At 35.5% G+C, this 43,276-nt stretch carries 43 protein-coding genes and 2 tRNA genes; 19 read left to right on the top strand and 26 right to left on the bottom strand.

Translation table 11 applies throughout. From position 1 onward, the window contains the following. The 4 genes from C6H17_RS12040 to C6H17_RS01095 all read left to right on the top strand — a co-directional run. Positions 1 to 369, top strand: a 369-nt coding sequence (locus C6H17_RS12040; RefSeq protein WP_158654998.1) for a DUF3519 domain-containing protein, incomplete at its 5' end; no start/stop codon positions are given. Between the two features lie 21 nt (positions 370 to 390). Continuing rightward, complete coding sequence (locus tag C6H17_RS01105) at positions 391 to 1,125, top strand: hypothetical protein (protein WP_051355078.1); 735 nt, start codon at positions 391 to 393, stop codon at positions 1,123 to 1,125. Between the two features lie 229 nt (positions 1,126 to 1,354). Further along, positions 1,355 to 1,525: a hypothetical protein gene (locus C6H17_RS12710; RefSeq protein ID WP_223808312.1), complete on the top strand. Its 171-nt coding sequence runs from the start codon at positions 1,355 to 1,357 to the stop codon at positions 1,523 to 1,525. 214 nt (positions 1,526 to 1,739) lie between these two features. Continuing rightward, positions 1,740 to 2,006, top strand: coding sequence for a hypothetical protein (locus tag C6H17_RS01095; protein WP_005216639.1), 267 nt, complete (start codon positions 1,740 to 1,742; stop codon positions 2,004 to 2,006). Between the two features lie 1,799 nt (positions 2,007 to 3,805). Here the strand turns inward: C6H17_RS01095 and C6H17_RS01080 are convergent. Then, a complete protein-coding gene (locus C6H17_RS01080; RefSeq protein ID WP_020995432.1) occupies positions 3,806 to 5,461 on the bottom strand; it encodes a methyl-accepting chemotaxis protein in 1,656 nt (551 codons plus the stop codon). Between the two features lie 721 nt (positions 5,462 to 6,182). On the opposite strand from C6H17_RS01080, the gene dxr reads away from it, so the two are divergent. The 4 genes from dxr to C6H17_RS01060 are packed head-to-tail and all read left to right on the top strand — an operon-like array spanning position 6,183 to position 9,259. Further along, on the top strand, positions 6,183 to 7,397 hold the full coding sequence (gene dxr, locus C6H17_RS01075; RefSeq protein ID WP_005216645.1) for a 1-deoxy-D-xylulose-5-phosphate reductoisomerase: 1,215 nt from the start codon (positions 6,183 to 6,185) through the stop codon (positions 7,395 to 7,397). Between the two features lie 55 nt (positions 7,398 to 7,452). After that, a complete protein-coding gene (locus C6H17_RS01070; RefSeq protein WP_005216647.1) occupies positions 7,453 to 7,887 on the top strand; it encodes a Dps family protein in 435 nt (144 codons plus the stop codon). Between the two features lie 10 nt (positions 7,888 to 7,897). After that, the gene (locus C6H17_RS01065; protein ID WP_005216649.1) at positions 7,898 to 8,260 is read left to right on the top strand and encodes a hypothetical protein; all 363 of its coding nucleotides are present in this window, start codon (positions 7,898 to 7,900) and stop codon (positions 8,258 to 8,260) included. Positions 8,261 to 8,287: 27 nt separating this feature from the next. Then, positions 8,288 to 9,259, top strand: a complete 972-nt coding sequence (locus C6H17_RS01060; RefSeq protein ID WP_005216651.1) for an NAD(P)H-dependent glycerol-3-phosphate dehydrogenase — start codon at positions 8,288 to 8,290, stop codon at positions 9,257 to 9,259. A gap of 43 nt (positions 9,260 to 9,302) precedes the next feature. Here C6H17_RS01060 and C6H17_RS01055 read toward each other — a convergent pair whose 3' ends face one another. The 4 genes from C6H17_RS01055 to C6H17_RS01040 form a co-directional block, all read right to left on the bottom strand. Continuing rightward, positions 9,303 to 10,145: a 4-hydroxy-3-methylbut-2-enyl diphosphate reductase gene (locus C6H17_RS01055; RefSeq protein WP_005216652.1), complete on the bottom strand. Its 843-nt coding sequence runs from the start codon at positions 10,143 to 10,145 to the stop codon at positions 9,303 to 9,305. Positions 10,146 to 10,250: 105 nt separating this feature from the next. Then, positions 10,251 to 12,011, bottom strand: coding sequence for a CCA tRNA nucleotidyltransferase (locus C6H17_RS01050; protein WP_223808313.1), 1,761 nt, complete (start codon positions 12,009 to 12,011; stop codon positions 10,251 to 10,253). Then, a complete protein-coding gene (locus C6H17_RS01045; protein ID WP_020995433.1) occupies positions 11,965 to 12,783 on the bottom strand; it encodes a glutamine amidotransferase-related protein in 819 nt (272 codons plus the stop codon). Before C6H17_RS01045 ends, C6H17_RS01050 begins: the two co-directional genes overlap by 47 nt. A 2-nt stretch (positions 12,784 to 12,785) precedes the next feature. Next, positions 12,786 to 13,520, bottom strand: a complete 735-nt coding sequence (locus C6H17_RS01040) for a hypothetical protein (RefSeq protein ID WP_005216666.1) — start codon at positions 13,518 to 13,520, stop codon at positions 12,786 to 12,788. 192 nt (positions 13,521 to 13,712) lie between these two features. Here C6H17_RS01040 and C6H17_RS01035 point away from each other — a divergent pair, with 192 nt between their 5' ends. The 3 genes from C6H17_RS01035 to C6H17_RS01025 all read left to right on the top strand — a co-directional run bounded on the left by C6H17_RS01035 (position 13,713) and on the right by C6H17_RS01025 (position 15,363). After that, positions 13,713 to 14,624: a PDC sensor domain-containing protein gene (locus C6H17_RS01035; RefSeq protein WP_005216667.1), complete on the top strand. Its 912-nt coding sequence runs from the start codon at positions 13,713 to 13,715 to the stop codon at positions 14,622 to 14,624. A gap of 22 nt (positions 14,625 to 14,646) precedes the next feature. After that, positions 14,647 to 14,889, top strand: coding sequence for a NifU family protein (locus C6H17_RS01030; RefSeq protein WP_004086334.1), 243 nt, complete (start codon positions 14,647 to 14,649; stop codon positions 14,887 to 14,889). Positions 14,890 to 15,153: 264 nt separating this feature from the next. After that, positions 15,154 to 15,363 (top strand): autotransporter outer membrane beta-barrel domain-containing protein, encoded by a 210-nt coding sequence (locus C6H17_RS01025; RefSeq protein ID WP_005220139.1) that lies wholly within the window; start codon positions 15,154 to 15,156, stop codon positions 15,361 to 15,363. 1,229 nt (positions 15,364 to 16,592) lie between these two features. On the opposite strand, the gene C6H17_RS12705 is transcribed toward C6H17_RS01025, so the two are convergent. After that, positions 16,593 to 17,168, bottom strand: coding sequence for a hypothetical protein (locus tag C6H17_RS12705; RefSeq protein ID WP_233714079.1), 576 nt, complete (start codon positions 17,166 to 17,168; stop codon positions 16,593 to 16,595). Positions 17,169 to 17,340: 172 nt separating this feature from the next. Here C6H17_RS12705 and C6H17_RS12700 point away from each other — a divergent pair, with 172 nt between their 5' ends. Further along, a complete protein-coding gene (locus C6H17_RS12700) occupies positions 17,341 to 17,508 on the top strand; it encodes a hypothetical protein (RefSeq protein WP_233714078.1) in 168 nt (55 codons plus the stop codon). Position 17,509: 1 nt separating this feature from the next. Here the strand turns inward: C6H17_RS12700 and C6H17_RS12695 are convergent, their stop codons facing one another. From C6H17_RS12695 to C6H17_RS00965, 15 genes are all read right to left on the bottom strand, one after another. Next, positions 17,510 to 17,794, bottom strand: coding sequence for a hypothetical protein (locus tag C6H17_RS12695; RefSeq protein ID WP_233714077.1), 285 nt, complete (start codon positions 17,792 to 17,794; stop codon positions 17,510 to 17,512). A 118-nt stretch (positions 17,795 to 17,912) separates the two neighbouring features. After that, positions 17,913 to 18,080 carry a hypothetical protein gene (locus tag C6H17_RS12035; protein WP_005216671.1) on the bottom strand — a complete coding sequence of 56 codons (168 nt, stop codon included), beginning with the start codon at positions 18,078 to 18,080 and terminating at the stop codon, positions 17,913 to 17,915. 3 nt (positions 18,081 to 18,083) lie between these two features. Further along, positions 18,084 to 18,965: a homoserine O-succinyltransferase gene (locus tag C6H17_RS01015; RefSeq protein ID WP_005216673.1), complete on the bottom strand. Its 882-nt coding sequence runs from the start codon at positions 18,963 to 18,965 to the stop codon at positions 18,084 to 18,086. An 18-nt stretch (positions 18,966 to 18,983) separates the two neighbouring features. Next, positions 18,984 to 20,273, bottom strand: coding sequence for an O-acetylhomoserine aminocarboxypropyltransferase/cysteine synthase family protein (locus C6H17_RS01010; RefSeq protein ID WP_005216675.1), 1,290 nt, complete (start codon positions 20,271 to 20,273; stop codon positions 18,984 to 18,986). An 11-nt stretch (positions 20,274 to 20,284) separates the two neighbouring features. Next, positions 20,285 to 20,449 carry a hypothetical protein gene (locus C6H17_RS12030; RefSeq protein WP_155243496.1) on the bottom strand — a complete coding sequence of 55 codons (165 nt, stop codon included), beginning with the start codon at positions 20,447 to 20,449 and terminating at the stop codon, positions 20,285 to 20,287. Positions 20,450 to 20,948: 499 nt separating this feature from the next. Continuing rightward, complete coding sequence (gene accA, locus C6H17_RS01005; RefSeq protein WP_020995435.1) at positions 20,949 to 21,875, bottom strand: acetyl-CoA carboxylase carboxyl transferase subunit alpha; 927 nt, start codon at positions 21,873 to 21,875, stop codon at positions 20,949 to 20,951. After that, positions 21,875 to 23,128, bottom strand: a complete 1,254-nt coding sequence (locus C6H17_RS01000; protein ID WP_005216677.1) for a beta-ketoacyl-ACP synthase II — start codon at positions 23,126 to 23,128, stop codon at positions 21,875 to 21,877. Before C6H17_RS01000 ends, accA begins: the two co-directional genes overlap by 1 nt. 46 nt (positions 23,129 to 23,174) lie before the next feature. Then, complete coding sequence (acpP, locus tag C6H17_RS00995; RefSeq protein ID WP_004086276.1) at positions 23,175 to 23,414, bottom strand: acyl carrier protein; 240 nt, start codon at positions 23,412 to 23,414, stop codon at positions 23,175 to 23,177. Between the two features lie 191 nt (positions 23,415 to 23,605). Then, the gene (locus tag C6H17_RS00990) at positions 23,606 to 25,159 is read right to left on the bottom strand and encodes a glycosyltransferase N-terminal domain-containing protein (RefSeq protein ID WP_005216678.1); all 1,554 of its coding nucleotides are present in this window, start codon (positions 25,157 to 25,159) and stop codon (positions 23,606 to 23,608) included. A 24-nt stretch (positions 25,160 to 25,183) separates the two neighbouring features. Beyond that, positions 25,184 to 25,906, bottom strand: coding sequence for a zinc ribbon domain-containing protein (locus C6H17_RS00985; RefSeq protein WP_040462605.1), 723 nt, complete (start codon positions 25,904 to 25,906; stop codon positions 25,184 to 25,186). A gap of 9 nt (positions 25,907 to 25,915) precedes the next feature. Continuing rightward, a complete protein-coding gene (locus tag C6H17_RS00980) occupies positions 25,916 to 26,659 on the bottom strand; it encodes a Nif3-like dinuclear metal center hexameric protein (protein WP_005216679.1) in 744 nt (247 codons plus the stop codon). A gap of 94 nt (positions 26,660 to 26,753) precedes the next feature. Beyond that, positions 26,754 to 26,837, bottom strand: coding sequence for an acyloxyacyl hydrolase (locus tag C6H17_RS12690; RefSeq protein WP_233714080.1), 84 nt, complete (start codon positions 26,835 to 26,837; stop codon positions 26,754 to 26,756). After that, positions 26,834 to 27,346, bottom strand: coding sequence for an acyloxyacyl hydrolase (locus C6H17_RS12685; RefSeq protein ID WP_233714076.1), 513 nt, complete (start codon positions 27,344 to 27,346; stop codon positions 26,834 to 26,836). The genes C6H17_RS12690 and C6H17_RS12685 overlap by 4 nt, the downstream gene beginning before the upstream one ends. Before the next feature lie 129 nt (positions 27,347 to 27,475). Further along, positions 27,476 to 28,672 carry a succinyl-diaminopimelate desuccinylase gene (dapE, locus tag C6H17_RS00970; RefSeq protein ID WP_005216682.1) on the bottom strand — a complete coding sequence of 399 codons (1,197 nt, stop codon included), beginning with the start codon at positions 28,670 to 28,672 and terminating at the stop codon, positions 27,476 to 27,478. Positions 28,673 to 28,874: 202 nt separating this feature from the next. Further along, positions 28,875 to 29,945, bottom strand: coding sequence for an Mrp/NBP35 family ATP-binding protein (locus C6H17_RS00965; RefSeq protein ID WP_005216684.1), 1,071 nt, complete (start codon positions 29,943 to 29,945; stop codon positions 28,875 to 28,877). Between the two features lie 129 nt (positions 29,946 to 30,074). Here C6H17_RS00965 and C6H17_RS00960 point away from each other — a divergent pair, with 129 nt between their 5' ends. Then, positions 30,075 to 30,788, top strand: coding sequence for a YebC/PmpR family DNA-binding transcriptional regulator (locus tag C6H17_RS00960; protein ID WP_005216686.1), 714 nt, complete (start codon positions 30,075 to 30,077; stop codon positions 30,786 to 30,788). A gap of 357 nt (positions 30,789 to 31,145) precedes the next feature. On the opposite strand, the gene C6H17_RS00955 is transcribed toward C6H17_RS00960, so the two are convergent. The 5 genes from C6H17_RS00955 to C6H17_RS00935 form a co-directional block, all read right to left on the bottom strand. Then, positions 31,146 to 31,880, bottom strand: coding sequence for an outer membrane beta-barrel protein (locus tag C6H17_RS00955; protein WP_005216690.1), 735 nt, complete (start codon positions 31,878 to 31,880; stop codon positions 31,146 to 31,148). A gap of 316 nt (positions 31,881 to 32,196) precedes the next feature. Continuing rightward, complete coding sequence (locus C6H17_RS00950) at positions 32,197 to 33,792, bottom strand: bifunctional anthranilate synthase component II/anthranilate phosphoribosyltransferase (RefSeq protein ID WP_020995436.1); 1,596 nt, start codon at positions 33,790 to 33,792, stop codon at positions 32,197 to 32,199. 57 nt (positions 33,793 to 33,849) lie between these two features. Further along, a complete protein-coding gene (locus C6H17_RS00945) occupies positions 33,850 to 35,535 on the bottom strand; it encodes an N-6 DNA methylase (RefSeq protein ID WP_005216693.1) in 1,686 nt (561 codons plus the stop codon). A 309-nt stretch (positions 35,536 to 35,844) separates the two neighbouring features. Next, positions 35,845 to 35,921 (bottom strand) — tRNA-Met (locus tag C6H17_RS00940). A gap of 76 nt (positions 35,922 to 35,997) precedes the next feature. Continuing rightward, a tRNA-Gln gene (locus C6H17_RS00935) sits at positions 35,998 to 36,072 on the bottom strand. A gap of 120 nt (positions 36,073 to 36,192) precedes the next feature. On the opposite strand from C6H17_RS00935, the gene C6H17_RS00930 reads away from it, so the two are divergent. The 6 genes from C6H17_RS00930 to C6H17_RS00905 all read left to right on the top strand — a co-directional run bounded on the left by C6H17_RS00930 (position 36,193) and on the right by C6H17_RS00905 (position 43,235). Continuing rightward, the gene (locus tag C6H17_RS00930; RefSeq protein ID WP_005216695.1) at positions 36,193 to 37,254 is read left to right on the top strand and encodes a bifunctional 3,4-dihydroxy-2-butanone 4-phosphate synthase/GTP cyclohydrolase II; all 1,062 of its coding nucleotides are present in this window, start codon (positions 36,193 to 36,195) and stop codon (positions 37,252 to 37,254) included. 216 nt (positions 37,255 to 37,470) lie between these two features. After that, positions 37,471 to 38,523 carry a hypothetical protein gene (locus C6H17_RS00925; RefSeq protein ID WP_223808315.1) on the top strand — a complete coding sequence of 351 codons (1,053 nt, stop codon included), beginning with the start codon at positions 37,471 to 37,473 and terminating at the stop codon, positions 38,521 to 38,523. Positions 38,524 to 38,531: 8 nt separating this feature from the next. Beyond that, positions 38,532 to 39,068, top strand: coding sequence for a hypothetical protein (locus C6H17_RS00920; RefSeq protein ID WP_005216697.1), 537 nt, complete (start codon positions 38,532 to 38,534; stop codon positions 39,066 to 39,068). A gap of 9 nt (positions 39,069 to 39,077) precedes the next feature. Further along, a complete protein-coding gene (locus C6H17_RS00915; protein WP_005216698.1) occupies positions 39,078 to 39,626 on the top strand; it encodes a hypothetical protein in 549 nt (182 codons plus the stop codon). Positions 39,627 to 39,644: 18 nt separating this feature from the next. After that, positions 39,645 to 42,425 (top strand): valine--tRNA ligase, encoded by a 2,781-nt coding sequence (locus C6H17_RS00910; protein WP_005216699.1) that lies wholly within the window; start codon positions 39,645 to 39,647, stop codon positions 42,423 to 42,425. 288 nt (positions 42,426 to 42,713) lie between these two features. Next, complete coding sequence (locus C6H17_RS00905; protein WP_104731310.1) at positions 42,714 to 43,235, top strand: toxin-antitoxin system YwqK family antitoxin; 522 nt, start codon at positions 42,714 to 42,716, stop codon at positions 43,233 to 43,235. Positions 43,236 to 43,276: the final 41 nt, after the last annotated feature.

The raw sequence follows: 43,276 nt of genomic DNA, 5'->3' as shown, positions 1-43,276 counted from the left end.
GGGGGGGAAGTTGAAGGGAGCGGACAACAAGCAAAAGGCTATGGACTTGCTAAGATTATTGAGAAGCATTTAAACGCAGGGGATTTTAAAGCCTTTGGGGAGGGCGAAGCTGGACTTCTAAATGCTATGAGTGAGATTATAGGTAAAGGTAAATTAATTAGAGATGGTGACAGAGCAACATTGCAGTATATTAAAGATGATAAAATTTTCAAGATAGGTTTAAAGGGAAATTGGAAAGGTGAGCCGACACACAATAAATGGGTAATTACAACATATAAAGATGAAAGAGAAATGGCTAAGACCATCGACTCTAGCGATTTTACAAAAGGCGAGACTCTGCCTTTAAACTCAAAGGATATTATACCATAAAACATAAAAGATTCTATAACTATGCAAAGTAACGCACATTTAGGAAGTGGAATCTTAAGTGGAGTGATGAGCGGTAAAAGTATAGAAAGACTAGCTAAGAATCCTAAAGCAAAGGCTGTAATGGAGAGAATATGTTTAAAAAAAGATATAATTCCAAAAATACAACAAGGCAAAAAAGTGGATACGCAAGAAGTTATAAAAATACTAGAAAATAGCCCACAAAAAGGGCGTGATATGGTAGTGATAGGTAGGGAAAATTTCACGCCTGAAATTGTGGAATATATTTATAAAAATGATAAAAAAGTAGCTATTGATAAGGTAGATTCTAAACAGGCTAAACGCTTAGGATTTAAGCACCCAAATGATGTTAGAGCAACTATTGATTATCAAGCTATTAACCACACGCTTAAAAGGCATGGAATAGATTCTATTTTAGTGAAACAAAGCGGACAAAAAGCAGTAGATTATAATGATATAGCAAATTATCGAAACATTACAAGAAACGCAAACGAGAGCCTTAATAGTATAAATAATAGCGGTAATCCAGTGCTTGTAAGTTATAAACAAGTTAATGGGCACTTTGTTGTTGTGGAGCAAGTTAAGAAAAAGAATAATGAGTTAGGTTTTAAAACAATGTTTAAAGGTAATGGGGATTATAAGGCTTCTCAAAGCTATAAAGAGACATCGGCCAAGGCTCAAACGCTATCCATTGGTTACGAGCCAAGTGCTAATTCTTTTGCCAAACCCGACAACTAGATTATACCACAAAAAAAGGATTTAACATGTTAGACACAAAAAATCTCACTCTAAAGAAATTCCAAGAGAATTTTGATTTTCAGAATCTTAGTTTTTTATAGAAGCTAAGATGAAAGATAGCTAAATTATAAAGACGCATTAGATAGTTTTGTAAAGTATATGCCAAAATATGTTTTAATAGAGCTACGCTTTTACAGATGACCAAAAAGCCCTAGCTTATAGTGATTTTATGGCTAAAACATTTTTAGGTGTATTTCAAAGTGCAGTCCAAACAGCATTAACCATAGACCAAAATGAAGTAGCTACAAGAGACGCACAAAATCAAAGTGCATTAGGCATATTGGGTAAGAAAAAAAGAAGTAGCAATGCTATCAAATCAAGTGAAAGAAAGCTTTTTTAAGATACAAGCAAGTAAAATGCAAACAGCTCAACTTCAAGCCCAAGCCAAATATTAACATCAAAGAGAGGATAAGATAAAAGCAGAAGTATTACATAAAAGTGCCAATGATAACGCATAGATAAATAAGGCTAATTGCCAAAAAACATCAATCAGTAATAGCTATCAAAATGTCCTATCAAATGCAAATAAACCAGACTTACTCAAAAGCTATGATATGCAGCAAACCACCGTGAATGCACTCAAAGCAATAGGTGAAGCTCCAATCAGTGATTATACAGATAAGTGGAAAAAGGTGCAAATACCTGACTACAATACAGACTTTGATACGACTATACTAGAGATATATGCTACTAAAAGCGTGATAGCCATTGATGAAGTGATAGGATTTCATATTGTTACCTCTATTGAGTTAGTAGAAGTTGAATGGGATTTTGGTGATGGCAAGGTTAGCAATCAAATGTTAAGAGTAGCCAAAGGATAATATACTCAAATCTTATAAATGCGCCCTAAGCCCTGCCTCCGCCCAAAGCGGTATAGAATCTAATTTTATTTATTTTTCACATATATCACGCCAGTAATTACCATCATAGCTACCTTGATGATTTCATTATTTAATCTCGCAAGATGCACACTCGTAAAAGCTTTGTTGCTAGAGCATTTTCCACTAGTAGGCTTTCTATTTTGTGCATTTGCTTGCGAGATAAGCTCTTTTCTTTATAATAAACCTTTACAGCACCATTTGTCTTGTCGTTTGTATATTGGATTTCTGCAGATATATCTCCGCTTAAATAATATTTTTTTGCATACCTTCTTTTTTCGCTTGTAAATGGAGTCTCAAATTGTAGATTTCCGCTTTCACAATAACTTTTTTGCCATACTATGTGCTATCTCATTTTTAACATGAGTGGTTCGAATTCTAAATTCCCATTGTCATAGTTTTTTCACAACACACACAGCTTAAGTGAAAAAAGAAGCGACACTGTGCACAAAATCATTGATAAAGTCACATTTTACCCATAGTTTTTTCTAAATCCCATAATCTATTCTTTAATCTAAAATATAGGATTATACAAAAAAAATAAGAGTTAGAATCTCGCCCAGCTATATTTTTAACTTTCTTTTAATTCTTGTGATACAACCCATTTGGTAAGTATGCGTGAAATCTTGCTTGCATTATGTGGTATAGATTGCTATTTCACAAAATTGCAATTTAGCGTATAATCTATAAAAAGTATAAGATATGCTAACAACATATAGCAGACTATGAAACTTGTTTTGTAAAATTGATATTTTATAATATTTTTCTTATGTAAGAAAATCATGATTATGGGGATAACTAAACATGCTGCTAAAAGAATTACACTTATATCACCAAAGCACCATATTTTTATAGAGAAATGCTTAACGCCAAATATAAATTTTAAAACCACACTGACTATAAATGCAAATGGATATGAGAATATAATAGCAGATATAACCATTAACCAAAAACAAATAAAACAATCTAGGATAAATTTACCCCAGTGAAATTTGTCTTTCATCACAACCTTTCATTTTTGCAAGTATTACCCCTTTATTTTATCCACAATGAAACATATCATTTTCTTAAACAAAATGATATATAGCCAAATAAATGGCAATAAGAATAAGAGAAGCGATAAATCCATTTTAAGCAACAATACGCTAACAAGAAATAACAAAGGAAAAATATAATACAACCAATATTTTTTAAAAAACAATATAAAATCATTCATATTTTGATTGTGATGAATGCACCACACTTCAAAATCAATTGGAATCTTAAAAATACATAGAAAATAACAATAAGGCGTAATAGCTAAGAGAAAAGTCATAAAAAGACTTCCAAAAAAGCTAGGTTGATACGCCATTGATAAGGATAAAATAAACACCAATACACAAAAGCCAAGCCACCCCGCATATAAGATTCTAAAAAATGTTCCCACAGCTAAAACCTCAAACAAATAGCAAGCATTAAAGAATGACATTATATTCTAGATTATTTATTTTATATTCCACAAGTATCAAGGGTAATATACAGAAAACAGATAGAATCTTTTCGCAATAATCATTCCATTCACAATATTGCATATATAATTCAAATTCTTTGTTTTGAAAGAGAGTGGCAGAAAAGCCTGATTCTGTATTGGTTGATGAATGAGTAAATCACATCTTTCAAAGAATCTTTTTTAGCATATTAGATTTTATGTATTTTAGATCCCCCTACTTAATCAACTCTCACAACGCGAATACCATAAATAACTATATCTTAAAATATTGCATGTGTTGTTTTAAGCCATCAGAGATTTGCTCTAGCTTATGAATGGTTTCATTTGTATTTTGCAGAGATTGTCCTGTGCTGACTGATAGATTAGAGATATTTTGCATATCTTTAGCGATACTCTCCATTGTTGCCTCTTGTTGTCCTGATGAGTGTGCTACCTCTTGGGCTTTTGTGAGAGAATCTTGGGCTTGTTCTTGTATCTGACTAAGCAGTGAAACAGAATTTGAGATAAGCTCTTGTCCCTTTTCAATCTGTGGCACAATGACTTCAATAGATTCTACTGAAGTTTCAATGCCTTGCTGGATTGACTGGATAATCTTTGCAATCTCATTTGTGCTACCTGCCGTGCGTTCGGCAAGCCGCCTTACCTCATCTGCTACGACTGCAAAGCCCCTGCCATGCTCTCCTGCTCTTGCTGCTTCAATAGCCGCATTAAGTGCTAGCAAATTAGTCTGGTCTGCTATCTCTGCGATAAGATTAGCGCTATTGCTAATCTCAAGTGATTGCTGTTGTAAGCCTCGCATATTATTTGCTGAATCATTAATCAGCATAGTCATCTTGCCTATCTCTTCTGCGGTTGTATTCACCACTTTTACGCCCTCTAGCGATAACTCCACATTCTTTAACGCGTTTTGTTCGGATAGCTTTGCTGCGTTAGAAATCTCTGAAATCGCTTCATTCATCTCATTAATCTTTGTAGCAATCACTGAAGAGCTTTGCGTTTGAATGGTAGAAGCTTGTTGTGCTTCATTAGAAGTTTTGGCGACTTTATGCGTTGCTTCATTAATTTGATTTGAAGATTCTATAACCGCTTGTATAATCTCTTTTAATCTTGTCTGCATAGCTGAAATAGACGCAAGCATACTGCCCTCACCTTTAAAGGTTACACATTCTTGCAAATTACCATTTGCTATGCGAGATACTGCACGAGATGCAGAGTATGGCTCACCACCAAGTGAGTTTAACAAGCTACGCACAATATATAAAGCGATCAGTACGCCAAAAAGAATACTTGCCCCAACTAGCACAAATAATATTGCCTTAAAGGAATCTACTGCATCTCTTAACTCTTTTGTAAGATTCTGATTCTTTGACTCTTCTAAATTAATAAACTCATTAATCTGTGCTAACCATGTAACAAAATGCGGTGCAATCGCTTGTAACTCTTTTTCTGCCAACTCATTTTGCCCACGCTTTTTCATAGCGATAATATTATCAATCATCGGCATGGTTTTCATACGCGTTTGACGGATAGAAGCATAAATGCGACTCTCTTCACTATCAAACATATTTTTTGCTAAAAAGTCTTGCTCCATGCCATTTGCAGCTTTCATATAAAAATCTTGCAATGCGTTTATTTCTTTCTCAAGGTATGAAAGTGCCGCACTATTGCTACTACTTGTTAATACAACATCTCTAATGGCAATAGACCTATCATGCACACTACCGCGAAAATCTATGGCATGTCTTTGCTTTAGGGCATTAACATCATTGATTTGACGCAAACTTTTAATAATATAATCCACATTAATAAGACTAATCACTGCAATAATACATGTAAAAAGAAGTAGCACACCAAAGCCTATGCCAAGCATGACACTCACACTCATTTTTTTCTTTTCAGTCGTTTCCACGATTACCTTCCTAAACTTTTAAAACATTGTTGCATTCCGCAAACTTTATAATATATCACAAAAACTTAACCGCAATATTCTAGCATTTATAAATAAATTTTATGGCGTATAGACTAGATTCTATAAAGTTTTGGGGCTTTGAATGTAAGAATATATCGTTGTCTTGTGTTTTTCATATCTATTTATTCTAGATTCTATATCATTAAAGCTTTACTTGTTATAATAACGCTTTTAGAAACTTTAATAAATTGTCATATTGAGCGTAAGTAAATACTAGCATAGAATCTAAAAGAGATATTTCGTGCTTACGCACTCGCACGAGCAAAGCTCTTGCCCACACTTGCAAATATGACAAGAGTTTAGAATCTAATTTTGGGTCTTATTTACACATAGAATTTGCGCATAAGGTTTCCTATCTCACATCATTTATTTGTATATGAGATAAGATTCTTGCTTCATTTATTTTTACAGCTATAAGCAGAATACTACTAAAATGTATGATAATCTACTTATTTTAGTTTCAAGGCCACACATAACATAAATTTGTTTCAGTTTTTTTTGATATAGAACTATTCCTAGTTTCTTAAGTTTTTATAGTTTCACTTGCATATCAATCAATTATAAAGTGTGGTTGCAATAATAAATCATAGTATAGCAATATTGCATATTTCATTTTTTTTTGCTTTAATTTTGTATTGCAAAATTCGCAAAAAGGCATAGAGTGGTTATATTAGGTAGCACTGGTAGCATAGGTATAAACGCACAAAAAGTTGCAAAGCAGTTTAACATAGAGATTGAAGCTCTTGCGTGCGGTAGTAATATCGCATTGTTTAACGAGCAGATTAGAGAGTGTAAGCCTAAGTTTGTCGCTATCGCAGATGAAAAAAATCTTAATATGTTACAACCACAAGATAGCATAGTGTTTGTCGGCGAAGAGGGCATTTGCAAAATGCTTGAAGCATGTAAATCACAAAAGATTCTAAATGCGGTGGTAGGCTATGCTGGTCTTAGCTTTAGTCTCAAGGCTATTGCATTACAAAAAGAACTTATCCTTGCCAATAAGGAATCCTTAGTGGTTGCAGGACATTTGATAAAGCAAAATATCATGCAAAACTTAGAATCTACTAAAGATTCTAAGCATACAGAATCTAGCACAAGAAATTACATGCTAGAGCATATTTTCCCCATTGATAGCGAACATTTTAGCTTATGGTCTTTACTAGCAATTTTAGATTCTAAAAATAAATCAAAGATTACGCATTACAAAGCTTTTAAGAATCTCTATATTACCGCTTCTGGTGGGGCTTTAAGAGATTTTTCACTAGAAAAGATTCCATACGCTACACTAAGCGATGTATTGAAACATCCAACATGGAGTATGGGGCAAAAAATCACAATAGATTCAGCCACACTTGTAAATAAGCTTTATGAGATTTTAGAGGCTTATTGGCTTTTTAATACAAAAAGCATTCATGCCTTTATTGAGAGAAGCTCCCTTGTGCATGCTTTTATAGAATCTAGTGATAATTCATTAAATGCTAGTGTAAGTCATGCGGATATGTGTCTGCCCCTTGCTTATGGTATGGATAGATTCAAGGCTCAAAGTAGCTTTTGTATCACTCCGCTTAGCATAAATGACTTTGTAAAAATAAAGTTTCAGCAAATACAGACAGATCGCTATCCATTATGGGCGTATAAAGAGCTTTTACTAGAAAAGCCACATTTAGGCATAGCCCTAAATGCTAGTAATGAATTAGTCCAGCAATATTTCCTGCAAGAAAAACTTCCCTTTTATGCACTAGCAGAAGTAAGTATGCAGGTATTAGAGAAAGTGAAAGATACAAAGATTCCAAACACTTTAGAATCTATCCTTGCTTTTAGACAAGAGGCAAGGGCTTTAGCGGATTTTTTTATAAAAAACTTGAAACAAAGATAAAAGTTATTAAAGATATGCTAAACTCTCAATATTATTTTATTTTGAGAGGTGTTTCATGGAACAGATAAAGATTTTAAAGCAACTTCAGGCAGATTCATTAGTTTTCTTTACAAAAACTCACAATTACCACTGGAATGTAAAAGGCAAAGATTTTCCACAAGTCCATGCGGCAACAGAAGAGATTTATAATCAATTCGCAGAAATCTTTGATGCTCTAGCAGAGAGAATCATACAGCTTGGCGACACTCCGTATGTAACGCTAAAAGAAGTGCTTGACAAAGCAAAGATCAAAGAAGAAAGCAAAACTAGCTTTAAGTCAAAAGATGTATTAGAATCCGTTTTAGAAGATTACAAATATTTCCTAAAAAACTTTAAAAAACTTTCAGAAGTGGCAGCAAAAGAGAATGACACTACAACACAAGGACTTGCAGATTCACAAGTAGCACATTTAGAAAAAGCAATTTGGATGCTTAACGCACAACTTGCATAGGTAGGCTTGTGTGCCTTACTCCATTAACAAGCAAGATTCCACAATGCAGCAAGGTATCATAGAAGACACTTTGGAGATAAGCGATCTTGATATGCGTATATCAAATGATGAAAAGGAAGAGCTTGTAACCTTTGATGAAAAAAGGGAGGGTATAGGGAGATTTAATCTTCTTATAGCGTGTTTCATTCTGTCTGTCATTATGGCTATTTTTATCCCAAAGATTTTTATTTCTAATAATATTTATTACACAAGTCGAGAAATTGCAAGGTTAAATGCTGAAAAAGAGCTATTATATGAAGAAAGAATGCGATTAAAAAGAGAAATAGAGATTATAAACAACAAGCATTTAATGCTAGAGTTAGGGACCAAATAATCAAATGGTGTGGGAGAGATTCATATAATGCAGGATATATTTGTGTTTGGCGGCGGTGCTTGGGGACTTGCCCTAGCTCATGCGTTTAGTCAAAAAAATCGTGTTTTTGTATTATCAAGGCGAAAGCTAAATCTCACACAATATGGCAGTGATATTACACAAGATTCTAATACTACCCCCTATCAACTTAGCTATGATGACTTTATAACACACTATAAAAATTCTAAGAACCCACTTTGTGTGATCGCCATTGCAAGTGCTTTTTTACGAGAGTTTATGCAGAAGGCAAGTTTTTTAGAATCTGTGCGTAATGATATGCAAATCCTTGTAGCAAGTAAGGGGATAGAGCAAGGTAGTGGGGCTTTTGTCAATGAGATTTTAGAGCAGTATTTTAAGGCAGATTCTATGTGCTATCTTGCTGGACCTAGCTTTGCTAAAGAAGTGATGAAAGGGCTTCCTTGTGCGTTAGTGATACACTCAAGCAATGAAGATTTAAGCAAAAGATACGCACAATGCTTCCCTGATTTCATTAAAACCTATGTGCAAAATGATGTTATAGGCGCTGAAATCGCTGGAGCATATAAAAATGTTATTGCCATTGCTGGTGGGATTTGCGATGGACTAGGGCTTGGGAATAATGCTAAGGCATCATTACTTTCTCGTGGGCTTGTTGAGATGGCGCGTTTTGGTGCATTTTTTGGTGCAAAACAAGAAACTTTTTTGGGATTATCTGGTAGCGGGGATTTATTTCTTACCTCAAATTCTACAATGTCAAGAAACTATCGCGTGGGCTTTGGACTTGCTAATAATAAATCGCTAGAAGAGATTCTAAATGAATTAGGCGAAGTAGCAGAAGGCGTATATAGTGCAAAATCAATCGTGCAAATCAGCAAAAAGCATAATCTCTACACGCCCATAGCCTTTGAAGTCCAAGCCATTTTAGAAGGCGGTGCCGTACAAGTTGGATTAAAAAATTTACTTGCGAATAAACCACGATAATACTGCTATATATCGCAGTTAGCATTCGTTAAGATAGTATCAATTACACAAGACTCTTTATCGCATTTTCTACATTTTTTATAACCCAATTTGGTGTGCTAGCCCCAGCACTTATTCCACATATTTTTTTACCTACAAACCATTCTTGTTTAATGTCGTTTTCATCTTCGACTAGATAGCTATCCTTGCAATGATTTTGTGCGATATAGAAAAGCTGCTTTGTATTCGATGAGGTTTTGCCGCCGACAATAATCATAATATCAGCCTTTTGACTAAGCGTCCTTGTTGCCTCTTGATTCTCAAAAGTCGCATTGCATATTGTGTTAAACACTCGCACTTCCATTGCGTTGCTGATAAGATACTGCACAATTTGTAGGAATTGCTCTATTTGCTTTGTGGTTTGTGATACGACTGCTACTTTTTTTGGAATCTTTTTTATTTGCTGCAAGGATTCTAAATCACTCACAACGATGGGTGTTTTCACACTATAACTCATCACGCTACGCACTTCAGGGTGATTAGAATCTCCAAAAATCACAATATTATACCCATCATTACTCATCTTTTCTACAATCTGCTGTGGCTTTGTAACAAAGGGACAAGTCGCATCAGTGATACTAACGCCCTTTGTTTGCAAGATTTCTAGATTCTGTTTTGTGATGCCATGTGTGCGGATAATCACGCTTTTACTATCGCCTAGCTTTGTAATATCTTCTTGCACTTTTACGCCAAAGTTTTTCTCTAAACGGCTGATTTCAAGCGGATTGTGTATAAGCGGTCCTAGTGTGAGTGTGTTTGGGTTGTTTTGTGCGATTTTTTCTGTGATTTTTATCGCCCTTTTCACACCAAAACAAAATCCATATTTATCTGCAAGTATGACTTCCATGATATTCCTTATTGTAATTTTTTAGCCTTATATAATGTGTATTGTGAAAAATTATAACAAAGTTGTTTTAAGATTGCATGGCTTTAAAATAGGACAAATAAGATTCTACAACCTTGCAATATAAAACCTTGCCCTACTCTCTAATGAATAAAAAGTATTTGGTATCTCTTCTTCTATAACCGCATATAACAGCTTTGTTAAAAGTATGCCGATTTGTTTGCCTTGTAGTGAAATCCCCATAGATTTTGCAATATTTTGCAATGCGTTACCATTAATGCTTAGTTGAGAGAGTTTATAGCATTCCTTATTTATGATAATCTCGTTTAAATCTTTTGTTATAGCATATAGTTGTTCTTTGTTATATGGTGGCGTTTCTTGTAATATAGAATCTTTTGGACTAGATTCACCCAATGCTTCATGTGTTTTTTGTAAGACTACATATAATAGTATGAGTTGTGATATTATCTCTATATCATGCTGTGAGAGTAGATATTTGAGTGCTATTTTGCTATTTTGTGCTGTGAAAATCTCTGTATTACAAAGTAATTGCAAAAGTGTTTGACTTCTTTGTATCGTTTTGTTATCAAAATGCAATTGTTTGCAAATAGCTTGATAATCGCACAAATATTTTTGCAATTTTTCCCTATTTTTGTATATATCCTTTGCATAAGGCAGGGGGCAGAATAATAGAGCAAGTCGCAGGACAATATTTTTTGGGGCGATTCTTAGCGTTTCAAAATTATGATTTGACTGCATTGCGTTTAGAATCTTTAAAGGCGGTAAGATAAAGAAAAATACACTTTTGTATATAGATAAGATTCTATGTGCGTATTGTCCGCATAAAAGCTTTGTAAATTCTATCTGTATGCGTTCATTTGCAATAAGCAATAGTTTTTGAGTAAGTAGAAATACCGCTTCTTTTGTCTGGCTACTAAGCTGAAAGGAAAACGGCAGAATAGAAGCAAAGCGAATGGCTCTCATAATACGCAGAGAATCTTCTAAAAATCTTTCTTGTGCGTTGCCTACACATGCGATTTTTCTCTCTTGTAGATGTTTAATTCCATTATGGTAGTCAAAGAGTTGCATATTTATACTTGAATGAGTTGCAGAATTTTTGGAATCTAGATTCTTATCCATTTGGGCGGGTGCAGGGTTTAGGGTGCAATTTTTGGAATCTAGAATCTTGCCATTTGAAAAATCTTTTTTAGAATTTGGGTTATTAGATGTTTCGCTTTGCTTAATATGACAATTACTAGAATCTAGATTCCAAACATTGCGCCCTAAACCCCGCAGCCCACCCTGATTTGGTATAGAATCTAGATTCTTACTATTTTGCACTCTAAGCCCTGCATCCGCCCATAGTATAACATGCTCTTCTGTCTTAATATCTTTATGTAGCATTCTACACGCAAGGGCATTTATGCTAAAATCCCTACGAGATAAATCCTCTTGCAGAGTTTTTGCAAATTGTATGCATTCAGGTCGTCTCCCATCTTTATACTCACCCTCAAAGCGATAAGTCGTAATCTCGACAAGATTCCCTCTCTTTTTATCCCTAATCCCCAAAGTGCCATATTTTAAACCAATAGGGATAACTTCAAAATCTTTATCATATAAATCAAAAATTTGCCGTGTTTGCATAGGCTCTGCATTGCTTGTAATATCCCAATCTTTTGGCGACAAACCAAGCAAACTATCACGCACACAACCACCTACAATATAGGCTTCAAAACCATGAGATTCTAGAATCTTTAAGATATCAATCACATAGTTTGGTATCTGCATAGATAGGATATAGCTTTGCATGTTTTGACTAATATTAGCGAAGTTGCAAGAAATCACGCATGAGTTTAAAGCCCATTTCATGACTTCTTTCTGGGTGTGGCTGTATGCCTAAGATATTCTCTTTGCCGATAATGCTAGGAAATGAGATTCCATAATCACAAGCAGCGATAATAAAACGAGTATCACAGCACACATGATAGCTATGCACAAAATACAAATAAAAGGAATCTTTCATAGAAGCACATAAATTGTGTGGTTTTTTGATAAAGTTTTTATTCCAACCTATATGAGGTATTTTTAAATGCGTATTCTGTGCTTTGTTATTGTTTGTTGCATAAAGGGCTTGAGTGTTTGTGTAAATAGATTCTAGATTCTCTAAATTTGCACCCTTGTCTATGTAATTGTTAGAATTTGTGGTTTTGTTTGCGTGGTTTGTTGGTATAGAATCTAACCCTTTAGATTCTATACCATTAAATCCCATATTCGTTTTTATATGCCACTCTATTGAGTCTTTTGAGCCAAAAGGTGCGACAAAGCCCTCCACTAAGCCAAGCCCTTTATATTCGCCAAACTCATAGCTTTTCTCAAAAAGCAATTGCATGCCAAGACAGATTCCAAGCATATAACGACCGCTTTTTGCGTATTCACACAAAGATTTATCTAAATCCCTTGCACTCAAATGCTCCATCGCACTGCCAAATGCCCCTACACCGGGCAATACAATCTTATCACATGCTTGTATGTCCTTATGTGTGCTAACACGCTTAATAGATTCCGTCCTAGCTACATACTCCAAGCAACGCATGACATTTGCGATATTGCCAACGCCATAATCAACAACTCCAATTTGCAAGACTATAAATCCTCTTCTATAATATAGGGTGTGCCTTCAGCCTTGCCTTTACCCATGAGAGAGCGGACGACTTCTTGCACCTTTGTGCGTGTTGCATCTTTTGCAGTTGGAGCTTTATAATTTGTATCATAAGCTTTTTTTAGCAAAGTGATTTTTTCAGAATCTGTCTTTGCAGTCTTTAATTTTTCGTAGAGTTCAGCTACTTTATTTGCCGACTCTACTCCCATCCAGCCAACAGGTATCATTTTCACATCGCCTTGTTTCAATCTCTCATCTAAATGCTTCAACTCTTCTTGGCAATGCGGACAAAGTGGATCAGAGATAATGTAGAATACCTTTTTGCTAGTCTTACCTTTAAGGCTTACAATGTATTCTTGCGGTAGTTTTGCTATCTCTTTTTTCACTGCTGCTTGCGTTTTGAAAGTCATATTATAGTTTGTTATCGATTGAAACTCTTGGACTACTAGCTCCCTATCCTTATCATTGTTTGTAAAAAATGCTTGTGTAATAGGCAGAAAAATGCTCTCTTGTTTATTTGTAACCGCAAGCACCTTATACCCGCTTGAGCTATCCTTTAGCGTTAAAAGCTTAAGATTACTATCTTGACTTAGGGCTTGCTCTTTCAGTATCGTTGTAGCTTGTCCTGTTTGCTTTTGTATCATATCAGTGATTTTACTTGCATTTGCTAGATTTACACTCAAACTCAAAGCTATAAAAGCTGCAATTTTCTTTTTCATACTTCATACTCCAAAATAAAATAAGCCAGTATTCTAGCATGTAAATCATAATAGAGTAAAAAGCCCACCAAAATAACACTAAAAACCTAGCTCAATATTTATAAAACTAATTTTAGATTCTAGCTTTCATAAAAACATTTGCTTTTATGCTAGAATACCACATAAACAGAATCTAATTCAGTAAGGAAAACAATGCTTTCACGCGATATTGTAACCTATTCAAAAGTGCGTTATGAAGTGCGCGCATACATGGTTTATCTTTTTACACAAAACATTAAAAACTTTATGCCAAATCCAAGCTTTGAAAGCGTATTAGAAGGGCTTACACGCATTAAAGATGAGATAAAAGTCTTTGATTCTATGTATATTTTAGATAAAAACGGCACACAGCTAAGCGATGTTTTGCAGCCAAATGGTGCATTGCCAAATGAAAATAAAAACTTTTCTAATCGTGCGTATTTCTATGAAGCTATAGAGGAGAGACGATGTATCATCACAAACCCTTATCCATCAAGGATTGATGGCGATCTTGTCGTAACCGCTGCTTATCCCGTGTATAATGAAGCCCATGAGTTGCTTTTTGTTGTCTGCATTGACATTCATTTGCGTGATGCCATAAAGATTAGCTCCCCTAGCCTATTTTTTGGAATCTTTTCTAACTTTAGCATTGCCATGTACTTTTTATGTTCCGTTTCACTTGCCTTTGTTTCAATCATTTTGATTGTAAAGGGTATCGTGAAGCTATGGTCAGAAGACTTATTACAATTTAGCGATTTTAAAGTAGAAGATATTTTTGAATCTACCATACTCCTAACCCTAGCCCTTGCTATATTTGACCTAGTAAAAGCCATTTTTGAAGAGGAAGTATTAGGAAAAAATACCGGGCAGAAAACCTACACAGTCCATAGGACAATGATACGATTTCTAGGCTCTATTATCGTAGCTTTAGCGATTGAAGCCTTAATGCTTGTATTTAAATTTAGCATTGATTCACCAGAAAAGCTCATATATGCAGTATGGCTTATCTTAGGTGTAGCAATACTTCTCATCGCATTAGCTATATATGTAAAGCTCTCTTTTGCTGCTCAACAAAATAAAGATTGATAGATTTAATACAAGGATAGATATGTTTCCATTTAGCGATACCGAGCTTTTAGCCCCCGTGCGACAAAGTATAAATAGTGTGCGTCCTATACTGCTAAAAGATGGCGGTGATATTGAGATTGTAGAAATCAAAAATGCGTGTGTCTTTGTGCGTTTTCATGGTGCATGTAGTGGTTGTCCTAGTAAAAATGCGACTTTACATAATGCGATATTAGCTACTCTGCAAAGAGATATCCACCCAGATATTAAAGTGAGTGAAGTTTGAGATGAAGTCATGTATTTTTTCACTTTGGATAGAATGCAGGGTTTGAAAACTTATCATTACACCCCTTGCGGTAAGTCATGGTAATCTATAACCTTGTCATATTACTTTTTTTTTTGTCATGTTGAGCGAAGCAAAACATCTAACATAGAATCTAAACGAATCTCTTACTATGTTACCCTTTAACATTATTATATTAAGCGAAAACAAAACATCTTTAATCATCATATTAAGCAAAGCGAAATATCCCCTTAATCCCCTTATGCAATGGCAGGTAATAGCTTTGTAAGCTCTATAAATGTGCAAAATGGACTTTTCTATGCTACAAATAACATTGATAGCTTTGTAGGTGTGCTAGAAGCAGGACTAGGAGCTAAACTAGGACAAAATACAGCTATTAACCTATCTTATGGTGGTGAGTTTGGTGCGCAAGTAAAAACTCATAACATTAATGTAAGAGTTGGTTGGCAGTTTTAATCTCTTATAGCATTTAATATAAGGGTTTGATTGGCAATGTTAATCTCTTATAGCATTGATATAAGAGATTATTTTATGTCATGTGCTAGACTTGCAAAGAAGCTCGTGGCAATCTCTCTCACTTTATGTGGGCTAGGGGCTTTATAGGGTGTAATTTTAGAATCTATATCTTAACTGATTTTAGATAGGCATAATAGATTCTAAAACCTTAACCTTATGTGTTCTTTGATACTTTTACAGGTTTTAAATCTTTTGTCATTTTGACTTTATTTGTTATTTTGGCTTTCTTTGCCATTTTAACTTTATTTGTTATTTTAACTTGCCTTGTCATTTTGAGCGTAGCGAAAAATCTAGCATAGACTAAGCTAAGTAATCTTTGTTTAAGATTCTAATCTAAGGTTTATAAGATTCTAAGGTTTAGATATTTAGATATTTCATTCTTACGCATTCGCACGAGCGAAGCTCTTGCCCACACTTGCAAATATGACAAGGTTGGGTTTATACACATAGATATGGCAAGGGTTTGGATTGCTTCACTTTGTTTGCAATGACAAAAAGCATATTAATAACATGTTAAACTTTAAATCTTGTCATTGCAAGTTTTACAGAGAATATCATTACAGAAAAGCTCATGGCAATCTATATTTTCATTATGTTAAGCTTTGTTATTATTGCATAACAATAAAGCTTAACATAATTACAAGTCTTTTTAAAAGACTGAAAGAGAGGTTTAAGGATATTTTATATTTGGGTGGGTGCAGGGCTTAAGGGTGCAAATAGAATCTCATGCAGTGGATTCTAAAAGGTGTTTTGACATAGTCTTAACATGACAAAGTTTAAGAGATAATCTCATAGCTTTTGGCACTATGAGTTGTAGTTACTATGCTGTGTTTTGCATAGCCAATAGATACTATTTTTTTAACTTGTTTTTTCATTTTTAACCTTACCATGTTGAGATACATGTAAAAAAACTCACTCATGATTCTAAATCTTTAGAATCAACAACCTAAAACTTGAAAATTAAACTTTGGAATGTAGGCCATTTGGCTTACTATTAAGCTTATTTTAGCTTTTCTATAGCTTGTCATGTTAAGGTAGGCAAAACACTTTTTTTACTTTTTTAGTTTTTACCTTTTTTATGACATTATAAGATTTCTTTGTATTTATATAAATTTCATAATAATAGTTTATCGTTTAGAACATTAATCATTTAATTTTAAATCAATAATCTAATTATAAGCTAAGGATTCTAAAAGTCTCTCTTTTGCTGACGGATATGCTTTAAATAAAGCCTCTAGTTGATCATAATTGCGTTTTTGTGTGCAGTTAATCTCCCAGAGATTTGGCGTCTCGGTAATGGCTACACTAGATTCTTTGGGGTGGTCTAGACTACCTTTGATAAGCACTTTTTCTACACCATTTAGCACACTCATAACAAAAAACCATAAGTCATCGCTATAAGGACAAAGTTGGCGGATATTCTCAATGTTAAAAAACTCGTTAGGGAAGCTTTTTGGTGGATAGAGAATGCCAGAGACGCCAACACCAGCAAGGGCTAAGTGCGGGCAGTCCTCTTTGATGATTGGCTGGTATTTTGAGAATGGCACATTAAGCATATCTGCTATCAAATCATCATATACCATATTTGCGTGAATGCAATTTGGATACTTCTTATAAGAAGTGAGCAAAAGAGAAATGAGACTAGGATCATACATCTGATCATCATCAATGGTGATAATTAAATGTTGCGGATAGAGGTCTATCGTATAGAATAGCTTTTTATATGCACGCAGATTCTCTTGCACAAAATGAATGGTGATTAGGTCTAGCTTGGCAAAGATTCTAAGAATGTAGGGGAGATTGTGAGTTGGAAACTCTTCTTCACTTAAGAATACTGCGACTTTAAAATGTTTATAGTTTTGTTGAAAGATTGAAAATAATGTGTGGTGAAGGTAACTAATCCTTGCAGGGAAAGAAGTGATACTTACGACAAGTGGTGGGTGGTTTGATGGGTTATTTTCTGTGGTGTTTGACTTAGTTTTTATGTGTTTGTCATTTTCTAAGTTTAGCGTGTCTTTGGGGCTAGTTTGTTTGTCGTTTGACTTATTGTCTGGAGTATTATCTGGCGGATTTGTGCTGGAGTGATTTATAGTGGGCGTAGATATTCTCTTCTGTCTGCTATAAAGTATATTGTGTATGATTTTGTGAGATTCTTTATCGTATTGTATTTGGCTATTGTGCTGGGGTTGCTGTGAGCTTTGATTTTTACAAGGCGTTTGCCCCCCCCCCCAATGTATTTGCCGTATGCGATTTTTATAACAAACTTTGTGATTTCAAGGTTTCTAATACCTCTTCTTGTCATAAAAAACAGATGTGTTGCTCTTTTTTCACCAAGTAGAACTTTTAATGCTCTCTTAATAACTACTTTCATGTTTATCCTTTATAAAAATTTTAAATTTTGTCATTTTCGCATACGCTCTATAAGCCCACAACAAACACAAATGATAAGATTCTAGAATCTAAACAAGATATTTCATGTATGACAATTGCTAGATTTCAGATTCTAAAAATAATCTCTCATTGTAGCAAAAATGTGTTAAAAAGGTGTGTGGGTTGCATTGACTGATTAAAGCGATATGATGATATTTAGGATTTTGTAGGTTTATTAATGCTTGCAGTTTTGCACGATTTTTACTTGATTCTATTTGCTGATACACACCCTATAACACAAAAGGCGTATCCTGATACACAGAAAAGTTAAGCCAATTTGAGAAAAGCACACTCGCACTTGACTTCCACGAGAGTATCGGCTCCCCATCTTCTCCAAAATAATCAAGCGGTTTTGCTATCTCTAAGCCTTTATTTATATCTCGCTCATATTCTAGCCGCAGCGTGTCTTTGGCGTATTCTGGGTGGGCTAGGATATAAAAGTCCTTTTCATCTTTTAACGCACTAATACCACAAAGCTCACTCTCTAATAGAATCTTAAGTTTAGAGTTTCTAACCGCATTTTCATCAATCCCAGCGTGTCTTGAATGGGGCATTCTCACAATAGAATCTAGCCCATTTAAAAGCAAATCTTGCGTAATGATTCTGTGTGGAAACACACCAAACACCTTTTCTTTTAGCATAATCTTTGCAATGTTGTGAAAGTGATATAGCCCTGCCATAGCCCCCCAGCATAGATACATCGTGCTTGTGCAATGGCTTTTGAGATAATCCATAATCTCTTGTATCTCACTCCAATACGCCACGCTCTCAAACTCCAAATGCTCAATGGGCGCACCTGTAACAATCGCTCCATCAAACCGCCGCCCTTTAACTTCGCTAAAATTCACATAGAATCTATCTAAATGGCTTTTTGGCGTGTTTGTGCCGATGTAACTTGCTGTGGATAAAAGCGTGATTTTCACCTGCAAAGGCGAGTTTGCAAGCAGACTTAGAATCTGATTTTCTGTTTCAATCTTTGTAGGCATAAGGTTGATTAAAAGCACTTCAAGCGTCCTAATATCTTGCGTTCTAGCCCTTTTTGCCCCCATAATAAAGGCATTTTGACTAAGCAGGGAATAGGCTGGAATATCTTCTGGGATAACAATGGGCATTTTTGCTCCTTTTAGATTTTACTTTTCTATTGCTTGTTTTAAATCGGCGATTAAATCCTTACTAGATTCTAGCCCTATGCTCAGTCTAATCGTGCAAGGTGTGATACCCCCGCTTTGTAGCTCTTTTTCACTTAGTTGAGAATGCGTGGTGGAAGCGGGGTGAATGATTAAAGACTTTGAATCCCCGATATTTACCACCATAGCAAAAATCTCTGTGCTATTGCAAATCTTTTGTGCCGCTTCATAACTTTGTGCCTCAAAGCTAATAAGCCCTGAGCTTTGAGAATCTGCATAGTATTTTTGCAAAAGGGCGTGATATGGGCTAGATTCTAATCCCGGATAGGCTACACTTTTAACCAAACTATGAGATTCTAAGAATCTTGCTACTTCTAGGGCATTTTGACTATGCTTTTTAATGCGAAGCTCTAGCGTCTCTAGCCCTTGCAATAGAATCCACGCTGATTGCGGGGAGAGTGTCGCACCGATATTTCTAAGCCATTCAGTGATAAGGCGAATGCTAAAGCAAGGCAGGGGTAGTGAAGCATAGACTAGCCCGTGATAACTCGCATCTGGGGTATTAAACGCAGGATAACGCGGATTATCTTTAAGTAGCTCATTTAGCCCGGCTCGCTCAATCACCGCCCCGCCTAACGCACTGCCCTGCCCATTGACATACTTGCTAAGGCTATGCACGGAAATATCCACGCCAAAATCAAAGGGCTTGTGTAAAAAGGCAGTCGCCACGGTGTTATCACAAATGCTTATGATTCCGTGTTTCTTAGCAATAGCGGTAATAGCAGTCGTGTCGGCGATTGAAATAATGGGATTTGAAATGCTTTCAAAAAAAATCGCCTTTGTTTTAGAATCTATCACAGATTCTAAAGAAGCGATATTATCAATATCAAATGTCCTAGCCTCAATGCCAAAGCGTTTCAGCGTATGGGTAAAAAGTGTCTGCGTGCCGCCATAGATTTTATTCGCAAACACAATATTATCGCCACTCTCCGCACAATTTGCTATCGCGTAGAAAATCGCCGCACTCCCACTTGAAGTAGGCACGCCAAAGATCCCGCCTTCAACCGCTGCAAGACGAGAGCCTAGCACATCGGTTGTTGGGTTTGTCAAACGCGTGTAGATATTGCCTAGCTCTTTTAATCCAAATCGTGCTGCGGCTTGCTCTAAGCTCTCAAAGCAATAAGCGGTGTTTTGATAGATTGGCACGCTCATTGTGCGTTGCGTGTCGTAAGTGTATCCTGCGTGCAGGGCGAGTGTGTCTTGAGTGTAGTTATTATGCTTTAAATTTGCCATTGTTGTTCTCCTTATTTTGTGTTTGTCTTTTTGGTGCTTTTTGCAGATTTGCAAGTGTGGATTTGTTGCTCCGCAACTGCATCTGCGGTGTCGGCTCGGTCATTTGCCTTTAGCAAACTCCCTTCGCCTCCACCTTGAAAACTACAAAACGAAGTTTCTTTAGAAAAATCACTCAAAAATACTTCTGCAAATGTTTGTTGTTGTAGTTTCTTTAGTCAAAGATACTCCTACAAAACTATTTTTCGCTTCTTTGGTGCTTGCAGAATCTTTGTCGATTTAGAATCTACATTTCTACTAGCTTTTACCTAAAAAACCTTACTTTTGCTTTAAAGATTCTAACCTTGTGAGACTTTATTTATTTCACATTAAAGTAATATAGAATTATTTTTAAAAAATATTCTAAACTTTAAAATATAGAATCTTACTTTAGAAATTAAGTTCTAAATTAATAGGCATATTAACACAAAAAAATGAAAATACAATATGTAATATATAAAAAATTACAAAAAATATAAAGAATGTTACTTTTTTAATCTGCTGAAATACTTATGCTGTGTTTTTGCATATCTTAAAGACACAATATAAAAAGTTATAGATAGGCAAAAATAGGCTAGATATACGCCCAAGTGTAAGAAAATATAATAAGATAGGTTTGCGTGTTAAGGAATTAAAAATTTATTGAAAAGAGCCATAACGCATAAGCTTGTCATAGCGTTTTGCAAGATAGTTTGGAGTGTTTCTTATTTGTTCTAAAGATTCAAGAAAATAAGCCTTGATTTTTTCGGCTGCTGCTACTTTATCTCTGTGTGCACCGCTTAAAGGTTCCTGTATAATATCATCGATCAAGTTAGCTTTTTTTAATTCTTGTGGAGTTATTTTCATAGCTTTTGTTGCGGCTTCAATCTTTGTTGGGTCATTCCACAAAATCGCAGCACAACCCTCTGGGGATATAACGCTAAAGATAGAATACTCCATCATGGCCAACCTATCTGCTACGCCGATAGCTAAAGCACCACCGCTTCCACCTTCACCAATAACAATGGATATAGTTGGCACTTGTAGCATGGCAAAATCCTGCAGATTCTTTGCGATAGCTTCGCTCTGCCCTCTCTCTTCAGCTCCAAGCCCGGGATAAGCCCCTGCAGTATCGACAAGCATAAGCACAGGAATATCGAATTTTTCTGCCATTTTTGCTATTCTCAATGCCTTGCGATAGCCTTCTGGGTGGGGCATACCAAAGTTTCTTGTAATCTTATTTTTTGTGCCACGCCCCTTTTCTTCGCCGATAACAATAACGCGTTCGTTCTCAATCTTTCCCAAAAAGCATACTATTGCCTTATCATCTCGAAAATGGCGATCGCCAAAAATCTCATAAGAATCTTGCATAATCAATTCGATATAATCAAGGGCGTAGGGTCTATCTGGATGTCTTGCTAATTGTAATTTTTGATAGTCATTCAAATTTGCATAGATTTTTTTCATTTCATCTTGCAAGTCTTTTTGTAGAATTGACACTGCGGCATTATCATTTCGCAATGTTGCTGATTCTATATCTTCTTGTAAAAGCTTTAAACGCTGCTCAAAATCTAAATATGTAGCCATTATTGACACTTTTTGAAAATCACAACACCATTTGTGCCACCAAAGCCAAATGAATTACTCATAACGCTTTGAAGTGTAGCGGAACGAGCGACATTTGGGACATAGTCAAGATCGCAGAGATCATCTTTTTCTTCTTGATTAATAGTTGGTGGTATTACGCCTTTTTCCATAGCCATAAGCGATATAACCGCTTCAATAGCACCAGCTGCACCTAAACAATGCCCTATTTGTCCTTTTGTAGAGCTGACAGGTGGGACATCGTTGTCAAATACACGCTTTAATGCTTGAGTTTCATGCACATCATTATAATATGTGCTTGTGCCATGTGCATTCACATAGTCGGGCTTAATATTTGCCATTTGCAAGGCTTGTTTCATAGCACGATACGCACCCTCGCCCTCTGGAGCAGGGGTTGTAATATGATTTGCATCACCACTTTCACCAAAGCCACATAACTCACCATAAATATATGCACCACGAGATTTTGCACTCTCATAATCTTCAAGCACCAATGCACCTGCACCTTCACCCATAACAAAACCATCGCGTTTTTTGTCAAATGGTCTTGATGCTTTGCTAGGTTCATCATTGCATACACTCAAAGCTTTCATAGCCGCAAATCCACCAATGCCTATTTCACAAATAGAAGATTCTGCACCTACAACAAGCATTCTATCAGCACAGCCAAGCATGATAGTCTTAGCCGCTTCAATAATGCCATGTGTGCCTGCTGCACATGCAGTAACGCTTGAAAGATTCGGTCCTTTAATCCTATGTGCGATAGATACAAAGCCACCAAGCATATTCACAAGTGCAGATGGAATGAAAAAGGGGCTAATTCTTCTCACACCCTTTGTATGCCATGCAATAGCATTGTTTTGAATGTTTTCCAAGCCACCTATGCCTGAAGCAGAGCTAATACCAAAGCGATCGGCAACATCTGGCAAAACTTCTAAGTTTGCATTCGCAAACGACTGCTTACCTCGTGTTATGCTATCTTGCAAGGCTTCCCTAGCAGATAACAAACCAAGCTGGATAAATCTATGTGCCTTTTTCACTTCTCTAGCATCAAGGACAGATTCTGGATCAAAGCCAACGACTTCGCCTGCAATTTGCACGGGAAAATCTGTAATATCAAAAGATTCTATTCTTCTAATGCCACAATTTCCCTTTACAATCTTGTCAAATGCAACATCTTTATTTAGCCCTAAAGCATTCACCATGCCAATGCCCGTTACTACAACTCTTCGCAATATGGCTCCTTAAGCACAAATAAGTATAAAGTTTAAGTAACTCGACTTACTTATTCGCAAGAATATAATCTACAACATTTTGCACGGTTTTAATTTTTTCTGCTTCTTCATCTGGAATCTTAATATTAAATTTTTCTTCCAATGCCATGATAAACTCAACAACATCAAGGCTATCTGCATTCAAATCTTTTGTAAAATCAGACTCCGGCTTAATCTCATCTGCTGCAACTTTAAGCTCACTTGCTACTAAATCTTTCACTTGATTATAAACTTCGATAGAATCCATACCTAAACTCCTAATTTTAAATTACTTCTTAAGTCATATTGTAGTCATACTCACTGCTTAAGAAAAGCAAAATTATACATAATAAGTGTTAATAATGTCTATAAACTTAGCTATATAACAAAATATTATAATATTTTCTTGCAATGCTTATTTGTATATCAACTCTTATTGAATGTTTTATTAAGTCTAATTTATTCTAAAATACTCTCAATCATATTATGACACAAATCTTTATTAACCGAAGAAGTCATAAGCTGTTTGTAATGATGAAGTAACATTTGCAATGAATGAGAGTTATCTATCAAATAGTAATTTTGAATATATGCAAACAATGCTTTTTGATTAAAAATCTCTGTGCCACTTATTAGCACATTGGCGAAAGTGGCTGGTTCAAGCGGATTATGCCCCCCAACTTTTGCAAATGCCCCACCAAGTATCACAATATCGCTGATTGCATAAAAATTAATGAGAGAACCCATCGTATCAACGAGTAAAATATCTGCGTGAATCAGATCTAAGTCTAGTGTAGAATCATTTTGCAATTCACTAAGACACATGGTCTTTCCATATTGTTTGCAAAGCTGAAATACAGACTGAAACCGCTCAGGGTGTCGCGGCACAATGACTAATAGATTTTTTTTAGAATCTTTTTTTATTGTCGTATAGTCTTTAGTGGCGTTGTGAAGATGGGTTTTACATTCACATTCTTTATTGTGATTGTTTATAGAATCTAGATTCTCTACCATTTGGGTGGGTGCAGGGTGCAAGGGTGCAAACTTTATAGAATCTAGATTCTTGTCATTTTGAGTGTGTAGGCACGAAAAATCTTGTTGAGATTCCATACTAGATATTTCGCTACGCTCAATATAACAATTGCTAGAATCTAGATTCTTTTCATTTTGAGTCTCCAAAACGAGTGAAAAATCTTTTTTAGATTCTGTATTTTTAGACATTTCGCTTTGCTTAATATGACAAGGTTTAGATTCCATATTTTCTAAAACTTCACTATCACTTTCCCATAATGCCTTTGCGTTACTCCACGCATTTAGCACAAATTCTTCCTCGTTTGCATGTGTGCTTGCTGCAACAATGATTAAAGATTCTGGTTTTTTATACGCTATCTTTGGTTTTATGGGGTTTAATAGCTTGAGATTCCCGATTGTTTTTACATTTTTTGCCCCCAAACTCTTTAGCCTTTCTGTGTCTTCATCACTTTGAGATAATACAGAATCAACAAATGAAAAAAAATGTCTATAAAAGATTCTAAGCTTTTGATAGCGTTTTACGCTACGCGTTGAGATTCTAGCATTAACTAATTTTGTAGTCGCCCCCTTATGCTTTGCATATACAAATAGCATAAGCCAAAGTTCGGCTTCAAACACAAAAAGCTTTTTACATGTCGGTGTAAATAATGGGATAAAGGTCTCAAAAGGCAAATAATCAATGCTAAGATTCTCATATTTTGCATAAAGGTTTTGTGCCTGTTTATATCCAGTCTGTGTGATAACACTAAGAAATATGCTTTGTGTTTTGGGGATAGATTCTATAAGGGTTTGCAGGGACTGCACCTCGCCCACAGAACAAGCATGTAGCCATATATCATAGCTTTCTTTTGAGTGATTTTTGGGGATTAAAAAACGAAGTGGAATGCTTTTTTTATATTTTTTTCTTAATGATAAGGCACAAAGCAAGGGCAATGCAAGGACATGCAAGAAACATAAAAGAGTGTAGTAAATAAAAGTCATTGTGCCTTGTCTTTGGTTGGGTCTTTAACTCTTGCTTTCAACTAGAGCAGAATCATAAAGAATGCGACCACAATGTGGGCAATGCACGATCTCATCGCCCCTTCTAACATCTGCAATATTTTTATCATTTAGCTTGATAAAGCAACCACCACAAGCTTCTTTATACATGGAGATAACGCTTGTATTTCCCGCCCATTTTCGAATCTTTTCATACAATCTTAGCACGGTTGTTTCCATATCTAATGCAGCTTTTGTCCGTTTGGCACTCACCTCATCTTGTTGCTTTTTAATCTCTTGGACTGCTTCATTGCAGCCAGATTCCATGCTACTAATCTCTTCATCAAGCTTTATAACATTGGAATCAAGTGTAGCAATCTTATCTTTTGCCGCTTGTATGCCTTTCTCAAGGGATTCAATCTCATTGTTAAAGCTTATGCTTTTTTCTCGCAATATACCCTCTTCCATATCGAGATTTTTCATCTCTTTTTCGCTTTTGCTTTCTTGGATTTTATTGCGAATGCGTTCAATATCTGCAGTAATCACAGCAAATTCATCATTATTTTTTGCAAGAGATTCTTCATTCCTTGCAATGAGTGCTTCTAGCTCTTGCTTTTCTTTTAAAGCTTTTGTTTTTTCAGATATTTTTTCGTTCATTGGGGCTTTTTTTTGCTCGATAAGAGGATCATATTTTGACACCTCTAAATCAAGGCGATTTACTTCAATGAGTTTTTCAAGATTTTTATTCATGCAATGCTCCTAAATATAGCAAAATGGATTGTGTGAATTTGTAATTATAGCTTGAATATGGTGTTTTTGTAAAGCTTTTGCTAGTAAATCACTGAAAATACACTCACTTTCAAAGTGTGGAACATCAATAAAGCTAATGCCCTCACTCGCAGCAATCATAGCATCATGATATTTAATATCGCCTGTGATAATGCAATCCCCCTTATTTGCGATTTTATAGGCAGTGGCATTACTCCCACATGTAATGTAGAGATTATGTATCATATTATCTTTTTGCGTATAGCGAAGTGTATCTAATCCCAATATATTTTTTATATGTGTAGCAAGAGAATGCGTATTTAATGGCGTGTTTGTGCTATAAATAAGGCTAAAATCTTTCTCACCATTTGGGGTAAAATTGAGAGATTCTAAGCATAATTTTGTAGCAAAGGCTTGATTTAAATGCGTTTTGTCAAAGTTTGTATGCATGGCTATGACGCTAATTTTCTTTTGCAAACATATTTCAATGAGATTTGCGGGATATGTATCAGTTTGTATGGTCTTTAATGCTTTAAAGATTAAGGGGTGATGCACGATAAGCAAACTTTCATTTTCTATCGCATTAACCACTTGCATATCAAGCTCTAATGCAATATAGACTTGTTTGCACTCTATTTGCATATTACCGATATTTAATCCACTATTATCCCATTCTGCTTGCATGATAAAAGGACTTATTGAATCAAGTATGTTATAAATTTCTAAAACTTTCATGTTTAACCGCCTATTGAAATTGTGAAATTAAGATAAGATTCTATAACCCAAATAATGCAAAATCTATATTTTATACTTACAATTCATAAAATAGTTAAAAACTATATCCCACACTTGCACCAAAGAAATTAAAGCCTTTGTTTAAAGGGGTTAAATCACCATTTGAGTAATGTTTCACAAAAATCTCACAGGATATACCCCCCCCCCCCCCTTATTTGCCACGGCATAATTATAACCAATAAAGACTTTTTCCCCAAAAGTAAAAGCAGAGTTCATGCGAGAATCTAAAAGTGTGCGAATGTAGATTCCAATACCAACTCCAGCATAAAGGTTTGTGCGTGGTATTGATAGCACAATATCTTGTGATACACCAAAGATTAATTGATTAAGGGCTTTTTCACTCCCACTACCAAGAAAGCCCTCAAGCTCTAAAACCATTCTGGCAGGTAATCCAAAAAATGTATTAGGCTGTCCATAATGCAAACCCAACGCACTAAGGCGTGAGAATCCATTTTCTGAAAAATCCTGTGCGAAAGCAAGCTTTAGCAAATGCTTTTTATCATTAAAATTTGCATTATAATCTATCCAACGAGACTTTTCCTTGCTTACTTCATTATGAGTTTCATTATTTTCTAAAGCATACGCAAAAGCACAAATAGACATAAACAAAATAAAAACACATCTCATACACAAAACCCCAACAATTATTATGAGTTAATTACTCAAAAAAGGCGGATTATATAGGAAAAACTATAAAATACAGCTTAATCCTTACATGCCATTTTTACCAGCATCTTACTCTAAGCAAACAAGACTCTACATCCCATCTTGTAACAATCTCTTTAAAAATACAGAAAAGATTCTCTCTAATTGTTCTATATCTTGCAAAGATACCCTTTCATCTACTGCGTGGATTCTATCATTGCATAAGCCAAGCTCTACCACTTCTACGCCATATTCACTCAAAAATCTTGCATCACTTGTGCCACCACTCGTGCTAAGTTTTGTTTGTATTTGTGCTACTTCATGGATAGAATCTTGTAAAAGCGTGATTAAAACACTATCTTTTGTATGAAAGCTTTTTGAGCTTTGTTTTAGCTCTAGTGTATAGGGAAGTCCATCTAATACAGAATCTACATGCGATTTCACACTCTCTAATGTCGTCATTGTGGAGTTTCGCACATTAAACATAATGACTAAATCATTAGGCGTTACATTCACCGCTTCAATGCCGCCTCTTATATCCGTTATCACAAGCTTTGATGCACTAAATACGCAATCCCCACTATCAAGATTCACCCCCGCTAAAAGCCCTAGCTTACTGCCGAGTAACTCCACTGGATTAATACACTTTTCAGGATAGGCGACATGCCCCTGTTTCCCTAGAATCTTAATCACACCATTAATAGACCCTCGCCTGCCAACCTTTATCGTATCCCCCGCAAACTTCGTGCTTGTAGGCTCTGCGACAATGGCGTATGTAGGTAGCATGCCCTTTTCTTTTAGGATTTCTAGCATGTATTGTGTGCCATAGATCCCTTCACCCTCTTCATCACTTGTTAAAAGCACAGAAAAAATCATTTGAGTTTCATTCTCACTTATAAAATCTTGCAATGCCTTGATAAAACAGGCAATACCACCTTTCATATCCTGCGTGCCACGACCATAGATATAGCCATCATGTATTGTAGGGGTAAATGGTGGATAACTCCACTCGCCTTTATTTTGTTCGCTATCTTGTGTGTCGTGTATATCCTTTGGCACAGCTGCCCCGCCACCGGGCTTTACCACATCAATATGCCCTGCAAAGCAAAAATGTTTCAGTCTCTTCCATGCACTCTTTTCATCATGTCCTTTTGGAATCTTATAAAACAACACATTTTTTACACCATTTTTTTCAATATGCAAAGCCTTAAATGAAGGTAAAAGTGTCTGTATATACTCATAGATTCCATGCTCTAGTGGCGTGATTGTAGGATATTGTATAAGTTTTTTTAGAATCTCTAATGCCATGTTTTACTCCGTTATAAATTTGACTGATTGCAAACCTTGTGCTAAATCTTACTTAGATTCTAATACATATTCAAAGCTATTCTGGGTTTTAATCAAAACAAAATTTTGCATTAGAATCCAATATCATTTTGCACCCACCTTAAAGGTATAGAATCTAAACTTTTGTATGCTTAGAACTATCTGCTTAAGTCATGCGAGAAATCTAACGCGGTTGAATGGTGCTATTATCCGCCCTATTTGATTCTAAAAATTCAATTAAACGCAAGGCACATTCCATATAGCTTTTGCTTGTCCTGCTATCAGGCTCAAAGAAGCTAATAGGCTTACCGCTATCACTTGCTGCTACAATGCTTGGCTCTAATGGAATCTTAGCTACAACTTCTGTATGAAACTCTTGTGCTAACATATCGCTATTACCCTTTCCAAAAATCTCATAGGTTTTATTACAATCAGGGCATATAAAACCACTCATATTTTCAATGATTCCAAAAATTGGGATATTGCATTTTGCAAACATATCAAGCGCACGGAATCCATCATCAATGGCTACCATTTGCGGTGTGGTTACATTTATACCCGCACCAACAGGCACACTTTGAGCTAGTGTAAGCTGTGCATCACCCGTTCCCGGTGGCATATCAACTACCATAATGTCAAGCTCTCCCCACTCCACATCTTGCAGTAACTGCGTAATGATACGCATAACCACAGGTCCTCTCCATATAAAGCTCTGCCCTTTACCATAGATAGATTCTATACTTATCATTTTGACACCATATTGCTCTAAAGGTAAAAGCTTCTTACCATCTTGGCTAGTCTTTGGCTCAACGCCATCTAGTCCAAACATACGCGGGACATTTGGTCCATAAATATCAGCATCAAGTAAGCCTACTTTTTTACCGCTTTTTGCGAGTGAAATGGCGAGATTTACGCTCGTTGTTGATTTACCAACACCGCCTTTACCGCTACTTACCATTACAAAATGCTTGATTGATGGGGCTAGATTTTTGGGGGCTTGCTCTGTTTGTGCCTTTTGTATATTTGGCGTTACAATCTCTATGTCGATATTTGCTAGTGGAAGGGATTTTGTCTTTTCTAGAATCTCTTCTTTGACTTTTTTAATGACTTCTTCATTGCTTGATGGGATATTTATCTTAAGATAGCATACATTATTGTTTATCTCTATCTTACTTACAAAGCCAAAGGTTACAATGTCTTTCTCAAAGTTTGGGTAAATTACTTGTTTTAATGCGTCTTCGACCATTTTTTTCATATTTTTCCTTTATATTGTGTTATGTGTGAAATTATAGCGTATTTGATACAAGTTCATAGATTCTAAAACATTTAAATGCGTATGATATAATGTCGCCTTTTATTTTTAGAATCTAGCAGGGAGATTATTATGGGTAGAGCGTTTGAATATCGTAGAGCTGCAAAAGAAAAGCGATGGGGCAAAATGAGTAAAATCTTTCCAAAGCTTGCGACAGCAATCACAATCGCCGCAAAAGAGGGCGGACTAGACCCAGAAATGAATGCAAAATTACGCACGGCTATCGCTAATGCAAAGGCACAAAATATGCCAAAAGATAATATCGATGCGGCAATCAAGCGTGCAAGTGGCAAGGACGGACATTTTGAGGAAGTAAGCTATGAGGGCAAAGCCGCAAATGGTGTGCTGATATTCATAGAATGCGCGACCGACAATCCAACAAGAACGGTTGCAAACATAAAAAGCTATTTTAATAAAACGCCAAATGCGAGTTTGCTTACAAATGGGGCGATTGACTTTATGTTTGAGAGAAAGGGCGAATTTCAAATCACTTTAAATGATGATAATGTTGATGAAGTGGAATTAGCGCTTATTGATTGCGGACTTGATTTACTAGAAAAAAATGAAGAAGAAAATAGCTATACTGCATATTCTAAATATGAAGATTTTGGGACATTAGCACTTGGTTTAGAGAATCTAAAGATCGAAGTAAAATCCGCAAAACTTGTAAGAATCCCAACAAGCCCCATAACCCTTACAGAAGAGCAAATGCAAGAACTTGATAAACTGCTTGATAAAATCGAAGATGATGATGATGTGCAAGCGGTTTATACAAACCTTGCGTAAGGTTTTTTAATGCGATTAGCCTAGAAAAAGGCATGTATTTACATAATGTTATAGGCTATTATGGTAATGTTTGCGGGGTTGATGAGATGGAAATAGAGTTACTATCTTATCCCATTTTAGAATGCAATATAATTTAGGGTCTTGTTATATTGAGCTTTTTAAAAAGGCGAAATATCTTAAAGATTAAAGTCTGTAAGAGATTTTTCGATACTTTCAAAATGACAATATTTTAGATTAAAACAAGGTTTTATATTTGAGAAGTTATAGTTTATATTTAGACTCTTAGGCGTTTATTTAAGAGCAAGGCATGATTAAAAGCATTATCTCATCAAATCAGCCTTTGTTTGCAATAAAAGTCTATTTCAGTTTTGGGCGATAATGTTTAAAAGCTTCCATGCCCCAGTATCCACCTCTTTTATAAAGATTTAAATGATATGTGTATCCTAGCATTACCATGTATGTCTTTATCTCTTCTTTGTTTGGTATGCGTGAGCTTATATAATCTTGACTAAGAAGTGGAATCTTTGCACCAAATGTTATAGTGTGATTATCTTTGATATTAAATTGGAATCCAGCGTTAAAAGGCAAGGCAAAAAATGTGTGCATTCTATCACTTTGATTTCTAGCACCAAAAGTATTATTTGATATTGCAAAGTCAGGTTGCAGTGTAGTAGCACCCGCACCTAAGCCAAAATACACACCAAAAGAGCGAGTAAAATTATAGAAAAAATCCACATTTGCAGCGATTAATTGCTGATTTAGCGTTGTATCCATGCTGTAGCTATTACCACCGGTTCCTCCCCTGCCAGAGTTACTAAAAGTTTGCATATAGTTATAGCTTACATAATATTTAAAACCAAATTTATTGCCTAAAAAATGTCTATATCCAGCTTCAGCCCCAATTGTCCAACCAGCACCTGTGCCTATTCGAAAATTATTATTGAGATTCCCACTTGTCAATGTGCTATCAGTAACTGATGCACCCACATTTCCCCCTACAAATAGACTTGAAGCCCTATCATTCGCAAATGCGTTAAAACTTACAAGTGATATGCCAGACAGCATTACAAGATTCTTTAATATGTTATTCATACTATTCCTTTAAATTAAAATAATGAGTGATTGTAAAATACAAAAAAAAAAAAACAAGTCAAGCATATTTTAATAAATGGCTAAATATTAAAGTTTAAAGTAGAGAATAGAAACATATTTTATTATCGTGGGCTTTGTGTTATAAGTATGGGGGTGCAGCATTTATAGAAATATGTGCTGAATGGCTAAATGCGTGAATCTTGTGATACAAAATTTGTTTTTCTCAAAAAGAGACAATATGGACTTGTATCAATAGTTACTGATAAGCCAAAATTGCTTTTAGCTTTTAATATACACACCTTACTCGTTTTTCATATTACTTTGCGATATAATTACTCTGCAAGCGAAAAGATTCTAAAAGATTTAATGCTTTTTTGCTTTGTAAATGCTCTCTTGCTAAATGAAATCCAGCTTCAATGCTATCAGCATAGCCATAGATATAAAGGCTTGCACCTGCATTTAGGGCAACTAAATCTGCTTTTTTACTTGCTTTACCGCTTAGTATATCAAGTGTGATTTCTGCATTCATAGCGACATCGCCACCGCGTAATTCTGCGTGATTGGCGAGTTCTATACCTAGCTTTTGTGGTGAGAAAATATAAGTGTGAATCTCTCCATCTTTTAGCTCACTAACTTGTGTTGCTGCACAAAGACTTATCTCATCAATACCATCTAGCCCATGCACGACCATTGCCCTTTCAACGCCTAGAATCTTTAGGGCATTTGCAAGAAGTTCTGTATAATCCTTGCTAAACACACCTATAAGCTGATGTGTGGGTCGCAATGGATTACTTAAAGGACCAAGTAAGTTAAAAAAGCTTTTAAAGCCTAGCTCTTTACGCACACCTTGCACATGTTTTAGGGCGTTATGAATGTTTGGTGCAAAAAGGAAAGTAATGCCAAGATTCTCATAACATGCCTTGCAAGTATCCATATCCATATTGATATTAATGCCTAGATTTGTGAGTAAATCTGCACTCCCACTTTTACTTGTAATACCGCGATTGCCATGCTTTGCCACTTTTAAGCCCATACTTGCTAATAATAGGGCAGTTGTCGTTGAGACATTAAAGGTTTTTCTCGCACTCCCACCTGTGCCGACAATATCAATGCGTTTAGAATCTTGTATTTCAAAATGTTTTGCCTTTGATATAAGAAGACTTGCAAATGCCGCAAGTTCTTCCCCGCTTGGTCCTTTGTGATAAAAGCTTGTGATAAGGCTGCCAAGTTGTGCTGGTGTGAGATCATTTTCTGCGATACACTCCATTAAATCATAGCTTTCTACAAAGCTTAGATTCTCTAAATGGGCTAATTTTTGCAGGTAAAGCTTTATAGGTATGCTTCGCCTTTTGTGGTGAATGAAGTTTAGAATCATCTTTTCACCATATTGTGTGCCAATAGATTCTGGGTGAAATTGTAAGCCAAAAAGTGGATATTGCTTGTGTGTTACCGCCATAACTTCGCCATCATCACTCACTGCATTAATATGAAAGCAGTCTGGAATCTGCTCTCTTTTAGCGACTAAAGAGTGATAGCGAGTGATTTGGACATGCTGGGGGATATTTGTAAAGATTCCATCTTCTGTGTGTGTGAGTGGAGATACCTTGCCATGCACTATATTTTTTGCATTGACAATAGGCGCATCAAAGGCATACAAAATGGCTTCATGTCCAAGACAGATACCAAGAATAGGATATTCACCTTTTAACTGCGTAATAATATCAAGGCAGATTCTAGAATCTTTAGGGCTATTAGGTCCCGGTCCTAGTATGATATGTGTGGGCTTTAACATACGGATTGTTTCAATATCAATAGCATCATTGCGTTTCACAACGACACTAAAGCCTAGCCTTGCTACAAGCTGGTAAATATTGTATGTGAAAGAATCATAATTATCAATTAAAAGTATCACTCTATGCTCCATTAGAATAAAGATAGAATTGTAACGAAAAATTAAACAATTATATTTTTATGTTTGTTTTAAATCTTGCAATTTTGTCTCAAGCGATTCAAACTCATGCTTTAGAGATTCTATCTCTTGCATTCTCTTTTTACCTTCTAAAAGATAGCGTGGCGGTATAGAACTCGCTAGTAATTCATTAATATATACCATGCCCTCCCCACTTTGCTCATAAATCCTTTTTAAATGTGTAAAGCCCTCATTTGAAAAGAAGTAACAATAAAGTCCAATAGCTTTATTTTTATCTGCTAATCTTAGAATCAAAATCCCCGCATTTGCCACAACAATGTGGTCTTTTATACATTCTCCAAGTATGGTAACTTTTGGGACAATGCTGCGAAGTGAGAGTAAAATATCATAGGGTTTTAATCGATATTTTTGTATCTTTTGCTTATCCCCACTCATCTTTTTATGACTAAACTGTGTGCTAAATCCACATACAGAAAAATCCGCTATACCTACATCATAATATGTAATTTCAGAATCTTTACTACCCCCATGCACTCTTTGCCCACGAAAAATAGTTGCCCCCATATCAGCTAATAATAATTCATTTGTATGTATCATCTTAGAAGCAAGATAATAACTAGCCCTTAAATCATGCGTTTTTACATCTTTTATATTTGTGATTTTTGAAAATTCACTCTCTCTCTTTTGCTTAAATAGATTAGCAATTTCATCAATATGTCTTAGTCGATTATATTTGCCATCTTTGGTGTAAAAATGTGGATTATTTGCGTTAATATGCAGAATCTCTTTATTATTATGAGAGATAACAAGCACAGAAAAATCACAGGCTTGGTGTGGGAAGATATTTTTAGGTAATTCAATAACAGCTTCTATCATACGCTCTTTTACAAGCTTATCGCGAAGCTTTTCTTCTAAAAAGCTTTTTTGCAAGGTTTGATTGCGGACAATGAAAACTCCCCTTTGCTTTAAATGTGCTAGGGCGTGTGTTAGAAACACTAATTCTGGGTAATTTTTAGCAAGTATGCCAATTTTACTGAATCTTTCATCGCCTTTTAGTTGTTCTACTCCCATGTGTGCGTAAAGCGGTGGATTACAAATGACTTTATTAAATTGTCGCAAGATACTTCCCGCTTTAAAGACAGGTTGCTTTAAAATATCATTCACATAGAGTTTATAGTCTTTTATTTGTGTGAATCTTGCGATTAATCTTGCGATATTTGATAGCCTTTCATCTAGCTCTTCTCCATATAAATGGATATTTGGATTAAGATTCCCTAAGGATAAAAAGATACTGCCAATACCATAGCATGGATTATATACCTCATCATTATCTTGTAAATCTAGCAGCAATGCTAATAAATCATTAACTTCTCGTGGTGTGGAATAATAATAAAGCTTATTTGTCGTGCGTTTCTGTGAGATAATATGTAGGAATTGCGTGATATTATGCAATTCTGTGCTGCTTTGTAAAAGCGTTTTTAGAATCTTAGAGATATTTGCATTACTGCTTATAGGCACATATAATTCTTCTCCTATGAGATTGTGTAATATTGCGTGAAAGTCTTCTTTAATCGTCTTTCTTTTGCTAGATTTTGCAATCATGTCTTCTAGCATTTTAGCATTTTCCCTCTTAAAGATAAAAAGCTCAAGCATAATGCTTACAACATCAAGCAAATCAGAATGATAGCGTTTGAGATAGTCAAAACAATCAAGCAATTTTTTCACAATATACCTTTTGGTCTTATGGGTTTGGTTTTAATGATTCTCATTTATATGATTTTAAATGAATGGGTAAAAACAAGAGTTGTATTATAGCTAAATTTTATGGATAAAGATTCTAAGGTAAAACTAAGATAATAGAGAAAAATAAATGCCCTACTTAAAATAAATACCTTACTTGGTGCTATCTTGTAAGGGGAGAAATAAGATAAAACGCCAGTAAAGTCAATTTCATTTTGAAAGGATTAACATGAGAACAATTTTCACTTGGAAAATCAGTATTATTGCATGAGAATAAGCTTCACTTGCAGAGAATGGTTGCGGAGGAGGGATTTGAACCCCCGACCTTTGGGTTATGAGCCCAACGAGCTACCTGGCTGCTCTACCCCGCGTTACTCAAAAATATCAAAGATAACTTCACATTAAGCAAGTCTATTAGAAGTAAATTTATGTAGTAATTTGCTTATTTGGCTGGGGTACAAGGATTCGAACCTCGGAATGCCTGGACCAAAACCAGGTGCCTTACCGCTTGGCGATACCCCAACGCTTTGCTTCTTTTGCTTGAAGTTAGAAGTTAAAGGCGAAATCATATCATAGTTTTGCTAAAAAGTCAAATAAAATTGATATAATTTTTAAAAATGTTATTACGGAGTATTTAATCTAATGTATCAAACGCGTATGAAAGACGCCATAGAGGCGATTAAAAAAGGTGAAATGATTATTATAATGGACGATGAAGATAGAGAAAATGAGGGCGATTTGGTAATGGCTGGAATCTTTTCCACACCAGAGAAAATCAATTTTATGGCTCAAGAAGCAAGGGGGCTAATCTGCGTATCTATCACGCAAGAGCTAGCCCATAAGCTAGACCTGCCCCCAATGGTAAAAAGAAATGATAGCAACCACGAAACCGCCTTTACTATATCCATTGACGCTAAGGAAGCAAAGACAGGCATTTCTGCGTATGAGAGAGATTTAACTATCCGTCTTATGTGTGATAACAACGCAAAGCCAAGCGATTTTGTGCGTCCGGGGCATATTTTCCCACTTATTGCTAAGAGTGGTGGCACACTTATCCGCACAGGACATACAGAAGCGAGTGTGGATATTTGCCGCCTTGCGGGACTTGCACCCATTAGTGTGATTTGTGAGATTATGAAAAAAGATGGCACGATGGCAGGGCGGGGGGATAAATTCCTACTTGATTTTGCTAAAACTCATAATCTAAAGATTCTCTATGTCAGCGACATTATCCAATATCGCTTAAATTTTGAAAATCTCGTGCGTGAAACTTCGCGTGAAAAGGCAGTGTTTATGGCAAAAGAGTGTGAGAAAATCACCTTTATAGATCATTTGCAAAATTGCCATATCGCCTTTAGCTTTAGCCCACAGGCTACAACGCCGCTCATTAGATTCCACAATACAAGTAGCGATATTGCCCTTTTGACAGATTCTAGTGAGTGGCAAGCCCTGCAAAAAAGTATAGAGTTGCTCTCCCAGCAGGGTGGCTATCTTGTGTGTCTTAATAGTGATAAAGATAACGCAAATGGCAGTAATACAAAGCATTGTGGTGATATTAAAGACTTTGGAATCGGCGCACAGATTCTAAAATCACTTGGTGTGAAAGACTTCACACTTCTTAGCTCTCATTGTGTGAATACAAAGACAAGCTACAACGCCCTAAGCGGTTTTGATTTGCATTTGCAACAAAGCATTGAAGTGTGAGGATGGAAGCCATAATTCTAAAACAACCTATCGTGTTAAAATGAAATATCTACAAATTAAATTTTAAAAGAGTTAGCTTCATCGCCTTAAGCTACTCCAAATTTATATTAGCATTAGTAAATGGAGCGACTTTTGCTTTATGATAAATGGTATCCAAAATTTATATGGCTAAAACTATGCTATAATACTAGCAAATTTGAATAGATGAGGTTTATTGTGAGCATTCTTGGTATGCTTTTTCGACCACTTTTTGCGACTGTGCTTATCGGTGTGAATTATAACACGACTGCGTGTAGCATTAAGGTTGTTAAAAAACGCGGTGGTCATATCGTAGAAGAGATTGATAAAGAATTTAAGATTCTAGATGGGAATCTCTCTGCTGAAGTGATTAAGTTTATTAAGAAGCTAAAGTCTCGTTACGCATATAGCTATGTTGCTATACTTTCTAAGAATACAGAACAAGTTTTAGTCCCCGGTGTGAAGAAAAATCAATTCGCCGCATTTAATGTAAATGAGAAAGAATATAAGTTTATAAAGCTGCCTAGTGCCTTTGCCTTTATACTAAAAGATGATATTACACAATATCAAAATATGTTTAAAAAAGCTATGGGATTAGACTTTTTATTCTCACCTTTTGTGTTGCTGTTTTTTAAAGCAAAAACTTTTGTGGGCGATAGACCAAAACTTTTTGTGTTACAGGAAAAAGAGGATTTATCAGTATTAGTTTTAACGAGAAAGGCTATTTTATATGGCTCATTTTTACCTATGAGTGCGGGAGAGAGTGTAACAAATGTAAGAGATTCCCTGCCTTCTTCTCTCTCTGAAGATACGCTAGTATCTACTACAAGCACACAATCTGGTTCTACCGCACAAGGCTTAGATGATTTAAATACAGAGCTTGGTGGATTAGAAGATGAATTAGAAGATTATGAAAACTTTGACTTTGATAGTCTTACAAGTGAGGCAAGTGAAAATGTAAGCGGCTCAAGCGGTGATGGAGATGATGAGGGCTCTAGTATGGATAATTTGCAGGATTTAGGACGATCTACGACTATTATTAATCTTTTACAAGCCGCAATCAAGGATTTTTATAATAATTCATTATATGAAAGCGATTTTATTGAAGAGATTGTATTTTTTGATTGTTATGGAATCTCATCTCAAGCAGTGGATAATATAAAGTCAAATCTTATGATAGATTTTTCACTTGTTGGGCTTGATTTATTGAGAGAATTAACAAATGTTATGCAGATTGAGTTAGATAGTTAGGAAATATTATGACTTATAGTTTTACAAAAGCAACAACAAAGCATGTATTAAAACCAGCTACAAAGATTTGGGGATTCTACTTTATACTTGCTTTTGGCATTTTAATCGTCTTTAAAGTCCAGCTTTTATTACAAGTAGAGAATCTAAAAGAAACACAGAATCTAGCAAAGGCAGAGCAAGAAAGAATCATACAATCAACAAAGAATCTAGAGCAAGAAAGCGAGAGATTATATTATGAGCTTGAAGTCGCACAAAAGATTAATGTAAGAGATGAAAAGCTGCGTATGCAGATACAAAATATTATAGCTATGATTCCACAAGGGGTGCAAATAAGCACGATAAGATTTGAGAATAATCAGCTTTTTATGCGTGGGACTACTATCAGTAGAGAGCTTTTTGAGACTTCATTGCAGTCGCAATTACGCACAATTTATGCAAGAAGTAATGCAAGTTTCTATGAACTCCCAAGCGGTTGGCTAAACTTTGAATCTATCAGTCAAACCTTAAGCGATGATGGCTTGATTGAGAGAATTGATAATATATAAGGCGTAAATATGGCAATATTAAAAGATGTAGAACCAGATATTATTTTCCGTCATATTGTATGGAGTGTGCTATTTATTGCCGCGGTTGCTTACTATATCAATGTAGATATTATGCCAAATGTTGATAGCTATAAAGAACAAGTGCGATTTACTCGTGTAACACAAGATGTGCTTGCTAGCACAAAGGCAGTGAGAGATAATGCACAAGCAAAGATTAATGCCTTTTCAGGCGCTAATCATGAGAAAATAAAAGTCTTTAATGGCGTGATTAACGAATCTGTGATACGCAAAAACTTACCTAAAGGCTTTTTACGCATAAATGTAAAAAAGATGGGCGAAGAGCTTATACCACAAGACCAGCTTAAAAAGCAGTTTTATGCTATCACAGGCGAAGTAGGGATTAATAATCTAGCTTTAATCCTTGATATTGTGCCAAAACTACATGCAAAAAATATCAGTGCGATACTTGAGCTTCCATTTGTAGTGCAAAAGACAAAGAAAGGGAATCTATCCTTTGAATTACGCATTGCTATCACTCAAAGCACATATAAACGCTAAATATTATAAAGGAATTATATGGCAGAACAAAATATTAACGATAAAAGGGTATTTACTAGCGATTGGGAGCAATTAATCTATAATGAATGCGAGAAAAAAGGCTATTTTGAGCCAAATTGCCATGAAATCTATAATCCACATTATAAAGATTCTAAACCATTTTGCATTATGATGCCCCCGCCAAATGTTACAGGGGTGCTGCATATAGGACATGCCCTAACTTTTACATTGCAAGATATTATTACGCGCTATAAGAGAATGGATGGCTTTAGAGTGCTATGGCAGCCCGGGCTTGATCACGCAGGAATCGCAACACAAAATGTCGTAGAAAAAAAGCTATTAGAGCAAGGCATAAAAAAAGAAGATATAGGCAGAGAAGCCTTCATACAAAAAGTATGGGAATGGAAAGAAGAAAGCGGTGGTAAAATCTTAGAGCAAATGCGGACTATGGGCTTTTCTCCTGCGTTTAAACGCACAAGATTCACAATGGATAAAGGGCTTATAAACGCAGTAAAAGAGACTTTTTGTAATTGGTATGAAAAGGGCTTTATCTATCGTGGCGAAAGAATGATTAATTGGTGCACACATGATGGGGCATTAAGCGATATAGAAGTAGAATATGAAGAGAATAAAGGTAAGCTATATTATTTGCGATATTACTTGAGTGAATATGTAGATTCTAAGGGACACATTATAGAAAGTGCTTTAAAAGATTCTAGTATAAAAAATCCTTACATTATCGTTGCGACAACAAGACCAGAAACATTTTTTGGCGATACTGCCCTTATGGTGCATCCACAAGATTCTAGATACACGCATTTAATCGGCAAAACACTCACACTACCTCTTATTGGCAGAAAGATACAAATCATCGCAGATTCTATCGTAGATATGGAATTTGGTAGTGGAGCGGTAAAAGTAACACCAGCCCATGATATGAATGACTATGAAGTCTCACTAAGGCATAATCTAGAGCATATAATAGTCTTTGATAAGAATGGAATCTTAAATGAATATTGTGGCGAGTTTAGCGGTATGGAGAGACTTGAAGCAAGAGATTCTATTATCGCGGCATTAGAAAAGGCAGGATTTGTAGAAAAGATTGAAGACTATACAAATAAAGTAGGCAAATGCTATCGTTGCGGTAATATCATCGAGCCTTATATCTCAAAGCAGTGGTTTGTAAGCAAAGACGCGGCAAAAGGGGCAATAGAGAGAGTAAATCAAAACGAGACAAGATTCTATCCTAGTCAATGGAAGAATAACTATGATGCGTGGATGCGAGATTTACGCGATTGGTGTATCAGTCGTCAGCTATGGTGGGGACATAGAATCCCAGTCTTTTATTGTGAATGTGGGAATGAATTTGCAAGTAAAGATGATAATCCAATATGCCCTAAATGTGGTGGTAAAAACATAACACAAGATAATGATGTGCTTGATACATGGTTTAGCTCTGGGCTTTGGACGCATAGCACACTAGGCTTTGGGAATGGCGACTTTGGCAAGGGAGAGTTATGGCAAGAGAGTGATTTAAAAGATTTTCATCCTAATTCCTTGCTTATCACTGGCTTTGACATTCTCTTTTTCTGGGTAGCTAGAATGCTTTTAAGTGCGGATATTAACTGCAAAGAAATCGCATTTAAAGACATATATCTACACGCCCTTGTGCTTGATGAAAAGGGACAAAAGATGAGTAAATCAAAGGGCAATGTAATAGACCCTTTGAATCTTTGTGCGACTTTTAGCCCTGATGTCGTGCGTTTTAGCCTTGCGTTTTTATGCGTGCAAGGCAGAGATATACGCCTTTCACAAAAGCAGCTTGAAATCACGCGTAATTTTACAAATAAGATTATAAATGCCATGAGTTTCTTAGAGCTTTATGCAGGACAGCTAAGAAGTGAATATAGATTCAATGAAAAAGAGAGTTTAAATGAGTATAAAACCCCACTTGGAATCTATATGAAATCACGGCTAAATCTAGCTATAAAAGAAGTGCGTAACGCCCTAGATTCTTATCGTTTTGATTTATATGCGAGTATTTTATATCGCTTTTTGTGGAATGAATTTTGTGATATTGGTATAGAATGTGCGAAAGCGGATAAAGAAAGCGTATTTGAGTTAGCAAGCATTCTTATAGAATCTATGAAGCTTTTACACCCTTTAATGCCATTTTTAAGTGAATATGTATTTCAGCGACTTCTAAGCCGAGATATAGAATCTGGACTAAAAGACAACCGCTCCATTATGATAGAATCTTTCCCAAAAGATACTACTAGAAATACCGCATTAGAAAAAGGCTTTGAAATCATTCTAGATTCTATTACCACTATTCGCAGAATGCGTGCAAACTTAGGAATAAGCGGCGATGTCTTGCCAAAAGTTTTTATAGAATTGCAAAAAGATGATAAAGAAGTATTGCAATCACTTTGTCTAGATTCTAAAGAATCTTCTATAAATTTTGAAGTGCTTTTTATATCATTTGTAGCAAAACTAGCAAAAGTAAAAGAGGTTATATTTGTAGATTCTAAACCAGCCCAATGTATCGCTGATATTGGCGAGATTACAAAGGTATATATAGAGGCAAGTAACTTTGATATAGCAGGGATTCTAGAGCGATTAGACAAACAAGCCCAAAAGATACAAAAAGAGATAACAAAGCTAGAAAATATGCTAAATAATAAGAACTTCATCGCAAACGCCCCAGAAGCCGTTGTAACACAAAATAAAGAGAATTTAGGCGATCTAAAAGAGAGACTAGCTAAAGTGCTTGATGAGAAGAAAGCTTTACAGATTTAAGTCTATACATTTATGTTTTATCCCTTGCGTTAATCTTATCTCATTATAGATTCTATAATAGAATCTTTTATAGAATCTAGCGAGTGTATTGAGTAATAGTTTTAATATATGAAAATCTAGCTAGATTCTATAAACACAACACCTAAATAACTTTTAATAGATTCTAACCCTAAGCTGTGATTCTAAAAGTTTCATAAAAATATGGAATCTATCTAAAATCCCCTTGATTTGTTTTTTTTTTTTTGTAAAATCGCAACATTTTGTTTTTAGATTTTATAAGGGGTTAATATGATTAATTTTAAGAAAATAGCAATAGGCTTTGGGTTAGTAAGCGTGATTACATTGCAAGGACTACAAGCAAGTAAGCTAAAAGAGTGTGAAAGTGAAGCAGATAAAAAGACAGGCTGTGTTGAGATAGAAGAATGGCAAGAAAGAATGAGTTATGGATCAATTGAAACGCTATATAAAAATGGTAAAAAAGAAAGCATAAAAGACTATAGAAACGGGAAACTTGAATCCGAAACATTATATAAATATACTAAGGAAGGATACACAGAATACTATTATTATGGATATGGAACGCTTCTGGGTGTAACACCATATAAAAATGGTAAGGAAGATGGCATAAAAAAATGGTATTATGAAAATGGGAAGCTTGAAAGTGAAACACCATATAAAAATGGCAAAGTAGAAGGCATAAAAAGGCGGTATTATGAAAATGGGAAGCTTGAAAGTGAAACACCATATAAAAATGGCAAAGTAGAAGGCATAGAACCACGTGATAAAGAATATGGTAAGCGTAGTATATAATGACGAAAGTAATAAGGAAAAGAGAATGGTAATGAGATGGT

The organism is Helicobacter rappini, assembly GCF_900198625.1.
Taxonomy (GTDB): domain Bacteria; phylum Campylobacterota; class Campylobacteria; order Campylobacterales; family Helicobacteraceae; genus Helicobacter_A; species Helicobacter_A rappini.
Note: the sequence above shows the minus strand (reverse complement) of the source record. Positions and strands in the feature narration are given on the sequence as shown.

What these genes read in the sequence shown, in the direction of transcription:
- C6H17_RS01105 (WP_051355078.1), top strand. Translation starts at nt 391, where the DNA reads ATGCAAAGTAACGCACATTTAGGAAGTGGAATCTTAAGTGGAGTGATG.
- C6H17_RS12710 (WP_223808312.1), top strand. Translation starts at nt 1,355, where the DNA reads ATGGCTAAAACATTTTTAGGTGTATTTCAAAGTGCAGTCCAAACAGCA.
- C6H17_RS01095 (WP_005216639.1), top strand. Translation starts at nt 1,740, where the DNA reads ATGCAGCAAACCACCGTGAATGCACTCAAAGCAATAGGTGAAGCTCCA.
- C6H17_RS01070 (WP_005216647.1), top strand. Translation starts at nt 7,453, where the DNA reads ATGGAACAGATAAAGATTTTAAAGCAACTTCAGGCAGATTCATTAGTT.
- C6H17_RS01060 (WP_005216651.1), top strand. Translation starts at nt 8,288, where the DNA reads ATGCAGGATATATTTGTGTTTGGCGGCGGTGCTTGGGGACTTGCCCTA.
- C6H17_RS01055 (WP_005216652.1), bottom strand. Translation starts at nt 10,145, where the DNA reads ATGGAAGTCATACTTGCAGATAAATATGGATTTTGTTTTGGTGTGAAA.
- C6H17_RS01050 (WP_223808313.1), bottom strand. Translation starts at nt 12,011, where the DNA reads ATGAAATGGGCTTTAAACTCATGCGTGATTTCTTGCAACTTCGCTAAT.
- C6H17_RS01040 (WP_005216666.1), bottom strand. Translation starts at nt 13,520, where the DNA reads ATGAAAAAGAAAATTGCAGCTTTTATAGCTTTGAGTTTGAGTGTAAAT.
- C6H17_RS01035 (WP_005216667.1), top strand. Translation starts at nt 13,713, where the DNA reads ATGCTTTCACGCGATATTGTAACCTATTCAAAAGTGCGTTATGAAGTG.
- C6H17_RS01030 (WP_004086334.1), top strand. Translation starts at nt 14,647, where the DNA reads ATGTTTCCATTTAGCGATACCGAGCTTTTAGCCCCCGTGCGACAAAGT.
- C6H17_RS01025 (WP_005220139.1), top strand. Translation starts at nt 15,154, where the DNA reads ATGGCAGGTAATAGCTTTGTAAGCTCTATAAATGTGCAAAATGGACTT.
- C6H17_RS12695 (WP_233714077.1), bottom strand. Translation starts at nt 17,794, where the DNA reads ATGAAAGTAGTTATTAAGAGAGCATTAAAAGTTCTACTTGGTGAAAAA.
- C6H17_RS01015 (WP_005216673.1), bottom strand. Translation starts at nt 18,965, where the DNA reads ATGCCCATTGTTATCCCAGAAGATATTCCAGCCTATTCCCTGCTTAGT.
- C6H17_RS01010 (WP_005216675.1), bottom strand. Translation starts at nt 20,273, where the DNA reads ATGGCAAATTTAAAGCATAATAACTACACTCAAGACACACTCGCCCTG.
- accA (WP_020995435.1), bottom strand. Translation starts at nt 21,875, where the DNA reads ATGGCTACATATTTAGATTTTGAGCAGCGTTTAAAGCTTTTACAAGAA.
- acpP (WP_004086276.1), bottom strand. Translation starts at nt 23,414, where the DNA reads ATGGATTCTATCGAAGTTTATAATCAAGTGAAAGATTTAGTAGCAAGT.
- C6H17_RS00990 (WP_005216678.1), bottom strand. Translation starts at nt 25,159, where the DNA reads ATGACTTTTATTTACTACACTCTTTTATGTTTCTTGCATGTCCTTGCA.
- C6H17_RS00985 (WP_040462605.1), bottom strand. Translation starts at nt 25,906, where the DNA reads ATGAATAAAAATCTTGAAAAACTCATTGAAGTAAATCGCCTTGATTTA.
- C6H17_RS00980 (WP_005216679.1), bottom strand. Translation starts at nt 26,659, where the DNA reads ATGAAAGTTTTAGAAATTTATAACATACTTGATTCAATAAGTCCTTTT.
- C6H17_RS12685 (WP_233714076.1), bottom strand. Translation starts at nt 27,346, where the DNA reads ATGAGATGTGTTTTTATTTTGTTTATGTCTATTTGTGCTTTTGCGTAT.
- dapE (WP_005216682.1), bottom strand. Translation starts at nt 28,672, where the DNA reads ATGGCATTAGAGATTCTAAAAAAACTTATACAATATCCTACAATCACG.
- C6H17_RS00965 (WP_005216684.1), bottom strand. Translation starts at nt 29,945, where the DNA reads ATGAAAAAAATGGTCGAAGACGCATTAAAACAAGTAATTTACCCAAAC.
- C6H17_RS00960 (WP_005216686.1), top strand. Translation starts at nt 30,075, where the DNA reads ATGGGTAGAGCGTTTGAATATCGTAGAGCTGCAAAAGAAAAGCGATGG.
- C6H17_RS00955 (WP_005216690.1), bottom strand. Translation starts at nt 31,880, where the DNA reads ATGAATAACATATTAAAGAATCTTGTAATGCTGTCTGGCATATCACTT.
- C6H17_RS00930 (WP_005216695.1), top strand. Translation starts at nt 36,193, where the DNA reads ATGTATCAAACGCGTATGAAAGACGCCATAGAGGCGATTAAAAAAGGT.
- C6H17_RS00920 (WP_005216697.1), top strand. Translation starts at nt 38,532, where the DNA reads ATGACTTATAGTTTTACAAAAGCAACAACAAAGCATGTATTAAAACCA.
- C6H17_RS00915 (WP_005216698.1), top strand. Translation starts at nt 39,078, where the DNA reads ATGGCAATATTAAAAGATGTAGAACCAGATATTATTTTCCGTCATATT.
- C6H17_RS00910 (WP_005216699.1), top strand. Translation starts at nt 39,645, where the DNA reads ATGGCAGAACAAAATATTAACGATAAAAGGGTATTTACTAGCGATTGG.
- C6H17_RS00905 (WP_104731310.1), top strand. Translation starts at nt 42,714, where the DNA reads ATGATTAATTTTAAGAAAATAGCAATAGGCTTTGGGTTAGTAAGCGTG.